The sequence below is a fragment of the Jatrophihabitans lederbergiae genome (genome assembly GCF_031845305.1).
GTDB lineage: Bacteria > Actinomycetota > Actinomycetes > Mycobacteriales > Jatrophihabitantaceae > Jatrophihabitans_A > Jatrophihabitans_A lederbergiae.
This window is the reverse complement of sequence record NZ_JAVREH010000025.1, coordinates 1-57,066: the sequence shown is the minus strand read 5'-3', so window position 1 is coordinate 57,066 and position 57,066 is coordinate 1. Positions and strand designations below refer to the sequence as shown.

The window sequence follows — 57,066 nt, the reverse complement described above, 5'->3', positions numbered from 1 at the left end:
GACCTCATCGCCGCAATCGAGACTTACATCGACGCCTGGAACGAACGCTGCCAGCCGTTCACCTGGACCAAGACCGCCGACGAAATCCTCACCAAAGCAACCAGCGGTCAAAGATCATCGTTCACGCTACACTAGTGGCCGTGTCGTCGCCAAAGACGCCCGAATAGAAAGCGCTTCGCCCTTGCCGGTGGAGTGTGGAGGCTGTGTGAACCCCGTTTCTGTCAAAGAGAGCCGCCGATCCGCATCTCCACGCCTCGACCGCTGCTTCCACCTGAAAGTGTCAGAGGGTGGTCGTAGTGTCTGATGTATGGAGGAGCTGGACGGTAACGGTGAGCGGGGTGCACTGCACTTCGGTGCTGTGACACCCGCCCTCGACGTGCTCTCAGCCGCCCTGGACGCCTACCTGGTCGAGGTCCAGGCGGGTGGTCTGGGTCGGGTTCCTGATGCCGACCTGCTCGCCGAAACCCGCGCGTTCGAGGTGCACCGCCGCCGCCTGGCCGCCGCCGATACGGTGTTGATCAGCGAACTCGAACGCCGTAACCTGCCCGCCCGGCTCACCAGCCGCTCCACCTCAACCCTGCTGCAAGGACTGCTGCGGCTCTCACCCTCCGAAGCCGCCCACCGCGTCGCAACCGCACACGCAACCGGCCCCCGCAGCACCCTCACCGGCCAACCCCTGCTACCACTGGCACCGGCCCTCGCCGCCGCACAAATCACCGGAACGGTGTCAGCCGAGCACACCCGAGTCATCCTCACCGCCCTCAACACGCTGCCCAGCACAACCAGCACCGAGAACCTGACGGCCGCCGAGCAGCACCTCACCACGGCCGCCGCCACCCTGCGGCCACGCGAGGTCGCGCTTCTCGGGACCCGCATCGCGGCCCATCTGGACCCCGACGGCACCCTCACCACCGCCACCGAACATCAACGCCGCCGCGGCTTCGCCCTGCATCCCAACCCCGACGGTTCCTACACCGCCCGCGGCTACCTCACTCCCAGCTGCGGCGCGCTGCTCCTGGCCACCCTCACCCCACGAGCCGCACCCCGACCCGCCGCCACCACCACCACCGGTGACGGTGACAATTCCGGCGGCACCGGCAGCGACAACAGCGGTGGGTGGGTCAGCGGCAGTTCGGTCGGCGGTTCCGAGCCGGACCCCCGCAGCCACTCCCAACGACTGCACGACGCCCTTCAAGACCTCGCCGGCCTAGCCGTACGCCGCAACGAACACACCACCTCCGGCGCCCCCGCCCAGGTCATCATCACCATGACCGCCACCCAACTCACCACCCGCCAAGGACTAGCCGCCACCAGCACCGGCCAACTCCTCACCATCCCCGACGCCCTCAACCTTGCCGACGAAACCACCCTGCACCTACTCACCACCACCGAAACCGGCGCGATCCTCAACCACCACCGCACCAAACGCATCGCCACCCGCGCCCAAACCATCGCCCTCACCGCCCGCGACAAAGGCTGCTCATTCCCGGGCTGCGACCAACCACCCGAACACTGCCAACGCCACCACATCACCCCCTGGGCCGACGGCGGCACCACCAACCTCGACAACCTCACCCTGCTCTGCGGCCACCACCACCGACAATTCCAACCCACCGGCTGGACCTGCCACAGCCGCAACGGCACCCCCTGGTGGATTCCGCCACCCTGGATCGACCCCACCCAGACACCGCAACAGAATCACCGAATCCAACGCCAATGACCTGGGTGGCCAGCCCGATAAGCATGCGGCGGGCAAATGCGCCTGAACCGCCAACGCCGACCCATGTTGCGCGCTGGCTGGCAAGATCAGAGTCCACTGCGGACGGAGGGCAGATGCTCCGGTTCAACCCCGCGCCGGGATGGCCGGCGCCTCCCCCGGGTTGGCTGCCGCCCGTCAACTGGCGTCCGGACCCTTCCTGGCCGCAGCCGCCGGCGGGCTGGCCTCTGGTCATCGACGACGGAGCACCTAATCCATACGGCCAACCGCCGTACGGCCAACCGCCCTACGGCCAACATTCCTACGGACCTGGTCCAAACACAATTGCCCCCAACCCAGGAATCACACCGGCTCAATCACGAACCTGGCGGCTCGATGCCGCGATGGAACCGATTCGCGCGCTGGGCAACGACGTCTGGCGCACGAGGCTGGCAGTGTTGCCCATCGCCGCGCTCGTCGCCATGTTGGTGACCGAAGTGCTGGTGATGCACGCCTGGCGCCCGCGCGGCACCGTCCACGACGTCGCCTTCGGCATCGCCTCGATCCTGCATTACGCCGCCGCGGTAACGGTGATCCTCATCCTCGGTGCACCCGTCGCTCGACGGTGCGGCGGCTGGTTCAACGCCTTCGGCTGGGGCCGTCCCCGGTGGAAAGACCCGCTGCTCGGCCTCGGCGCCGCGCTCGGCGAATACATCGCGCGCATCGTCGCCAGCATCGCGGTCGTTATCGCGATTCCAGCCGTCCGGGGTGTGACCGAAGGCAATGTCAGCCTCGCCGGACGCTCGACCGCGCAGATCGTGGTCCTGGGGATAGTCGCGATCGTGGTGGCACCACCGGTCGAAGAGCTGATGTTCCGGGGTCTGCTGCTGCGCACCGCGATGCGTCGGATGCCGTTCTGGCCGGCGGCCCTGCTGTCGTCCGTCTGCTTCGCCGCATTGCACCTGTACGAGGTACACAGCGTCCCGGCCGCGACCCTGTTGTTCGTCAGTGTGTTCGTGTTCGGCCTGGGCCAGTGCGTGCTGGTCCGCTTCACCGGACGGCTCAATCCCGGCATCGCCGCCCATGCGGTGTCCAACGCGGCCAGTCTTCTCATCGTCCTAGCGAGCGGCCGGTAAACAGAGCCAGCGGCCGATGAGACTAGCCGGCGGCCGACGAACACCAACGTGGCGTCGCTGCCGTCGGTGCGGCACTATCCGCTACATGAGCTACGCGCAGGAATATCAGCACAGCCTGGCCGATCCAGACTCCTTCTGGGGCACGGCCGCGCGTGCGATCAGCTGGATTCACAAGCCCTCCGCAGCCCTCGATTCGAGCAATGCACCGTTCAACCGCTGGTTCCCCGGCGGCACACTCAACACCTGCTTCAACGCCCTGGACCGTCACGTCGCCCTCGGACGCGGCGACCTCACCGCCCTGATCTATGACTCCCCGGTGACCGGCACCAAGCGGGAGTACACCTACGAACGACTCACCGAGCTGACCGCCAAGTTCGCCGGCGCGCTGCGGGCGATGGGCGTGGACCGAGGCGACCGGGTGCTGATCTACCTGCCGATGATCCCCGAGGCGGTGATCGCGATGCTGGCCTGCGCACGCATCGGTGCCGTCCACTCGGTCGTCTTCGGGGGATTCGCCTCCACCGAACTCGCCGCCCGCATCGACGACGCCAAGCCGAAGGTGATCGTCTCCGCTTCGTGCGGGATCGAGCCGACCCGGGTCATCGAGTACAAACCGCTGCTCGACCGCGCGCTGGAACTGTCACAGCACCAGCCCGACAACTGCGTCATCGTGCAGCGCCCGCAGGCCACCGCCACGTTCAAGGACACCGATCTGGACTGGACGAAGCTGATGAAATCCCAGCTCATCCCGCCGGCCGAGTGCGTCTCGGTCGAGGCCGCTGACCCCCTGTACATCCTCTACACCTCAGGAACCACTGGGCGTCCCAAGGGAATCGTCCGAGACAACGGGGGTCATGCCGTCGCCCTGCGCTGGTCCATGACCAACATCTTCGATGTCGGCCCCGGCGAGGTTATTTTCACTGGCAGCGACGTCGGCTGGGTGGTCGGGCACTCCTACATCGTCTACGCGCCGCTGCTCGCCGGCGCGACCACCGTGCTGTATGAGGGCAAACCGGTCGGCACCCCGGACGCCGGCGCGTTCTGGCGCCTCGTTGAGGACTACCGGGTAAAGGCGCTGTTCACCTCACCCACCGCGATCCGGGCGATCAAGCGCGACGATCCGGACGGCGAGCTGATCGGCAGCCACGACCTCAGCTCGCTGAAGACCCTCTTCCTCGCCGGGGAGCGACTGGACCCCGCAACCTATGACTGGGCGACCGAACGCCTCGGTGTCGCGGTGGCCGACAACTGGTGGCAGACCGAGACGGGCTGGCCGATCGCCGCCAACTTGCGAGGCCTGGACCCCATGCCGATCAAGGCCGGCTCCCCCACCGTCCCGGTGCCGGGCTTCGACGTCCAGGTGCTGGCCGAGGACGGCAGCCGCACAGCCGCCGGCGAAGAGGGCGCCATCTGCATCAAGCTGCCCTTGCCGCCAGGCGCGCTGCAGACGGTGTGGGGTGATGACCAGCGCTTCGTCGAGTCCTACCTCTCCCGGTTCGAGGGCTATTACCTCACCGGCGATGGCGGCTACGTCGACCCGGACGGGTACCTGTTCGTTCTCGGGCGCACCGACGACGTGCTCAACGTGGCGGGCCACCGGCTCTCATCCGGGCAGATCGAGGCAGCGCTCGCTTCCCATCCAGCGGTCGCCGAGTGCGCCGTCATCGGGGTCGAGGACCCGCTCAAGGGGCAGGTACCTCGTGCCCTGGTGGTCGCCAAGAGCACCTTCACCGGCTCCGTCGAGCAGCTCAGCGCCGAGCTGACCGCGCTCGTCCGGGCCGAGGTCGGCGCGATTGCCACGCCGTCCCGGGTCGACGTCGTGACCGGGCTGCCAAAGACCCGCTCCGGCAAGATCCTGCGCAAGACCATGCGCCAGGTCGCGGACGGTGTCGATGCCCCCGTCCCCTCGACCATCGAGGATGCCGGGGTACTGGACCGGCTTCGCGAGGTGCTGCGGCCGACTTAGCCACGGCCTGCGGCCCGGATGAGCAGGCCCGGATGAGCACGGACTACCGCTGACAACTCGGGCCGGTACGTTGAACGCCCAGGCAGGGAGGTGGTCCATGCAACAGCTCGGTCTGGTGGCTGCCGTAATCTTCGCGACCGCCATCCTGATCCCGGTGTCCACCCGAATCAATCTGCCCTGGCCCGTGCTGGTCACGGTGTTCGGCCTGCTGCTGGCGGCGATTCCGCAGATACCCCAGGTGCACGTCGAGCCCGAGCTGATCCTGCCGCTGGTGCTGCCTCCCCTGCTGTTCGCCGCCGCCCGCAAGACCTCGTGGCGACTATGGGTCGCCAACGCCCGCCCGATACTGCTCCTCGCGGTTGCGCTGGTGGTCGTCACCACGGCGGTCGTGGCGGCCGTCGCCTCAGCCGTCGTCCCCGGTATCTCGCTGGCCGGCGCCGTCGCCCTCGGCGCCCTCGTGTCGCCGCCCGACCCGGTCGCGGCTACCGCGATCGCCAGCAAGCTGCACCTGCCCAAGCGGCTCGTCTCGATGCTCGAGGGTGAGGGCCTGTTCAACGACGTCGCCGCCCTGGTGCTGTACCAGGTGGCGATCGCGGCGGTGGTCGGCGGCTCGTTCTCACCGGGCGAGGCCGCGTTGAAGCTGCTGCTCGCCGCGGTGCTCGCCCTGGTCGTCGGCTTCGCGTTCGGCTGGGGCGTGAGCAGGCTGATCGCCCTGCTCGGCACCGGCGATCCGCGGCCGCAGGTGCTGCTCTCGATCCTCGCGCCCACCGCGACCTATGTCGCCGCCGAAGAGATGCACGGCTCCGGGGTCCTCGCGGTGCTCGTGTACACGTTGTACTCGGTGTCGCGGCCGGTCGACGCCGCGGACGCCCAGGGCCGGCTGACCACGGACGTCTTCTGGTCCATGACCGAAACCCTCGTGACCGGCATCGCGTTCGGGCTGGTAGGCCTGGAGTTCCAGACGGCGCTGACGGAGGTGGGCGAGCGCTGGACGACGCTGGTCGGCGAGACCGCGGCCGTGGTCGCCGCGGTGGTCGCGGTGCGGCTGCTGTACCTGCTGCCCTCGGTGCTGCTGACCAAGAGCCTCTACCGGCGGCTGCAGGTCGGCGCGCTGGACGACGCGCTGAGCGGGCAGCGATCCTCGCGGCGACTCCGCCGGCAACGCGACACCGACGTGCCGATCGGCTGGCGAGAGACGGTGGTCGTCTGGTGGGCGGGAATGCGCGGTGTGGCAACGGTGGCCCTGGCGCTGGCCATCCCGACGACCACCGACGCCGGCGCGCCGTTCCCCGCCCGCGAGCGGATCCTGTTCATCGCCTTCGCCGTGGTTCTGGTGACCCTGGTGCTGCAGGGGGTGACCCTGCCGACGCTGGTGAAGGCACTCGGCGTTCGGGCCGGCAACAGCGACGGCGACGAGGCGGAGGCCGTGCTGATCGAGCGAGCGGCGCACGCGGCCGCCGAGGCGCTGAATCACCTGCAGGACGACGTCGACTTCGGGGTGGAGGTGTGGGACCGGCTCAACGCCTTTCCGACCGACCTGCTGTCCCGGTTGAGCCCGCAGCTGGCGAGCAACACCGACCACGCCGCCGCCGAGCAGCGCGGCCTGGACCGGGAGCAGTTCGTGCTCGGCTTGCGCCAGATGCTCAGCGCCGCTCGCGAGGAGCTGCTCAATGCCCGCTCCGAACGCGGCGTGGAGCCGGAAATGGTGGACCATCTGGTCCGCCGGCTGGACCTGTACAGCTTGCCGACGACCCCGCGCTGACCGTTCGGACGGGGCTGATCGCCCGAGCGACACGACTTTACGTATGCAATAGAGCACACAGCGTGGCCGGTTATCTGGAACACTGATCGCTGATAGGTACCGCACGCTTCGATCGCACCCGACAGGTGGTAATAGATCCATGGACTGGTCGGCTGTTGTCGAGCGCTACGGCCCGTCGTGGGAGCGCGAGCTGCGCCACCGGCTCCGCGACGGGGACGAAACGGCTCTGCTGGAGCTTTTCGATCACACGGCGCCGGCCGTCTACAGCCACGCGTTGGCGGTCACCGGCTCTGCTCGCAGGGCGGCCCGGCTGACCCGGCGGACCTACCTGGAGACCTGGCTGCATCCCGAAGTGCTTGCGGATGTACGGGTTCCGGTACGCACCCGCACGGTGATGCTCGCGCACCGGCTTGCGAGCTGTGACGTGCCGCGGTTAGGGCGCCGGACGCACCGGCGCGCGCTGGCCGCGACGTCGGCCCAGCGCTCGGGCGGTTAGCCGTACCGCTCGAATCCTTCGGTGCCGAACTGCTCTGCCCGCGGCCGGTGCGGTGCTGGCCGCCGTGCGGTGCTTGTTGAGTCGGGGTCGTGCTTGCCGCCGCCGGCTACAGTGGCACACTCGCCGGACGAGTCGGTGAAGGGCGAGGACGATGGCAGCACGGCGGGCACCCGCAGGCAGTTTGACCAGCGAGGACGTGGCAGAACTGCGAACCCAGCTCGAGGTGGGGCGGCGACCGCGCGTGCAGTTGTCCGGGCCGCAATTCGCCGAGGGGACCAGCGGCACCGTGAGCCGGATCGGGGACCCGGACGTCGAGGGCACCGACTTCGTCACCGTCCGGGTGAAGGTCAACGGCGTGACCGATGAGCTCGCGTTCGCGCCCGCCGAACTGAGCCTCCGACGAGCGCCGGGTGCCGGTGGCCCGGCGGCCAAGAAGAGCCGTACCGCGGCTGCCGGCGATGCGGGGTCCGTCGATGCGGGGTCCGATCAGGCGGGCTCAACGGGCGTGGCGTCTGACAGCGCGGTCTTGCCCAGCGTGACGTCTGCGCGGGCGGAGTCAGCCGACTCTATCGGCGCGAAGGCAGCTGGCCCGTCGAGGACGGCCGGCGCAGCCGCCGGGTCAGCGGGTGGCGAGGGTACGGCTACCGGCTCAGCGGCGAAGCGGCGCAAGCCGGCTGCGTCCAAGGTGAGCTTCACCATCACCTCCACCGGCGCGACCTGGGCGCTGACGGCCAGCCGCAGCGCCAAGGGCATCGCCAAGAGCGTGCCCATCGCGCCCGGCGTGGTCACCGGGGTCGCCGAGCTGCTGGATCAGCCCGCCCTGCTCGAAGCGGTCGCGGAGATCAACGAGACCGCGTGGGCCGAGGCGCAGGTCCGCGCCGAGCAGTTGCGGGCCGAACTGGAGGAGCTGGAAGCGGTGCTGGCCGCGCACCGCTTCCCCCGCTGAACACCCGAACCGCTGAGCACCCCAACCGCTGAACAGCCCAGCCGCTAGGCGTGCAACCAGACCGTGCTCGCGCTGACCAGCCGATCGTCCCCGCGACTGCCGCACACCACGGTGCCCCAGTCCGCCGGCGGCAAGAATGCCTCGCCGTCGAACACCGTGACACACGTCAGGGCGCCGCGCCGGAACGCGATCACGTCCTCGCGGCCGGTCTCCAGCCATTGCAGCGCGGCCCCGGCCTCGAAGCCCCGCCGGACCCGCAGCGCCCGGCGGTAGAACGCCAGCGTCGAGTCCGCGTCCCGCTCCTGGAGCTCCGTGGCGAAGCCGGCGAACCAGTCCGGCTGCGGCAGCCACGGCGCGGTGTCCGAGCTGTCCGCCGAGAACCCGAACGTCGTTCCGTCCGCGGTCCAGGGCAGCGGGATCCTCGAACCGTCCCGGCCGTGCTCGGAGTGCTCGGACCGCGCCCAGATCGGGTCGCGGCGGGCGTCGTCGGGCAACTCCTGCACCTCGGGCAACCCCAGCTCCTCACCCTGGTACAGGTACACCGAACCCGGTAGTGCCAGCAGCAACAGCGTCGCCGCGCGCGCCCGGTCCGTTCCCAGCGCCACATCGACCTTGCCGCGAGCCCGGGTGCGCAGCGCGTTGGCGTCCGCGCTGTTCAATGGCTCGGCTTCGATCAGGCCGTACCTGGTCACCGCCCGGTGCACGTCGTGGCTGTTCAGCGTCCAGGTCGGTACTCCCTCGGCCGCGGCGAGGCCGGCCACGCTCTCGTCGATGGACCGCCGGAAGGCGCGCGCCTCGAACGGCTGTTGCAGCAGGTCGAAGTAGAACACCTGGTTGAGCTCACCCGGACGGATGTAGTCAGCTGCCTGGGTCGGTGACAGCCACACCTCACCGAGCAGGGTGAGTTCGCGCCCGTAGCTGTCCGCGATCACCCGCCAGCGCTTGAAGATCTCGTGGACCCCGGGCTGGTTCCACAGATAGGGGTTGTCGCCTGCCGGGTCGTTCAGGTCCGGCAGCCCGGCGCGCTTGACCATCGCGTACGCGACATCGATCCGGAATCCGTCGATGCCCCGGTCGAACCACGTCCGGAGAACGTCGTCGAACATGTCGGCGACCTCGGGATTGTCCCAGTCGAAGTCGGGCTGGCTGGAGTCGAAGCTGTGCAGGTACCACTGCTCCGGCACGCCGTCCGGGCCGGTGAGCCGGGTCCAGGGCGGCCCGCCGAACGTGGAACGCCAGTTGTTCGGTGGCTCCGCGCCGCCGGGGCCGCGGCCGTCCCGGAAGATGAAGCGGTTGCGTGCCGGGCTGCCCGGCGCGGCGGCGAGTGCCTGCTGAAACCACAGGTGCGCATCCGAGCAGTGGTTCGGTACCAGGTCCATCAACAACTTCAACCCGCGCTCGTGCGTCGCAGACAGCAGCCGCTCGAAGGCCGGCATCCCGCCGTACCTGCCGTCGATGCGGGTGTAGTCGGCGACGTCGTAGCCACCGTCCCGGTTCGGTGACGGGTAGCACGGGTTGAGCCAGATGCCGTCGACGCCCAGGCCGGCAATGTGGTCCAGGTGCGCGGTGATGCCGTCGAGATCACCGATGCCGTCGGCGTCCGAGTCGGCGAAGGAGCGGACGTAGAGCTGGTAGATGACGCTGTCCCGCCACCAGGGTGCCGTGGTTGCCGCCTCCCCGCCGGTTGGTTCAGCAGCCGCGGCGGGCGCGGCGGACGTGGAGAGGGCTGTCATCGGGCTCCTAGCGTGAGGTTGTCGAGATTGATCGCGCCCGTCTGGCTGGCACCTCGCCAGATCACCACGGTGTGCAGGCCGGCGGTCAGGGTGACCGGCGCGCTGTAGGTGGTCCAGCTGTCCCAGGTTCCCTGCGCCGGAAGGGTCGGCGTGGCGACCTGGTTGCCGTCCACCGCGACGATCCGGGTCGCGTCGGATCCACCGTTGGCGTAACGGAAGGTCAGGTTGTAGTTGCCGGCGGTCGCGGCGTTCACCGTGAATGACACCCCGCTGTTGGTGGTGGCGAAGTTGTCGACGAAGCCGGTGCCGGTGTAGCCGGCGTGGTCGGTGCCGGTGGTGACCCCGGTCTTGACAGCGGTCTCGGCCTCGTACCGGTTGCTCGCCGGGGTGGTGAAGCCGCGGTCGATGTAGACCATGTCCCAGTTCGCCAGCCGCGGCACGGTGAAGCTGATGTAGCGGCCGGTGCCGTCGGTTCCGGTGGTGTAGGTGAGGCTCGTGCTCGTCCCGTGGTCGGAGTCGGGCGAGGCCACCCGGACCGCGGTGGGGTTCTCGTCCGGGCCGAGGTAGTACTTCACCGGCAGGTTTGTCTGCACCGGCGGCGCCGCCTTGCCGGCGTCACGCCAGGTGCCGTTGTTGCCGAGCAGGTTGATCAGGTGGATCACGTCGTCGGTGCTGGTCTTCTTGACGTTCGTCCACACGGTGTTGCCCGAGGCGTCGCCGCTGATGTTCTGGCCGCTGACCTGGACGAACTGGGTGCCGGAGTCGACCGAGTGCACGTCCGGGCCGTACAGCAGGTTCTCGTATCCGGTGATGAAGTCGTAGTAGTCCTTCATCCAGCTGCGCAGGGCGTTCGACATCTGCTTGTCGTGGTCAGGGAAGTACGGGGCGGACAGCATCGAGTCACCCTGGGACATCTCGATGTGGCTGGCACCGGACGCGGCGATCGTCGCGTTCTCCAGTTGAACCGAGGTGTCACTCAGCGTGCCGAGCACCAGGTTGTCGAGATTGAGGAACCCGCTGTCACCGCTGCCGACCGAGATCGACACCGTGTGGCTGCCGGCGCTCAGGGTCGGCGTCACGATGTCGGAGTCGAAGTGCCAGTTGTTCCAGTTGCCGTCGGTCGGCATGGTGACGCGGCCGATCGCGGTGCCGTCCACGCTGACCGTCCGGGTGGCGTCGGTTGCCGCGCCGTTGGCGTAGCGCCAGACCAGGCTGTAGCGGCGGGCTTCGCTCGCGTTGATGGTGAAGGTCACCGTGTCACCGGAGTTGCCGTAGTTGGCGACGAACCCGGTGCCGGTGTAGCCCGCGTGGTCGGAGTTGACCGTCAACCCGCTGCTCTTGATGGCCGACTCGGCCTCGTACGACGGCCCGGAGTCGTCCTTGGTGTTGGGATAGGCAGCAATTACCGAGGGAATCGAGTTCGACTCCTGTCGCTGGGTATCCAGGTAGCTCTTGATCAGGCCGTACGTCTCGTGGTTGTCCCACAGCTCGCTGTACAGATAGTTGGTGTTCTTGGCCGAGGCCACGTTGTCGCCGCCGTAGCCGTCGACGGCGTTGATGCCGAGCACCTTGCCCGCTGCCGAGGCATTCAGCGCCGTCTTGGTGGCGGCCACCAGAGACGCCAGGCCGGCCGGGACGTCGACCGGGACGCCGGAGGTGTCGGTCATCGCACCCCAGTTGCCCAGCTGGTCCAGGTGAACGCCGTCGAAGCCCATGGTGTTGACCTCGTCGACGTACTTGGCGGTGATGTAGTTCTGCCAGGACGTGTTGGCGGGGTTGAAGATGTAGAGGTTGGTGTTCGGCTGGTTGGGCTTCATCTGGAAGGCCCACGGCTGCCCGGTCGATGCGTAGTTCAGCGCCCAGGTCGGCGATACCCCTGATATGGATTGGTAGTTCTGCAGCGCCGCGTAGGACATTGTGTACGGCATGGCCGCCACCGTGTGGTTGTGCGCGGCGGCGATGTAGCTCTTGACCGCGGCGGGTGAGATCACGTCACCGTTCCAGGCGGTCCAGGTGGACGGCAGCGTCCCGTCGGCGTTGCGCTGCACCGGGTTCTCGTGCCGCCACATCCAGTCGTAGAACTGCACCACGTTGATGTGGTACTTGCGTTCCAGGACGGTGATGTCGGCGTCCGCGGCGGCAGCGGTCGTGCCGGACGGGTAACTGGTCAGCGCGCCGATCCGCGGAAAGTGCGTCCAGTCGCTGGACACGTCGATCGCGGTGGCGGTGGTCGACGTGCCCGCGGTGATCTGCACCAGGTAACCGGTGAAGTCGGTGGACGGTGGAGTCATCGTCCAGTTCACGGTGGACGTGCCGTTGGCCGCGACCGTGGCGGCGACCGTGCCGCTGCTGACGGTGGCCCCCAGGTGCGTCACGGTGTACGCGACGTTGCCGGACCAGGACCCCGCTCCGGTGGACTCGTGCAGCACCGCGGACACGGTCGCGGCGGCTCCGGGCGCATACCTCGCCTGGTTGACGTAGGCGTCGGTGAGCACGGGGGTGCCCCCTACCGCGGCAGCGTCTGGGGCGACCTGCAGCAAGGCGGCGCCGGTAGCGGCGACAACGCCGAGTACGAGCCAACCAGGTGTGACGGATCTTCGGCGCATGAGAACTCCTAGGGTGGGTCAGAGCTGAGCGGGGTCAAGCGGTAGAGCGGGTCAAGCGGTAGAGCGGGTCAAGCTGTGGAGCGTTCAGACTTGGACAGGATCAGGGGGACGCGGGGTCGATCAGGACGAGTTGCCAGAGGTGCGGCGCGGGCAGCTGCGCGGTGGCGAAGTCGCCGTCCGCGGTGACCTCGACGTCCACCAGCCGCGACTGCCGGTCGGGATCGGCGTAGCGGACCCGCGGCAGGCCGGGGCCGACCCGGCGGATGCGGAGCGTGCCCGGACCCGGATCGTCCGGCTCGTGGCGCGCCGCATCCCACCGGGTGTCGTCCTGACCGCCCAGGTTGATCAGGTGCATCACCAGCTGGTCGCTGCCAGCTCCGGCCCTTCCGACGCTGGTGATCCGGCGCCAGACCGTCCCGGCCTGCGCCTGGTTCGCTACCGGAACGGCCGGGTAGCTGACGTCGAGATCGTCGTTGTAGGACCCGGCATAGCTGCCCGTCACGTCGTCGATGCCCCCTGGACCGAGCAGCTCCCCATGCTCCACCGCGAAGTCGTACCACCGCCGCAGCAAGGAGGCCGTGCTGTCGGACACCGGGTGGTTGCGCACGTAGTACGGGTCCACCAGGATCCGGTCCGCTTCACCGCACAGCAGGTGTGATGCGCCGTGCGACCAGAGCGTGGCCATGGTGAACGCCGTGGCGCGATCGGCCGATTCGGCCTCGACGGTGTCGTACACATGCTGGTAGGCGGCGATCACGACAGGCTTGCCACCGGCTTCCGCGCGGGCTCGGGTGGCGACGTGCGCGAGGTGCTCGAGCCCGACCTGCGGTGGCCAGACCTCGATGTACACGGCGTCCTGCGGCGAACTCGCGGTGGCCCAGGTCGGAAAGTCGTTGACGTTGTTGAACACCAGCCGCGACTGCGGCAGCGCGTCGCGGACGGCGGCGATCAGAGTCCGGAAGCTGTCGGCCACATCGACCACTTCACCGTCGGGCCGGTGGGCACGCTTGGGGTAGCCGTACTGGTCCAGGTGGAAGCCGTCGAAGCCTACCTGCTCCGTCGCGGCCGTCAGGTCCGCGCTGAAGTGCTCGAGCCAGTCCTGCCGCGCGGGATCGAGGATGAACAGGAAGTCCCCGAGCGCGTAAGGCTTTCCGGTCGCGGTGAGCAGCGCGTCGTGCTGCCACTTCGGCCACTCGTCCGGGCCGACCGCGTACACCGCGGCGTAGCCGAGCGCGTCCGAGCCGACCCGATGGCAGGCCTCGATCAGCGCGCGGACGGTGTCCAGGGACACCGGTTGCCCCAGCGCGTCGGTGTACCGCGGGCCGCCACCGAGCAGGTCGGCGTGCCGGTACGCCCAGTCGTAGAACTGGACTCCGGTCAGGTGCAGCCGTCGCAGGTTGTCCTGAACCGGCGCCGGGTTCCGGTCGGGACGGAAGTCCACCACGAACCCGTAGCGCAGCACCGAGCGCGCGTCGGCGACCACCTCGACCGCGGTCCGGGCGATCGTCCCGTCCGCCGCGGCCAGTTCGACGCCGTAACCACCGGCCGCCAGGGCGCCCAGGGAGACGGTTCCGCCGGCGGGAACGGGGTGTTCGGCTACGAGCTCACCCATCCGCCAGAGCGACAGGGTAGCGGGACCGGGTAGGTCGCGGACCTCGATCTCGACCGGTTGGTCCGGCCGGTAGCTGGTGAGCGTCGGGAGCAGCTCTGAGGTCAGAGTCGCTGCCGTCGACGTGTCGCCGGTCAGCCCGGTCATCCCTTGACCGCGCCGGCGGTGAGTCCCTGCACGAAATACCTCTGGAAAAGTAGGAAGACAACGACGACGGGAACCACGGCAATGACGGCGGCGGCGAACACCAGCCCCCACAGCGTGGAGTTCTGCCCCTGGAACAGCGAGATCGCCAGCGGCAACGTGCGCTTGGACGGCGTGTTGATGATGGTGAGCGCCCACACGAACTCGTCCCAGCTGCCCAGGAAGGTGAAGATGGTGGCGGTAGCCAGGGCGGGTTTGGCCAGCGGCAGGATGAGCCGCCAGTATCGGGTCCACGCGCCCGCGCCGTCCATCTGCATGGCCTGTTCGAGTTCTGCCGGTATCGCCTGGAAGAACCCGCGCAGCAGGAAGGTGTTCAGCGACAGCGACGAGCCGACGTAGAAGACCACCAGGCCGGCCTGCGAATCGATCAGGCCCAGGTACTTGGCAAGGATGAACTGCGGGATGATCAGCATCATCGCCGGGATCATCAGGCCGAGCAGCAGCACCTTGAACAGCAGCTCCTTACCCGGAAAGCTGAACCTGGCAAAGGCGAACGCCATCATCGAGCTCAGCAGCAGCGACAGCGCCGTCGATGCGACGGCCACCATGATCGAGTTGACGAAGTACCGGGCGAACCCGTCGGACGTCCACGCTTCGCGGTAATTGCTCACGGTGGCCGGATGTGGAATGAACTGCGGCGGGATCGTGAGCACGTACGTCTGGCTCTTGAACGACGTCGACAGCATGTACAGGAACGGCAGCACCATGACGAGGGCGCCGACGGTGAGCACCAGGTAGCGAAAACCCTGTCCTCCCGTGCCGCGTCGCGGCCGGTTGGAACTGCCGCGTCGCGGCCGGTTCGAACCGTCTGCACGACGTGTTCGGGTTGAGCTGTTCAGGGCGGCGGTCACGCCAGCTCCTCGGAATCGACTCGGAACACCCGCAGCTGGATCAGCGACAGGATGAGCACTCCCACGGTGAGCAGCACGGCTATCGCCGAGCCATAGCCGAAGTTCAGGTTGGTGAAGGCCTGGGAGTACATGTAGGTCAGCAGCACCTGGGTGGAGTCGGCCGGGCCGCCGTTGGTCATCAGCAGCACCGAGGTGAAGACGTTGAAGCCGCCGATCACCAGCATGACGGTCACGAACATCGCGGCCGGCCAGATCGCCGGCAGGGTGACGGCCCGGAACCGCTGGCGGGCGTTGGCGCCGTCCACCTCTGCCGACTCGGTGAGCTCCTTGGACACTCCCTGCAGTGCCGCAAGGAAGATCATCATCGACCAGCCGACGCCCTTCCAGATGCCGAGCGCCGAAATGGCGACCATGCCGGTCCAGCGGCCGGACAGCCACGAGACGTTGTGGCTGGTGACATGCGTGACGTCGTGCAGCATCCAGTTGACCAGGCCGCTGTCGGCGAACAGGTATTGGAACAAAAGCGATACGACCACCCAGCCGGTGACCACGGGAAGGTAGAACAGCACCCGGAACACCGCCCGGCCGGGCGCCCGGTTGTTCAACAGCATCGCCACCAACAGGCCGAGAACTATCTGCGGCGGCACGGTGAATGCCATGTACACGCCACTGTTCACCAGTGCCCGCCAGAAGATCGGGTCGTGGAACGCCGTGACGTAGTTGGCGAAGCCGGTGAACTCGCTTACCGAGCCGGCGACGACGTTCCAGTCGTAGAAGCTCATCTGGAACGCCTTGACCATCGGGTAGATGATCAGCGCGAGGAAGAGCACGAATCCCGGCGCCAGAAAGAGATAGGCCGTCAGGTTGGACCGGGTGCGCCGAAGCGCGGTGCGGCGCACCCGGGGCACTCCGCCGGCCGTGGTGGTCAGCCGCGGCTCAGCGGCATCCAGCAATTGCGTCATCGTGCGAGCGCCATTCCTTCAGCGGTACGGAGATGGTCCGAGCGGTGCAGGCTAGTGCGTGGCCGTCAGCAGCGGGTCGATCTGCTTTGCCGCGTTGCTGAGCGCCTGCTGCACGGACTCGCTGCCCTGGAACGCCTTGGTCAGCTCGTTCTGCAACGCGGTGTCGATGGCCGGGGCCTGCGGCACGGACGGCCGCGGCTTGGCCGTCTGCAGCTGCTTGATGTACGGCGCGAAGGCAGGAACCGCCGCGGCCTCCTGGAAATCCAGGGACTTCACCACCGACATCTGCCCGGTCTTGGCCATCGCCATCTGGTAGTCCGCGCTCTGGGTGAACTTGATGAACTTCATCGCGGCGTCGGGGTTCTTGGAGGCTGTGGTGAGGTTGATGTCCTCGCCGCCGACCACCGAGATGGAGCCGCCGGGGCCTGCCGGAACCTGGGAGTACGTCGGGGCGAACTTGGGGTACTGGCCCTGCCAGATGGCCGACATCCACGGTCCTTCAAGGATGTTGGCGTAGTTGGCCTTGGGGAGGCCGTCCGAGGTCTGCACGGCGCCCTTGTTACCGATGATCAGGTTGGGCACCGCACCCTGCTTGTAGAGGTCGACCAGCAGCTGCACGCCCGCGACGCTGGCCGGGCTGTCCAGGTAGCCGGTGGCCTTGGTCAGGTCAGGGCTGGTGACAGCGCCACCGGCCGACCAGATCCAGGGGTAGACGTTCCAGCCCTGCAGGCCGCTGTCGGCGAACACCGAGATCTTCTTGGCCGCGAGCTTGGGTGCGTCTGCCTTGAGGTCGTCGAAGGTGGCCGGCGGTGCGCTGATACCGGCCGACTTCAACGCCGTGGTGTTCGAGACGAGCACCCGGGTATTGGTGTCCAACGGCAGGCCGTAGTAGTGGTCACCCCACTTGTTGGTCGCCAGGCTGCCGGGGTACGTGTCGGCGGACAGGGTGGAGAAGTCGGGCATCTTCTGATCCAGCGGTGCGAACACCTTCAGTGCCGCGAACTTCGGCACCCAGCCGATGTCGGAGCGGACCAGGTCGGGCAGCTCGCCGCCGGCCGCGCTGGTGGTCAGCTTCTGCAGCAGCGAGTCATACGGAATGTCGACGTACTTGATCGTGATATTGGGGTTGGCCTTTTCAAAGGCCGGAATGATGGTCTGGCTCAGCGCACCGGTCTGTGCCTTGTTCCCGCCATTGCCGTACGTGCCCCAGAACGTCAGGGTGACGGGCTTGCTGGCGTTGCCGGTGCTCTTGGAACTGGAACCAGAACTCGAGCCGGAACTCGAGCAACCGCTCAGCAGCCCGACGGTGGCGACGGCCGCGACAGCAGTGCAGCCCAGCAGCTTGGACATGCGCGACGGCCTGACGGTGCTGAGCATCGTGGTGCCGAGCGGCCTGGTGGAACGACGAGCCATGGGTTACTCCTGAAGAGAGTGCGGAGCCGGTGGGTGGTCTGATCCACCGGGTACTGCGAGAGGTACTGCGTGCGGACGGTAAGGAAATTGGGATCGGTGGGTGGTCGGAGTGGTCTAGGACTGGACTTGCTGGGTGAGCCGGCTCAGCGAGCGGAGCACCCCGTGTCGCAACATCGTGGCGGCGGCGCCGCGGGCCCAGGTCTCGTCCGGCAACGGGCGGACCAGGACCGTGCAGTCACCGGCGGTGGTCGAGAACGCGTCGCGGTCCAGCTCGGCCCGCAGCGCGTCGATGAACAGGTCGGAGGCGGTGATTCCCTCACCCGAGAGGATGACCAGCGGCGGGTTGAGCAGGTTCAGCAGCGCGGCGATGGCGCGGCCCAGCGCGAGGCCGGCCTGGGTGAAGACCTGCTGAGCGTCAAGGTCACCGGCGTGAGCCCGTGCCACCACCTGCGAAACCTTGGTGATCCGGCGGCCGGCCGCGGCCGACATCGCCCCGGCAATGGCCGCGTCACCGACCACCGCCTCCAGGCATCCCCTTTTGCCGCAGTGGCATTCCGGACCTTCCGGGTCGACGACCATGTGCCCGAACTCGCCGGCAGCGCCACTCACCCCGCGCCACAACTGGCCGTCCAGCACCAGCGCGCAGCCGACGCCGACGCCGATGGTGACCAGGGCGAAGCTGGGAAAGCTGCTGCCGGCCCCGAACCACTGCTCGGCCACGGCAAGGGTGTTGACGTCGTTCTCGATGACCACAGGCAGGTTCATCCGCTCGACCACCAGCCGCCGGAGCGGAACATCGTGCCAGCCGAGGAAGGGCGACTCGACCACAACACCGGTCGCGCCGTTGACGTGCCCGCCGAGACCGATCCCGATGCCGAGCAACCGCTCGCGCTTGACCGGGGTGCGTTGCAGCAGGATCCCGGTCATCTCGTCGATGGCCGATACGACCCCTTCGGGCGTGGTGTCGCGGTACTTCATCCGGTGCGCGGACTGCACCTCGGCGTGCAGGTCCGCCACCACACCGACGATCTCGCCGTCCATCAGCTTGATGCCGACCGCGTGGTGGCGGCTGGCGTCCACCTGCAGCGGGATCTGCGGCCGTCCGGGAACCCCGGCTTCCCGGACGTTCTCGATCAGGTAGCCATGGCTGATCATCGGCTTCACCAGCTTGGTGACGGAGGCTGCCGAGAGACCGGTCAGCCGGGCGGCGTCCCGGCGGGACAGCGGTCCGCGGGTGAGCACGGCCTCGAATACCGCGCCGAGGTGGTGCTCCCTGCTGCTGTACGCCCGGACCTCGGCCCCGGTGTCATCCGGGCTCGCGGTGGTCTGGGTCATCGCACATCCTCGGGTCGCTGTCTGACGGTGTCTGCCGGTTGATTCGACAGCGCGAGCGTAAGCCTGGTTGATTTCGTCAGTCAAGCAACCCGCCCGGATCGGTTTCCAAGTTGTTACACGCCTGGGACCTGCGCGGGAAATTCTGTGCTGAATTGCTTGACCTTTGAAACCAATGGGGTACAAACTCGCCCTCGTACCCGCTGCGCAGGCCATCGAAGGAGCCTCTCCCCCGTCTGCCGGCGCGCGTGCTCCCACCCCCGTTGTAAGGAGAACCCATGACAAGACCCCGGCACGTCGCCCGGATAGTCACCGCGCTGGCCCTGGCGGCCGGCTCGGTGACCGCGGTGGTCGTCACGAGCTCGACCGTCGCCGTCGCCGCCATTCCGACCGCCCCGACCACCGAGACCGCCCGCAGCCTGTACGCCAACAACTGGAGCGACACCACCGGGCTGTGGATGGCGCCGCAGCTGGCCCAGACCGACGGCAACACCCAGTACGGCCCCCGACTCGGCGAGCTGCACTACTCCCCCAACGGGGCGGCGGCGTCCTCGGCCGTGAACCAGATCAACGACTACACCGGCTTCTTCCGCGACGAGACGCACGCCGTGAAGTACGACCAGGTGCACAACTTCGGTGCCGCGACCGGTTACCTGGACTCCGGCGGCGTGCTGCGCTCGGACTACGGGGCGTACAGCGGCACCGCCACCAGCGTGTCCATCGGCCGCGACTACGCGTTCGTGCCGAACCAGCACTTCATGGTGGTGCAGTACCGGCTGCGCAACTTCGGCGCCTCCTCGGTGACCATGAACGTCCTCGACGCGCTGCACCTCAACAACACCGGGGCGGCCGGCCAGAACGTGCGCGCCACCTGGGACGCGACCCGCAACGCCGAGGTCATCGACATGTCGGCCAGCGGCCAGTACCAGCTCGTGCTCGGCGCCCTGGGCGGTGCGCCGACCGGCCACCAGGTCGGTGACGACACGGTGTCCTCGCTGACGTCGACATCGGTAGCCCCCTGGTACAGCTTCGACAACAACGGAACGCTGACGAACAACAGCAGCGTGAGCGCCATGAACGTCGACGTGGCCATGAACAAGCAGGTCGCGGTCGCCGCCGGCGCCACGGTCACGCAGTCGTTCTACCTTGCCATCGCCGCCACCAATGCCAACGCGCTGGCCGCCGCGGACACCGCCCGCGCCCAGACCGGTGATTACTGGCTGAACAACACCACGACGGCATATACGAACTGGCTCAACGCCGGAAAGCGGGTGACGTCCAACTTTCCCGACACCGGACTGTCCACGGCCTATGACCGCGCGCTGGTGACCATGAAGCAGTCCCAGAGCCCCGTGCTCGGGGTGTGGCCGGCGGCCACCAACCCGATCGCGTACGGCTACAAGAGCTGGGTTCGGGATTCAGCTGTGACCGCAATGGCAATGGACACCGCCGGGCACTACGCCGAGGCCGACAAGTACTTCCGCTGGCTGGCCGGTGTGCAGTACGCCAACGGCTCATTCGGAACGACCTATGACGGCTGGACCGGCCAGCACGTCAGCTTCGTCGAACCGGAACTGGACAGCGTCGGGATCTTCCTGGTCGGTGCGTACCGGCACTGGCAGCAGACCGGGGACAACGCCTTCCGCGACGCGGTATGGCCGCAGATCCAGAACGCTGCCAACTTCGTGAAGAACAATCTGGCCAGCAACGGCCTCGGCCCGCAGGACGCCTCGATCTGGGAGGAGACCCAGGAGTACAACACCTTCACCCAGGCGCTTTACATCACCGGCCTCTGGGCAGCCGAAGCCATTGCGCAGAGCAAGGGTGACAACACCGACGCCGACAACTGGAGCAACACGGTGGGCTCCATCGCCACCGCGCTGCAGACATCCTCGCTGAACTCACCGGCCGGACTGTGGAACTCCCCGGACTCGTACTTCAACCGGGCAGACAACTCCGACAACACCGCGCGCACCACGGTGGATTCGTCCTCGGACATGCTGTTCGTCTCGGGAGCGGTGGACCCAGGCAGCAGCCGGGCCGCGTCACACATCAGCAAGATCCTGGCCACGCTGACGCACGACACGTACGGCATCTCTCGCTATGTCGGGGACAACTTCTACTACAGCTCGCCGTACAGCCCCGCCGGCAACGAGGCGGGTGCGGCCGAGCCGTCCTGGCCGCAGATGACCATGTACGTCGCGATGTACTACATCTACAACGGCAATCTGGCCGCGGCGCTGCCCCGGCTCACCTGGTACGCCAGCCGGACCGCGGTCGGTTACATGCCTCCGGGTGAGGCCGTGTCCAACGTCAGCCAGAAGCCGATCGTATCCACGATGGTGGAATCGGTCACCGGAGCCTGGTACGTCCTGGCGGCGCTGGCCTACACCGGCCAGGCCGACACCCGGGTGTACGCGCCGATCAGCAACGCCGGTTCGCACGCCGCGCTGACCGTCAACTCCGGAACGACCGGGGACTGGCCCCAGTGGAACCCGATTCCCTACTTCAACTCCCAGGTCGGCAACTCGGCCAGCGGGGTCGCCACCACCGACATCAAGAATGTCGCGATCACCAATGACGACAACAACATCTACGTCCGGGTGGACAACTCCAGCGGCACGCTGCCGGGGTACAACGCCGCCTCGAAGTTCGCGGTGAACGTCTACGCCGGGGACTACTCGGGCGACACCTCGACGCCGACATCCAGCACGGCGATGTACGGCAAGGCGCTCCTGCGTCCGGCGGCGTACATGGTGGGTCGGTGGTCGGACTCGGCCAACTACTCGCGCTTCCATGCCTCCGGTAGCACCTGGACCGCTGACTCGTCGATCACCTCGGTCATCGCGCCGCAGTGGGACACCACCACGGGACGCATCGAGCTGGTGATTCCGCGGAGCTCGCTGACCAGCGCGGGGGCCGCCGATGGGGCCACCGTGCCGATCACCATCGGCCTGGTCCGGCAGGACCCGACCAGCCTGGCCTGGAGCGAGGACGACACCATCGCCCTGCGCTACAAGCTGACCCCGGCCAACACCCCCTGGACGTATGGCAACGTTCGGTAGTTCCGACGAGATTCGCTCACACGGCTGGGTGGCCACCGCCAGTGGGTGGCCACCCAGCCTTGTCATGGGCGCGGACCCACGGATCTGCACCGTCCGCGATGTCAACGGGGTGGCCGCGTCCTCCACCCTGTGGATCACGGTCACCGCCGCTCCGCCGGTAGTCGCTCCGCCGCCCGCTGCTCTGCCGCCCGCTGTGCCGGACGTCGCCGTCGGCAGACCCGGAACGCCGTCGGCTCGTCCTGCTCGCCTTCCACTGCGGCGCCCGCATCATGGAACTGGCCGCGCTGCGAGCCGACGACCTCGACCCGGACCAGCTCACCGTCGCCATCGGCGCACAGCTCGACCGCGACCGCCCCTGGCCAGCCACCCGCCTGCCGAAGAACCACAAGCCGCGGGTCGCCGACCTGTGGGCGGTCGGCGAGGACAACGCTCGCAGCCTCATCATCGACGCTCGGAGGTGGCGGGGTTAATACTCCGAATGGCTGTTCCCGCCGCTGCCAGGCATCACGAACCGGGCCGACAAGCTGTCCCACCTGGCCACCGACGCCGCCCGGGCCTGCGGCTGGAAAGACACCTGGACCTTCCCCTGGACCCGGCACGCCTACGCCACCTACAGCCTCGCCCCGACCACCCGCGGCGGTTACGGCCTGGAACTGCATGCGGTGCAGGCATCGCTCGGCCACGCCGACCCAGCCACCACCCAACGCACCTACGTACAGAAACTGCCGCGCGACGCCGAACAGCTGCGGGCGCTCACCTCCCGACCTGCTGATCGGCTGTAACTGGGTGTGTCCCTATTCGAATGGAGGCGGCTCAGGGTCCGGCAAGCTCGCACATTCATCCCGGGCATCCGCGTTGCGCAGTTGTCTCGATGCACTCTTCGATCAAGCGGGTGAGCAGCGCGTTAGGTCACAAGATCGGCGGCTGGGCTGTGTCTGGCTCACGAACCGTCCGCCGCCGTTGGCGCTTCGTCCCGCTACATCACTGATCGGCGTCTTGGCCGTCGTCACCCGGGACCGGCGCGGTCGCCGGCACCTGGTGGATGCGGGGCTCATACCCCCATGACGCGTACGGGTTGAGGATCTGCCGACTGAACAAGCCGTCCTTCTCCAGGGTCGTCATCCGGGCGAATTCGGCGACCTCATCCCAGCTGTCACGTATCGTGCTCCCCTGGCGATCGATGATGTCGCGTGCCTGTTTTCGGGTCAGTCCGTAGTCCTTGGCGGCCTCGACGCACACCGCGAACTGCGCGTTGCGGCTGCCGTCGCGGCCGATGTCCATGGCCTGCCGTTCTTCTGTCCCCGACCGCGGCTGCGGCGCCAGGTCGTAGGCAGGGGTCAGCTCGAGATTCGTCCCGTTCCAGAACGCGGCGTGGTTGCGTGCGTGGTCGTCGCTGTTGCCGATCGCGATGTTGAACACGATCCGTTCGAACATCACCCTGTTCAGGTTCGCGCCCTTGGCAACGCGCTGATGGAGCACGTCCAGCAGGTCAGGGTAGGAGGAATACCGAGCGCCGAGGAAGTCGCCGAAGCCGAGCATCGTCAGCCCGGAGATCATCATGCGCCGCCGGCCGCCGCCGGGCCGATCGAAGCGCTCGACCAGCAGCACCTCCCGGCCCAGCGAAGTGATCAACTGTGTTGGGGGTACCTCGATCCCGACCCGACGGGCCAGGTCCATCCCGGCGGCTTCGGCTTTGACCATCGGGAAGGTGTCTGCCGAGCGGCTGAACTTTGCGATCAGGTGCCGGTCACCGTCGGTCAGAGTGACCTTGGGGCGAGCGCCGCCGACCGACGTTCCGTGCACCAGCGCCGCGGCCAGCGACGGGCTCAGCTCACCCTCGTCCAGCGCCAGGGCAGCCGCGTGCAGCTGATCGAGGCTGGCGCCGTCCTCGCGAGGCACGTACACGTCCGGGCTCGACTGGAAGTCCAACGCTCCGATCCGGTTCGACCCGGACTCCAGCAGATAGGTGAGCTTGTCCAGTTCGACGTTGTTCGCGGCTGGGCCCAGGGTCCCTGTCAGACGCGCGATGATGACCCGCTGCCCCCACGAGTCGGGGCTGGCGTCCCACAGGGTGCCCGCCATCGTCTGGCCCTCGGGCGGGTCGATCCAGCCGCGCCGCAGCGGCAGATCGGGCTCGTACAGGCTGATGGCATCTGGTCGCGCGAGGTAGCTGTCGCCGTAGCCGAACCGGTACTCGTTGCCGAGCCTGGAGATGCGCCCGGCCACCACCGGCTCGGTCGCCTCCGGGAGCCATGCCCAGACGAAAGCGTCAGAAGGCGAAGTCATCCGCATCGTCCTTCGTCACCGGCTTACGCACGCGTGCAGGCAGGAGCGCCAGCGTGTCCTCGCCCTGCCGGCGGGCGCGAGCGAGGTCTGTCCCCTCAAGTCCGAACAGGTTGACGCCCACGGTGAACGCCGCGTTGAACACAGACCCGATTGAGACCGTCGGCGAGCCCGTCTCGATAGCGTGCATCGTCTTCTGTGTGATCCCGATCCGGGAGGCCAGATCGGTCTGGGTCCAGCCTTGCGCGTGGCGCGCCTGCTTGATCTGGGCGCCCAACAGCCTCAGTGCCTCGTGCGAGGCTCGGGTCACCGCGATAGCTCGACGAGTCAAGATTGAACCTCCTTAGAATGCAGCTTAGCACCTTTAAGCAGCATTCTATCTAACGTATTCGGTGATGATGAACGTCGAGGACGGTGCGGCTCTAGCGGCGCGGTTATCCACTTGACCCGCGGCGCGTGGGTGCTGGGCCTGTCCGAGCGGCATCCTGCGGCAACGGATGAACGGCGCGCGACGCGCCGCTCGGGCATACACCTCGGCTGCCGATGCCTGCCGTCGTATGCCGAGGTCGAAAGTAGGAGGTCGGGATGCCATCTAGCCTGGAACCCGAATAAAAAAACCGCAAATCCGGACCCAACGAGCTACTTCAGGAGCTGGCGGGCGATGACCATCCGGTTGATCTGGTTCGTTCCCTCATAGATCTGGGTGATCTTGGCGTCGCGCATCATCCGTTCCACCGGGAAGTCCTCGGTGTAGCCGGCACCGCCGAAGATCTGCACCGCGTCCGTGGTCACCCTCATCGCGACGTCCGAGGCGAAAGCCTTCGCTGCGGCCGAGTACCAGGTCAGGCCCGGCTCGGCACGCTCGGCCTTCGCCGCGGCAGCGTAGATCAACTGCCGGGCGGCCTCGGTCTGCATCACCATGTCGGCGAGCATGAACTGCAGTCCCTGGAAGTCCCCGATCGGCTTGCCGAACTGCTGCCGGGTCTTCATGTACGCGATCGAGGCGTCGATGGCACCCTGCGCGATGCCGAGCGCCTGCGCGCCGATGGTCAGCCGGGTGTGGTCGAGCGTGGTCAGCGCGGTCTTGAAACCGGTTCCCGGCTCGCCGACGATCCGGTTCACGGGAATCGTGCAGTTCTCCAGATAGATCTCACACGTCGGCGAACCCTTGATGCCCAGCTTGCGCTCGTGGTGGCCGACCGAGAAACCAGGATCGTCCTTGTGCACGACGAACGCCGAGATACCGCGCGACCCCTTCGACGGATCGGTCACCGCCATCACCGTGTAGTGGCTCGACACGCCCGCGTTGCTGATCCAGCACTTCGTCCCGTTCAGCACCCAGTGATCACCGTCGAAGAGAGCCCGCGTCCGCATCGCGGCGGCGTCCGAACCGGCCTCGCGCTCGGACAGGGCATAGGAGAACATCGCCTCACCGGAGGCGACCTCTGGCAGTACCTGCTTCTTGAGCTCCTCGGAGCCGGACAGGATCACCGGCATCGTGCCGAGCTTGTTCACCGCCGGAATCAGCGAGGACGAGGCGCACACCCGGGCAACCTCTTCGATGACGATCGCGGTGGCCAGCGAGTCGGCCCCGACACCGCCGTACTCCTCGGGGATGTGCGTCGCGTGGAAGCCGGCGCGGGTGAGCGCCTCGAGGACGTCGTAGGGAAACTGTGCCGTCCGGTCGATCTCTGCCGCGCGGGGCGCGATCTTGTCCTCGGCCAGCGAACGCACCGCGTCCCGGATCATGGCGTGCTCGTCAGTGAGCCGGTACGTGTCGAAGTCAGATTTCAGGGCCATGAAGATAAGCGTTACTCATGGGTATCGCGAACGCAATCTCATGCGCGAATCGTCACGTCGACGCCGGCCGGACGACGACGGCTCAGCCGGGAAATCGGCACACGATAGCCTGGAACGGCACTATCGAATCCTCCTCAGCCTGGAGAAACGCATATGACGCAGCGCCCCCGCCTGTCGGTGATCGGCACCGGCTACCTCGGCGCCACCCATGCGGTGTGCATGGTCGAACTCGGCTACGACGTCATCGGACTTGATGTCGATGAGGCCAAGATCGAATCGCTCAGGGCCGGAAAGATCCCGTTCTTCGAGCCAGGACTCCCGGAACTGCTGGGCAAACACATCGACTCGGGCAGGCTGCGGTTCACCACCGACTACGCCGAGGTCGCCGAGTTCGCCGACGTCCACTTCGTGTGCGTGGGAACGCCGCAGAAGAAGGGGCAGTACGCCGCCGACCTCACCTATGTGGACGCGGCGTTCCGATCACTGGCTGCGCACCTCACCCGCCGGGCGCTGGTCGTCGGCAAGTCGACCGTGCCGGCCGGCACCGCGGCGCGGCTGGCGAAGCTGCTCGCCGACGAGGCTCCCAACAAAGAGGTGGAGCTCGCCTGGAACCCGGAGTTCCTGCGCGAGGGCTTCGCGGTCGAGGACACCCTGCGGCCCGACCGGCTGGTCTTCGGGGTGCGGAGCGAGTGGGCCGAGCAGACCATCCGGACCGCCTTCGAGCCCGTCATCGCCACCGGCACCCCGGTCATCGTCACCGACTACGCCACCGCTGAACTGGTGAAGGTCGCCGCGAACTCCTTCCTGGCCACCAAGATCAGCTTCATCAACGCGATGGCGGAGGTCTGCGAGGCGACCGGCGCCGACGTCACCCAGCTCGCCGACGCGATCGGCCACGACGCCCGCATCGGACGGCGCTTTCTCAACGCCGGCCTCGGCTTCGGTGGCGGCTGCCTGCCCAAGGACATCCGGGCGTTCATCGCGCGGGCCGGCGAGCTGGGCGTGGACCAGGCGGTGTCGTTCCTGCGCGACGTGGACGAGATCAACCTGCGCCGCCGGGCCCGCACCGTCGAACTCGGCCTCGACCTGCTCGACGGCAGCTACCGGGGCACCAAGGTGGCCGTGCTGGGTGCTGCCTTCAAGCCCGACTCCGACGACGTCCGTGACTCCCCCGCCCTGGACGTGGCCGCGGCGGTCGGCCGGCGCGGCGCCACCGTCCAGGTCTATGACCCCGAGGCCAACGCCAGCGCCGCGCGAGTGCACCCCGAGCTGACGTATGCGGCCTCCCTCGACGACGCGCTGCGGGGCGTCGACCTGGTCATGCTGCTCACCGAGTGGCAGGTGTTCCGGGCCATGGACCCCGTGACGGTGGGCTCGCTCGTCGCCCAGCGCAACCTGGTGGACGGCCGTAATGTGCTCGTCCCCTCGCAGTGGCGTGACGCCGGCTGGCACTACCGGGCACTGGGCCGCCCGTAACCGCCGCTTCGATTTCTGCTTGCTTGGCAAGTTCTCGGTGCTCAGCGCGTGTGAGGTGGGTATGGTTCGCTGTCCGCACGACAGGCGGGCCGTACCCACGTCCAGGAGCCCGAGTTGCCCGAATCAACCACTCACCACCCGCCGAGCGTGTCCGAAATCGTCAACCGCAGGCGCCGCCCCGCCCTCCGTATCATCAACGTGGTGATCGCATTCTTCGTGATCCTGGCGCTCATCGTCGGCCTCTGCGAGCTCTTCGGCGGCTGGGCGAAGACTGACGGCGGTCACGTCGCGGTGATCCGCAACGGTGGCCCGCTGTCGAACACCAAGATCAAGACGGTGTTCGACCCGTCCAGCGGCATGCGGTTCGTCGGCTTCTACGCCAGCCAGCACGACTACCCGTCATCGCAGCGGTTCTACGCGATCGACGCGACGGGCGACTCCAAGCGCACCGGCGTCGAGGTGGTGCAGGTGCCGACCGCCGACGGCATCGAGGTCGGTACCCAGGGAACCGTGTACTTCAACCTGAACCTCGACCACGACACCCTCAAGTCGTTCGACAATGCCTACGGCACCCGCAAGTTCCAGGGCAACGACGCGACGTACCGCTACGCCTGGGAGGGCGACGAGGGTTTCAACAGCTTCCTGGACGCGATCGTGTCGCGCGTCGTGAACAACGACCTGCGGATCAGCATCGGCAACTACCGGTGTTCGGACCTGCTGCCCAGCTGTGCCCTGGTGCAGAACACCAGCACTCCGGTCGACACCAGCAAGCTGGCGGGCAAGGGCAACGTCAACCTCGCGAAGGTGGAGCAGACCATCGCCTCGAGCCTGGAGACCGACTTCACCAGCTCGCTCGGCGGGCACTACCTCACCAACGTCCGGTTCAACCTGTCCAAGATCACGCTGCCGCAGAATGTGCAGGAGGCCATCGACCAGGCCCAGGCGCAGTACGCCAACGTGTCGCAGAGTCAGGCGAAGGTGAAGCAGGCCCAGCTGGACGCCCAGGCGAACGAGGAGAAGCAGAAAGGCTACAACGCCTGCCCGGCGTGCTCGCAGATCGACATTCTCAAGGCGCTCCCGCAGGGCGTCACCGTCTTCGCGCCGGGCTCGGGAACCGGTCTGCCGCTGACCCAGCCGGCGAAGTAGATGCTGGCCGCCGACCTGGTCGTGTTGTTCCTGGTCGTGCTCGCCGTGGCCTGCGTGGCGGTGCTGCTGCCCTCGGCGCTGTCGGGCCGCAAGGCGGCGCGCCCGTTGCCACCGGCCGGCCCGGCGGTCTGGAAGGCGGCCCACCACACCGTCGGCGAGGACACGGTCGTGTCGGTGGAGCTGCGCCAACCGCTGGCTGACGGCTCGTACACGGTGCTCGAGCAGCGCCCGGTCGGCACGGTGGCCAACCTGTCGCCGGACTACGACGCGACCCTGGGCGACCTGCTGGACCGGGCCCGCGAACGGGCCTACCTCATCACCCTGCGCGAGAACGAGGACTGAGCCGGCGGTGCCGCGTCAGCTGGTCACGCCCGCGTCAGCTGGTGATGTCCTTGCGGGCGAACCTGGTCCAGGCCGCGGTGAAGAAGATCGCACTGTAGATCGCCGCGAGCGCCGTTCCGCGGATCATGTCCTGCCAGCTGATGCTGGGTGTCAGGGCGTCCAGCCAGGAATACTGGAAGTGCGTCGGCAGCACCATCCGGTACGGGTCCAGCGCGGTGATGGAGTCCAGGATGTTCGACACCACGACCAGGAACGTGGCACCTCCGACCGCGGCCAGCGGCGCGTCGGTGAGCACGCTGAGCAGGAACGCCAGGCCTGCCACCACGAGTGCCTGCAACGAGGCGTAGACCACCACGATGACCATTCGCTGGGCCGTGTCGGAGTAGGAGAAGCTGCCACCGAACGGCGACTTGGCGGGACCCCAGCCGAAGAACACTCCGCCGAGGACGTACGCCCAGGCAGGCAGCAGCAGGTTCACCCCGAAGCAGAACGCCAACGCGACGAGCAACTTCTGCCTCAGCAAACGGGCGCGTGGGATGGGCATGGCGAGCAGGTAGCGCAGGGACGACCAGCTCGCCTCGCTGGCGATGGTGTCACCGCAGAACATCGCGACGAGCACCACCAGCAGGAACCCGACGGCCGCGAACTCGGTGAACAGCGCGAAGTTGCCCGCGCCTTCGGTGGCCAACCCAACCAGCGCCGCGCCGCCCCGGTCGTTGCCGCCGGAGCCGCCGACCTTGAACGCCAGTGCCATGATCAGCGGCAGCAACAACAGCAGCAGTGCCACCAGTTGCGTCCGGCGGCGTTTCAGCTGGCGGACGAACTCGACCCGCAGCGGCATGGTGTCGCCGGAGTCGAACCGCGGCCGGGCGTCGTCCGGCCCGAGCATGGGCAGGCTGGCCAGTCGGTCGTGCATCCCGCGGCGGGTCGCGGCGATCCGCTCGGAGTCGTCCGCCCCGGTGATGGGCAACTGCTTGTCAGGAATCATTACGCTCGCCGATCAGGTCGAGGAAGACGTCTTCCAGAGCGCGCCGGGCAGGCACCGCCCTGGCTGAGATACCGGCCGCGGCCAGTACCGCGCCGGCCCGGGCGGGGTTCTCGACCGCCAGCTGGGTGGAACCGGCACCGGCGACCTCGGCGACCGAACCCGCCGCCACCAGCCGTCCCCGGTGCATCACCACGACGTGGGTGCAGGTCTGCTCCACCTCGGCCAGCAGGTGCGAGGACACGATGACCGTGCGCCCGGTGGCGGCATACCGGCCGAGCACCACCCGCATCTCGGCGATCTGCGGCGGGTCCAGTCCATTGGTCGGCTCGTCTCCATTGGTCGGCTCGTCCAGCACCAGCACCTCCGGCAGGCCGAGCATGGCCTGCGCGATCGCCAGCCGCTGCTCCATGCCGTGGCTGTACGTCTTCACCCTGCGGTTCAGGGAGTTCCCGAGGCCGGCAATCTCCAGCACCGTGTCGAACTGCGCGGCCTCGACCGGACGGCCCGATGCTGCCCAGTACAGCCGCAGGTTCTCCCGGCCCGTGAGGTGCGGCAGGAACCCGGGACCCTCGACGAACGCTCCCAGCCTGGCCAGCACCGGGGCACCGGGAACGATCTCTTCGCCGAACACCCGGATCGAGCCCGACGTCGGCATGATGAGCCCCATCAGCACCCGGAGCGTGGTCGTCTTGCCCGCCCCGTTCGGGCCGAGCAGTCCCAGGACCTGGCCACGCTCCACCCGGAAGCTGACGCCGTCGACCGCGCGGTAGCCGTCCGAATACACCTTCGCCAGATCGGTCACCACGATCGGAACGTCGGTCAGCGCGCGATCGGCCTTCGTGGCCCGGCGGCCACGCGAGCGCCAGAGCCCATAGCCGAGGCAGAGCAGCACCACGACGAGGGCCGTGATCACCCAGCCCCACGCTCCCCCGGTCCGGATCACCTTGACCGGCACCGAGGACACCGACAGGGGCTGAGCACCCCCGGCGAGCGCGACCCGGTAGGTGTCGGCGGCGGTGGGCAACTGGTAGCTGAAGTCTGTGGTGGACACCTCGACCGCCAGCCGATGACCGGACGGTACCTGCGCCACGATCCAGGGCAACTGCACGGTGACGGCGTGGATCTGGCCCGGGCGGCCGGTCACCAGCACCGGTGACACCAGGCCCTGCGGCAGCGTGTCGGCACCGTCCGGGCCGACATCGTGCAGGCCCACGAACAGCGTGACCCGGCCGGTGCTGCCTGCCGTCACCGTCAGCGACACCTTGGACGGGCCGGTGATCAGCTTCGGCGCGGTCAGCCGGTCGGTGCTGAATATCGCGGTCTGACCGGGCAACCGGGACAGTGCCGCCGTGCCGCCGACGCCGGCCGCGCTCGCCGCGCCGAGCAGATCACCCAGTGCCGGAATGCTGGTCACCGCAGCCGGAGCGCCACCGGCCGGAGCGCTGATCCGCTGCGCAGCGCCTCGCAGCGGAAAGTCCGTGGTCGCGAAGCGGGCGCTACCGGCGCCCGGGTACCCACCCCCAGCCCGCAGAGTGGTGTCCACGGTACGACCGCTGGTGGACGAGATCCCGGCACCCGGCTGCGACAGCGTGAAGTCCGCCCCGGCACCGGCCTTTCCGCGCAACCGCTGATCGAAGAATGCCCTTTGCCAGCCGGCAACATCGTCATCAGCGCTCGGGGCGTCGTGGCCACCGGAGCGCCAGCGGACCTGCACCGGCGCGCCGGCCGCCGCGAGCTGGCGGGCATTCGCGTCGGCCTCGCTCAGCGGAAACAGCGAGTCGTGCTCGCCCTGGGTAAGCAGCGTGGGCGCGCGCAGGTGATCCAGCACCGAGGCCGGGCTCGAGTCCGCGAGCAGCCGGGCGAACGCGGCATCCAGGCCCTGGCCGGAAGCCGCCTGCTGGTAGAGCGAGCACAGCTGGGCGGCGAATCTGCCGCAGGCCGGGCTGTCACTGTCGGGGCCGGGGGGATCAGCCGCGCCCTGCGCCGAGGAGGCGGCCGGACCACCGGCGGTGAAGCCTGCGGAGAAGAGGTAACCGGCCCAGAGGCGCTTGAACACCCCGCCGGGCTGGACCGCTCCTGCCGCGTCGGCGGCCCACCCGTCCTGACCGGCTCCGTTCGCAGTTGCCTCGCTGGGGACGACCGAATTGGGAAAGAGCGCGCTGGACAGGCTGTGCCAGGTGATGTCGGCGGCGACCGCGCCGATCCGGTGGTCGGTCGCGGCCAGCATCAGCGCCAGCGCCCCGCCATAGGACGAACCGGCCACGCCGAGCACCGGACGGCCACCGGACTTCGCCACCTCGGGACGGGCCTGCAGGAAGTCGAGCAGCCGGGAGCCGTCGGCCACCTCGTACCGCCGGGAGTCCAGATGGATGAGGCCGCCGGAAGCGCCGAAGCCCCTGGCGGTGTAGGCCAGCACGACGTACCCGGCCTGGGCCAGCGCGCGAGCCTGCGCGTCCAGATCGCCCTTCGATCCACCGAAGCCGTGCGCGAGCAGGACGGCGGGGGCGGGCGTGGACGCGGGCAGGTAGAGAGAGGTGTCCAGCCGCACCGGGGCGCCGCCCGGTTCCGGTGTGCCGGTAACGAAGTGTGCCGTGACGTCCACCCTGGGGCTGCGACTGCGGACGGCCAGGCTGACGCCGGCGGCGATCAGCAGCACCGCCACCACCAGCATGCTCACCCAGCGGCGCCGGCTGGCCAGCACTCGGGACCGGCCGGCTCGCACCCACACCGAATGCAGACGGCCGGCCTTGCGCGGGGTGCTCACCAGCCGAGCGTACGGATCTTCTCTGACAGTTCCCGGTCCTTGCTGAGCGCCGTCTCAGCGAGGTCTGCCTGGAATGCCTCGACGCGCCGCAGCAGCTCGACGTCGTGCGCGGCGAGCATCCGCACGGCCAGCAGCCCGGCATTGCGGGCGCCGCCGATGGACACGGTGGCCACCGGCACGCCGGCGGGCATCTGGACGATGGACAGCAGCGAGTCCATGCCGTCCAGGTACTTCAGCGGCACCGGGACGCCGATCACCGGCAGCGGCGTGAGCGCGGCGACCATGCCAGGAAGGTGCGCGGCACCGCCGGCACCGGCGATGATCACCTTCAGGCCCCGGCCGGCGGCGGCACGCGCGTACGACATCATTCCCTCGGGGGTCCGGTGCGCCGAGACGACCCGGACCTCGCAGCGCACCCCGAACTCGGCGAGCGCCTCGGCGGCGGCTCCCATCACCCCGAAGTCGGAGTCACTGCCCATAATCACGCCGACCTTGGGAGGCGTGTCATCGGGCGGAGTCACGCCGACCTCGGGAGGCGTGACACCAGGTCGGGCGTTCTCGGGCTGGTCACTCATGCGCGTCCACCTCCGCCCGGTCGCCCAGCGACAGGTAGTCGGCCGCGGCCCGGGCCCGCGCCCGCACCGCCGACACGTCCTCGCCCAACGCCGTCACGTGACCCACCTTGCGCCCGGGCCGAAATTCCTTGCCGTACAGGTGGATCTTGACATCGGGCCACTTGGCCATCAGGTGGTGCACCCGCTCGTCCAGGGCCGGCGCCGTGTCGTCCGGGCCGCCGAGCACGTTGGCCATGACCACCACCGGCGCCGTTTGAGTCGTCACACCAAGGGGATAGTCGAGGACGGCGCGCAGGTGCTGCTCGAACTGTGAGGTGCGTGAGCCCTCGATCGTCCAGTGCCCGGAGTTGTGCGGGCGCATCGCGAGCTCGTTGACCAGCAGCGCGCCGGACCGTTCCACGAACAGCTCCACGGCCAGCACCCCGACCACGCCCAACTCCCGGGCAATCCGCAGCGCGAGCTCCTGGGCGCCGTCAGCCTGCTCAGCCGTCAGCCGTGGGGCGGGAGCGATCACCTCGGTGCAGATGCCCTGTTCCTGCACGGTCTCGACCACCGGCCAGGCCGCGCCCTGCCCGAACGGCGAGCGGGCGACGACCGCCGCGATCTCGAAGTCGATGTCGGCCTTCGCTTCCGCCAGCAGCGGGGTGTCCGACGCCAGTAGCGGTTGCGCATCGGCGAGCGAGTCGACCATCCACACGCCCTTGCCGTCGTACCCCCCGGTGATGGCCTTCAGAACGAGCGGCCAGCCGGTCCGCTCGCCGAACTCAGCCAGCGCCGCGGTCGGGTCCGCTTCCACCGACAGATCTCGCCACGCGGGCCCGGGCAGCCCGAGGCTCCCGAGCCGGAAGCGCATCGCGGCCTTGTCCTGTGCGTACAGCAGCGCGTCCGCGCTCGGCAGGATGGTCACACCGTCACCGGCCAGCGCCCGGATGTGCTCGCCCGGCACGTGCTCGTGGTCGAACGTGACGACGTCGCAGCCGGCCGCAAACCGGCGCAGGTCCGCCAGTGAGCGGTAGTCGCCGAGCTGCACGTCCGAGGCCACCATCGCGGCGCCGTCGTCGGGGGAATCCGCCAGCAGCCGGAGGGACTGGCCGAGGGGAATCGCTGCCTGGTGGGTCATGCGGGCCAGTTGCCCGGCGCCCACCATGCCCACGACCGGCAGTCCAGTTCGGGTATCCACCACACAAACCTAGCGGGACGCGCCCGCATCACCCCAACCGTGTCCGCGACGGCTGGCGTGTCAGCCGGCGCATGGGGCGTCAACCCCGCGTAAGTACGGTGTCGAGCATGACCGACTACCGCCCCCACCTTTCCGTTTCCGCGGGCCGCGGCTTCCCCGAGGCCGTCGTGCTCGTGCTGCACGGCGGCCGGGAGGTGAGCATCGATCCGGTACGCGGCCGCCAGCTCGCGGTGCTGCGGATGGTCCCGTTCGCCCACCGAATCCGGCAGTTGGGTCAGGGCCGGGTCGCGGTGGCACGGCTGCGCTATGGCGCCAGGGGCTGGAACGCGCGCGGCGGTGTGCCGGCTCCGGTGCGGGACGCGGAATGGGCGTTGTCGCAGTTGACCGACCGGTTCGGGCCGCGTCCCATCGGCTTGGTCGGGCACTCGATGGGCGGTCGCACCGCCCTGCGGGTGGGCGGCCATACCGGGGTGCGCGGGGTGGTGGGCCTGGCGCCGTGGCTGCCCGCGGGCGAGCCGGTCGACCAGCTGGCCGGCCGCCGGGTGCTGCTGGCGCACGGCACCGCCGACCGGATGACGAGCCCGCGCGGCACGGCCGCCTTCGCAAGCCGGTTGGAAGCCGCTCACGTTCCGGTCAGTTTGGTCGACATAACTGGGGAAGGGCATCCGATGCTGCGTCGGCCCGCGCTCTGGCACGACCTGGCTGCCCAGTTCGTCCTCGCCACCGTGCTGCCGGACTACGTGCCATCCGGATGGACCGACGCTCCGAATTTCATCCACGAGGTCCTGCGGGCTCCCACCCGATTGACCTACCGATAGGGACTTCCCCTGCACGGAAGGCTAAAAATGAGCCGACGCCGTATCGCAGTGGTCGGCGGCGGCGTAGCCGGGCTGACCGCTGGCTACATCCTTTCCCAGCATGCGGATGTGACGCTGTACGAGGCTGATTCTCGCCTCGGCGGCCACGCCCACACCCACGAGCTTCTGGACGACGACGGGCAGTCCGTCAGCGTCGACACCGGGTTCATCGTGCACAACGAGCGGACGTACCCCAACCTGCTGCGGCTGTTCACCGAACTCGGCGTCGCGACGCAGGAATCCGAGATGAGCATGTCCGTCAGTTGCGGCGGCTGCGGGCTGGAGTACGCCGGCGCCCGGGGCTTGGGCGGTCTGTTCCCGTCCGTCCGGAACGCCGCCAATCCGCGTTACCTGTACCTGCTGACCGAGGTGCTGAGGTTCCACCGGCAGGCGCGAGCACTGCTCGCAGAAACTCCTCCCGGCCTGCAGCAGACCGGTCCGCAGGAGAGCATGGACGACTTCCTCGCGCGGGGCAGGTTCAGCAGCTACTTCCGGCTGCACTTCGTGACCCCGCTGATCTCGGCGGTATGGTCCTGCTCCCCCGAGCTTGCCGGTCGCTACCCGGCCCGGTACCTGTTCGAGTTCCTGTCCAACCACGGGATGCTGTCGGTCACCGGTACACCGCAGTGGCGCACCGTGGTCGGCGGGTCGGCGAGCTATGTCGAGCGAGCGGCCAAACAGCTCTCGGCCGTGCAGACGACCACGCCGGTGCGGGCGGTGACCAGAACCGGCTCGGGCGTCGAGGTCCGCGACGATGCCGATCAGGTCGCCAGGTTCGACTCAATCGTGATCGCGACCCATCCGCACCAGGCCTTGACGCTGCTCACCGATCCGACCGCCGCGGAGCGCGACACGCTGGCCGCGATCGAGTACTCGCTCAATCCGACCTCATTGCACAGCGACACCTCGGTGCTGCCGCGGGCCAAGCGCACCCACTCGTCCTGGAACTACTTCCTGCCCTCGTGCGAGGCGTCCGCGTCCAAGGTCCATGTCACCTACGACATGAACCGGCTGCAACGGCTCAACTCGCGCACCCGTTACCTGGTCACGCTCAACGACGAGGGTGCCGTGGCGCCGGAGAAGGTGCTGGACCGGATGCTGTACGAGCACCCCATCTTCACGCCCGAATCGGTCGCCGCCCAGGCAGGATTGCCGGCGCTCAACGACGGCACCGTCGCCTTCGCCGGCGCCTACCACGGCTGGGGCTTTCACGAGGACGGCTGCCGCTCCGGAGTCGAGGCGGCACTGAGCCTCGGGTCGCATTGGTGACGGAGTCGCCGGTCCAACCCGTGACGCCGGCTGACGAGGCGACACCGATTACCCCGGCCCGCTATGACGCTCGGATCAGCCACCGCCGAAGGGACCCGCTGGAGCACGGCTTCGAGCAGCGCAGCAGCACCTGGCTCATCGACCTCGACCAGGTGCCCGAACTGCCCCGGGGACTGCGGTGGCTGTGCCGGTTCTCCGCCGCCGACCACCTCGGCGAACCCGAGTACAGCCTGCGCGCCAACGTGAACGCGTTCCTGGCCGGGCACGGGGTCGCCCGACCGGCGAAGGTTCTGATGCTGGCCAACCCCCGGGTGCTCGGCTACGTCTTCAACCCGCTGTCGGTCTTCTATTGCTACGACCGGGACGGCCAGCTTGCGCACACCGTGGCCGAGGTTCGCAACACCTACGGCGGCCGACACAGTTACCTGCTGTCGACCGATGACCGGGGCAACGCCCGAACCGAGAAGCTGTTCTACGTCTCACCGTTCTATCCGGTCGACGGCGACTACACGATGCGGTTGCCGCAACCCGGAGCTGAGCTGACAGTCACGGTCACCCTGCACCGCACGGGTGATCGGCCGTTCTCGGCGGTGCTCACCGGCCGCCGATCAGGCGCCGCGCCCGCGAGCCTGTGGTCGGCGCTGCGCACCCCACTGGCCACCCGGGCGGTCATGATCGGCATCAAGCGGCACGGCATCACCTTGTACGCCAAGGGGTTACGGCCGCTTCCCCGACCCGGTGGCGAGCGACCATGCGCGACCGACGACGCAGCACCCGCGAGCTTCTCGGCACCCGACCTCAGGAAGACGATATGACGACGACAACGCTGGCACCCGGAAAAGACATCGACGCCCTTCGGTGGCCGGACGTGGTGGCGGTTCCGAACAGCCCGCTGCGCGCCGCGGTCGCCGAGCGCCTGCTGAAGCGGGCCGTCCGGTCGCTGCCCATTCGGGTGACCACGGCCGACGGCCAGCGCTTCGGAGCGGGCGGCCGGAGCGATCCGGACCTGCACCTGATCCGGCCGTCGGACTTCTACCAGCGCCTGGCCGCGAGCGGCCTGATCGGCTTCGGCGAGGCGTACCTGGCCGGTGACTGGGAATCCGACGATGTCGCCGGCGTGCTCACCGTGCTGGCGAGCAGCCTGGCGACGCTGGTTCCCCCGCTGCTGCAACGCCTTCGCTCCGCGGTGGTGCATCCGAGGCCCTCGACCGAGGACAACACGGTGGACGGCTCGCGGGACAACATCCACCGGCACTACGACCTGTCCAACGACCTGTTCCAGCTGTTCCTCGATCGATCCATGACGTACTCCTCGGCGCTGTTCGAGGCCGATCCCGACCACAGCGCCGAGGATCTGAGCACCGCTCAGCACCGCAAGATCGACCGGTTGCTCGACATCGCGGGCGTCACCGAGGGCAGCGCCGTCCTCGAGATCGGCACCGGCTGGGGCGAGCTGGCCATCCGGGCCGCGAGCCGGGGCGCGCGGGTCACCACCGTCACGATCTCCACCGAGCAGGCGGAGCTGGCCACCAAGCGGATCGCCGAGGCGGGCTGCACCGGCCAGGTGGAGGTTCGGTTGCAGGACTACCGCGAGGTCACCGGCAGCTTCGACGCGATCGTCAGCATCGAGATGATCGAGGCGGTCGGGGCCAACCATTGGGACGAGTACTTCCGCGCGATCGAGCGGCTGCTCAAGCCGGGTGGCCGGGCCGGCTTGCAGGCCATCACCATGCCGCACGACCGGATGATCGCGAGCATGAACACCTATACCTGGATTGTGAAGTACATCTTTCCCGGCGGTCAGCTGCCGTCGGTCACGTCCGTCCGGCAGAGCTCGAACGACGCCGGCCTGAAGGTCACCTCGGAGTTCACCTTCGGCCTGCACTACGCCGAGACCTTGCGGCGCTGGCGGGCCTGGTTCGAGGACAACGCCGAACAGGTGCAGGCGTTGTCCGAGGACTTCGATGTCGCCTTCCGCCGGATGTGGTCGCTTTACCTGGCCTACTCCGAAGCGGGATTCCGCTCCCATTACCTCGATGTCGTCCAATTCGGCCTGACGAAAGGCACTGTCCGATGAGCGTCGCCGCGAAGCTGTCCGCGCTGATGACCCCGCTGGTGGGCACCGAGCTGCCGGTCCGGATCCACGCCTGGGACGGCAGCGAGGCCGGTCCGGCCAACGCCCCGGTGCTGCGTATCACCTCGCGCCGGGCGCTGCGCAGGTTGCTGTGGCAACCCGACGAGCTGGGCATCGCGCAGGCCTACATCACCGGCGAGATCGACGTCCCCGGCGGCTCGCGGGAGCTGGCCGACGGCCTGCGCACGGTGTGGGAGAAGTCGCGCACGACCGGATCGGGGCCGATCACGCTGACTGCCAGGCAGAAGCTGTCCGCGGCGACGCTGGCGTTGCGCCTCGGCGCGCTCGGACCTCGCCCCACCGTCCCCGCCTCGCAGGCGAAGTTGACCGGAACGCTGCACACCCGGGCGCGGGACCGGGCGGCGATCGCACACCACTACGACCTGTCGAACGAGTTCTACTCGCTGATCCTCGACGAGTCGATGGCGTACTCGTCGGCGTACTACGAGACCGACGACCTGACGCTTGCCCAGGCGCAGCGGGCCAAGCTCGATCTGATCTGCCGCAAGCTGGGCCTGCTTCCAGGGATGCGGCTGCTCGACGTCGGCTGCGGCTGGGGCTCGCTGAGCCTGCACGCCGCGGAGCATTACGGCGTACGGGTCCTGGGCGTCACCATCTCCGGCCAGCAGCACGAGTTCATCGGCAAGCGAATCGCCGAGCGCGGGCTTAGCGACCGGGTCGAGGTGCGGGTTCAGGACTACCGCGAGGTGGCGGAGCAGCCGTTCGACGCGGTCAGCTCGATCGAGATGGGTGAGCACGTCGGCGAGCACAACTATCCCGTGTACGCCGGTGCCCTGTTCAGCCACGTCAAACCGACCGGGCGACTTCTGCTCCAGCAGATGTCGCGCCGCTCGGACGCCGCGCCCGGTGGCGGACCGTTCATCGAGAGCTACATCGCGCCCGACATGCACATGCGGCCGCTGAGCGAGACCCTCGGCTTTCTGGAGCGGGCCGGGTTCGAGATCCGGAACGTGCAGGCGTTGCGCGAGCACTACGTCCGGACGGTCGACGCCTGGCTGGAGACGTTCGAGAGCCACTACTCCGAAGCCGTCGCGATGGTCGGCGACGAGATGGCCAGGGTGTGGCGGCTGTACCTGGTCGGTGGCGGGCTGAGCTTCGAGGAGGGCCGGATGGGCGTCGACCAGATCCTGGCGGTGCGGCCGTCCCCGTCCGGCACGTCGCACCTGCCGCCGACCCCGGACTGGATCACCGCCGGATGAGTCCGAGATTCTCGGGCGACGCCTTCGCCGCGACCCTCGTGGTGGCAGCGCTCGCGATCCTGGTAGTGCTGGCCGCCACCTATGCGGCCAGCCGGCTGGCAAAGAAGCACAGCGTGATCGACACCGCGTGGGGGCTGTTGTTCTGCGCCGCGGCGGTAGTGGCCTTCGTCCGCTCGGCCGGCCATGGTGACACCGGCAGGCGGTGGCTGTTGCTGGCAATGACACTGCTCTGGGGCTTGCGGCTGGCCGTGCACATCGGGCGCCGGAGCATCGGCAAGGGCGAGGACCCGCGGTATGAGGCGATGCTGCGCGACCGCGGACAACTGGAGACGATCGCGCTGGTGTACGGGCTGCAGGGCATCCTCGCGTTCCTGATATCGATGCCGATTCTGGTCGGATCCTTCGAGCGGGACGGCTTGACCCCGCTGGCCGTGGTCGGGGTGCTGCTGTGGGCAGTCGGGGTGCTGTTCGAGGGCATCGGCGACTGGCAGCTGGAGCGGTACAAGAAGGACAGGGCCAGCGGCCGCAAGGTGCCCAAGGTGATGGACCGGGGCCTGTGGCACTACACCCGGCACCCCAACTACTTCGGTGACGCCTGCGTCTGGTTAGGGATCTCCTGTGTCTGCGCCGAGCGGTGGCCCGGCGTGCTGACCCTCTTCTCGCCGATGATCATGGTGTACCTGCTTGCCTTCGGCTCCGGAAAGCGGGTGCTGGAGCGCTCGATGGCCGGTCGCGAGGGTTATCGGGACTACATGGCCCGGACGTCGGGCTTCGTGCCGTTGCCGCCCAAGCGCTCCGTTCCCTCGTAACTGGGTGGCCAGATGCGCAGCGGGCACATGGCACAATCGAAGGCGATGTCTCACTCATTTGTCGACCGGGTCCGCGGCTCTTGGCGTCTGCTCGTCAAGGAGCTCGCCGCCTTCGGTTTCGTGGGAGCGATCGGTTTCATCATCGATCTGTCGCTGTTCAACTTCTTCTTCAATGACGGCCAGATCTTCGCCAAGACGATCTCGACCACCGTCGCCACCGTCGTGACGTACGTGGGCAACCGCTACCTGTCGTTCTCGCACCGCGCCCGCAGCAATCTCGGGCGCGAGGCCGGTTTCTTCTTCCTGATCAACCTCATCGCCCTGGTCGGCGCCCTGGCCGTCATCGCGGTCTTCTCATACCCGCTGCACTTCAAGCACCACATCGTGGTGATGAACGTGGTCAACCTGGCCACCATCGGGCTCGGCACGGTCTTCCGGTTCTGGGCGTACAAGCGGTTCGTCTTCCTGCACCCGGACCGGGTTGCCGCCGGACTGCCCGACGACGACCCCAACGAGCAGCAGGTTCCCCAGACCGTGTAGCCCCCGGGGCCACTTCAGAAACAGCCCGCGTTACTTCTTCGACGTCAGCGAGCGCAGGAAGAACGTCAGGTTCGCCGGACGCTCGGCAAGGCGTCGCATGAAGTAGCCGTACCACTCGTCGCCGTACGGGACGTAGACCCGCATCCGGTGACCGGCGGCGGCGATGGCCCGCTGCTCGTCCGGGCGGATTCCGAACAGCATCTGGAATTCGAAGCTGTCCGACGTACGAGAGTTCCGCACCGCCAGTGATCGGGCCGCGGCGATCATCGCCGGGTCGTGGCTGGCGACCATCGGATAGCCCTCGCCCGCGAGCAGCACGCCCAGGCAGCGCCGGTACGAGTCCTCGACCGCCTCGCCCTGGAACGCCACCGACTCGGGCTCGGCGTATGCGCCCTTGCACAGCCGGATCCGGGAGCCGGCCGTCGCGAACTCCCGGCAGTCAGCCTCCGTCCGCTTCAAGTAGGCCTGCAGCACGGCGCCGACCCAGGGAAAGTCCGCCCGCAACTCCCGCACGATGCCGAGGGTGGAGTCCGTGGTGGTGTGGTCCTCCATATCGACGGTCACCGTGGTTCCCGCCGCGGCCGCGGCCTCGCAGATCCGCCGGGCACCGTCGAGCGCGATCTTCTCGCCATTCCCGGGCAGGGACTGACCGATCGCCGACAGCTTCACCGACACCTCGGCCCGTTCCGCGCTGCCCGCCTTGGCGAGCTCGACCAGTACGGACTCGTACGCCCGCACCGTGGAACCGGCCTGTTCGAGCGAGGTGGTGGCCTCGCCGAGGAAGTCCAGCGTGACGTACAGGCCGTTGCCGATCAGCTCGTCGGTGACCCGCAGGGCGTCGGGCTCGGTGGCGCCGGCCACGAACCGGTCCACCACCGGACGGGTCAGCCGCGACTTCTCCGCGACGGTGCGCAGTTTCGGCGAGCGGGCGGCGGCGAGCAGCGGCTCACGAAGCAATGCCATTCGCGGCTACTTCCCAACCTGCTCGTCAGCGGCCTGGTGCGGATAGGGCACCGAGGACGGGCTGACGAACGTCTCCTTGATGGCCCGCGGTGATACCCAGCGTTGCAGGTTCAGCACCGATCCGGCCTTGTCGTTGGTTCCGGACGCGCGCGAGCCGCCGAACGGCTGCTGGCCCACCACCGCGCCGGTCGGCTTGTCGTTGACGTAGAAGTTGCCGGCGGCGAAGCGCAACCGCTGCTGGGCCTGGGCGATCGCGCCCCGGTCCTTGGCGATCACCGAGCCGGTCAGCGCGTACGGCGCGGCGCTGTCGACGACGTCGAGGATCCGCTCGAAGGCGGCGTCGGCATCGGTGGAGTCGTCGTAGACGTACACCGCCAGGATCGGGCCGAAGTACTCCGTCGAGAAGATCTCGTGACCGGGGTCGGCAGACACCAGGACGGTCGGACGGATGAAGAATCCCTCGCTGTCATCGGCTGTTCCGCCCGCGAGGATGTCGAGCCGCGGGTCGTTCTTGGCCTTGTCGAGCACCGCCGCGAGCCGGTCGAAGGCCCTGCGGTCGATCACGGCGCCGAGGAAGTTTCCGAAGTCGGTGACGTCGCCCATCGTCAGCGCCTCGGTCTGCTCGGCGAGGCCGTCCTTGAGCTTTTCCCATACCGAGGAAGGCACATAGGCACGCGACGCGGCGGAGCACTTCTGGCCCTGGTACTCGAACGCGCCCCGGACCAGGGCGGTGCGCAGCGCATCGACATCGGCGCTCGGATGCGCCACCACGAAGTCCTTGCCGCCGGTCTCGCCCACGAGCCGGGGGTACGTGCGGTAGCCGGCGATGTTCTCCCCGACCGTCCGCCAGAGGTGCTGGAACGTCGCCGTCGAACCGGTGAAGTGGATGCCCGCGAGATCGGGGTGCGGCAGCAGCACCTCGGAGGCGGCCAGGCCGTCGCCGGTGAGCAGGTTGATCACACCGGCCGGCAGACCGGCCTCTTCCAGCAGTTGCATGGTGAGCTGGGCCGCGACCAGCTGGGTTTCGGACGGCTTCCAGATCACCACGTTGCCCATCAGGGCGGGAGCGGTCGGCAGGTTGCCGGCGATCGCGGTGAAGTTGAACGGGGTGATGGCGTAGACGAAGCCTTCCAGCGGCCGGTGGTCCAGCCGGTTCCACACGCCCGCCGAGGACATCGGCTGCTCGCGCTGCAGCTGCGCGCCGAACGAGACGTTGAAGCGCCAGAAGTCGATCAGCTCGCAGGCGGAGTCGATCTCGGCCTGGATGGCGGTCTTCGACTGGCCGAGCATGGTGGCGGCGTTCAACTTCGCGCGCCACGGGCCGGACAGCAGGTCGGCGGCGCGCAGGAAGATCGCGGCCCGGTCGTCGTAGGACAGTGCCTGCCAGGCCGGCGCGGCGGCCAGCGCGGCCGTAACCGCGTCGCGGGCGTCCTGCTCGGTGGCGTTGCCGTACTCGCCGAGGACGTGCGAGTGCTTGTGCGGCTGCACCACGGTGCGACGCTCGCCCCCGCCCAGCCGGTGCTCTCCCCCGATGACGCAGGTCAGTTCGAGGCGCTGTTCGGCGAGCTCGGCCAGGGCGGCGGTCACGGCCGCGCGTTCGGGCGAGCCCGGGGTGTAATTCAGCACCGGTTCGTTGTGGGCAGCGGGGATCTGGGTAGCGGCGTCCATGCGATAACGGTAGGCGCGGAACACCACTTGTCGATGCTCCGGATCGATAAAGTTAGCGGCATGGAATCCTCTGATCCGAGCGCGCTGGCTCTTCTCACCGACCGGTTCGCCGATGCGCGCGCCGTGTCGCTGGTCGAGCCGACGGCGCCGCAATCCGGCCTCGAGCCCGGCGATGTGGTGCTGGGGCTCGGTGTCGAGCTGGACCAGGTGCCCGCGCTGCTCACCGCGGCCGCCGGAGCGGCCGCCGCCGGTGTGCTGCTTCGCCGTCCCGCTCGCGCCGCGACGGCCGCGGGCATAGAGCGGCAGGCCACCGAACTCGGCGTGGAACTGGGCTGGCTGCCGCCGGGAGTGGCTTGGAACGACCTGCACCGTCACCTCGTCCAGCGGCTGACTCCACCGGCCCTGGCACCCGACGACGAGCTCGGCGATCTCGCGCAGACCATCGCCACCCTGACCGGCGGACTGGTCACCATCGAGGACACCTCGGCCCGGGTGCTGGCGTACTCGCGATCGAGTGACGAGGTGGACGAGCTGCGGCGGCTGTCCATCCTGGGGCGTAGCGGGCCGCCGGAGTACCTGGCGCTGCTGCGCGAGTGGGGCATCTATGACCGGCTGGCCGCCTCCGAGGAGGTGGTCGAGATCGCCGAGCACCCCGAGTCCGGTGTCCGGCGACGGCTCGCGGTCGGCATCTTCGCCGGAACCCGCCAGCTCGGAACCATCTGGGTTCAGCAGGGCGCCGACGACTTCGGGCCGCACGCCGCCCAGGCGCTGCTCGGCGCCGCGCGGATCACCGCCGTCCAACTGGCCAGCCAGAGAGCGCGTTCGGACGGCAGGCCCGGCGACACCGGACTGGCCGCGTTGCTCGGCGGCGGCACCGCACCGAGCCGGCTCGGCCGGGTGGCGCGCAGGCCCTGTGTCGTCGCGGTCTTCGAGTTGGCCGGCACCGGTCCCGAGCACGGCCCCGCCGCCGACCGGTTACGCCGGGACGAGCTGACCGCCATCGTCACCGTCCACGCGGCGGCCTACCGGCGCAACGCGCTCGTGGAACAGCTCGACGGCCGGGTGTACGCGCTGCTGCCCGCCGTCGACAGTGTGAGTTCCGCCATTGCGATGCTGGGCCGGGCCGTCACCGCGGCCGGGTTGCACCTGGACGCAACCGCCCGCGGCGCCGTCGGCGGGCTGGCGGATTCGCTGGCTCAGGCGACCCGGTCCCGGCGAGAGGCGGACCTGGCGTTGGAGGCTGCCGACGACGCGGCCGTGGTGTCCTTCGAGGCGACCAGGCCCCGGTTGGTGGCCGCACTGCTAGAAAAAGCCTTCGCCGACAGGCCGGAACTGCGCGATCGCCGGTTCGACGACCTCGTCCGAACCGACCCGGACGGCGCCCGCACCGTACTGGCGTACCTCGACACCGGCTCGGACGTGGCGCGGGTCGCGGCGGCTTTGCACGTCCATCCGACTACCGTCCGATACCGGCTTCGCAAGGTTGCCGACACCGTCGGACTCGACCTGGACGACGCCGACACTCGGCTGTCGGCCCACGTCCACCTACGTTGCGGCTTGCGCGCGGCCGCATCCGGGGCATGATTCTTACTATCTGACGGGGGTCATGATCGGATGACTGCGAGCTGACCGAGGATCTCAGCGAACATGAACGACGAGCCGACTCAAGACCCATCCGGCCTAGTGGCATTGGTCGCCGACGATGACCGGGACATTCGCGACCTGGTCGAGGCGAAATTGTCCTCCTCAGGCTTCGCGGTGATTGCGGTGAGTGACGGCCGCGAGGCTCTTGCCGCCGTGCGCCGCGAGCTGCCCGACGTCGCCCTGCTCGACGTGACGATGCCGGGCATGACCGGGCTCGACGTCCTCAGTCAGCTGCTCGAAGATCCGCGCACGGCGACCATCCCGGTGATCCTGCTGACTGCCAAGAGCCAGGAGTTCGACGTCCAGAGCGGCATCACCATCGGGGCCGCGGACTACATCGTGAAGCCCTTCAGCCCACGCGAGCTGGTGCTACGGGTACGCGCGGTGCTCGACCAGGGCGCCGGGTGAGCAGCCACGGACTGCCTCGGGACGCACGCGACGGGGTCGGCACCCGGCTGCGCCGGCTGGTGTTCAGCATGCTCGCGTTGCTGGTGCTGCTAGGTGCCGCCGGAGCCGGTGCGGTTCACATCGCCGCCGGCCAGGTCGACAAGCTGAGCAACGGCTACACCCCTGCCAACGACCTGCACAGCACCGTGCTGACGCTGATGCTCGACTCCGAGACGGCCGTCCGCGGCTACCTCATCACCGGCGATGCGGCGTTCCTGCAGCCGTACCAGAACGCGCACGACCAGATCCTGCCCATGCTGGACGCCGCCAAGAGCTCGCTGGCCGGCATCGACGCGCACAGCCTCGACCCCGCGCTGGCGTCCGAACGCCGGCTCGCCCAGCAGTGGCTGACCACGTACGCCGACCCCGTCGCCGCACAGCGCAGCGGCACCCCCGCCAGCCGCGCACAGCAGCAGGCCGGCAAGCACCTGTTCGACCAGTTCCGCGCGGCCAACAGCACGGTGGCCAACCGGCTCGACGCGAAACGGTCCGAGCTGCGGGCGCAATCGAACCGGCTGCGCAGCATGGCCATGCCACTGCTCGTCCTGGCGACCGTGGTGGCGATGATCATCGTGGCCACGCTGGCCTATCGCACGTCGCGGTCCATCAGCCGGCCGCTGCTGCGGCTCCGCTCGATCGTCGGACGGCTGGACCGGGGCGATCTGACGGCCCAGACCGACGAGCACGACGGGCCCTCGGAGGTCCGCGCGCTCGCCAGAGCGGTCAACGCGCTCGGCCGGCACGCTCGGGCGGAGGCCGCCGAGGACCGCGACATCGAGCAGTTCCGGCAGCGCACCCGGCTCGTCTCGGCCACCATCCGGCGCACCACGAACGGCGCGCAGATGGCCGAACACCTCGTGCGCGGACTGGGAAACGCCTTCGAGGTGGACCGGGTCTGGCTGCATACCTTCGCCGACGAGCGGGTGCCCCGGCTGACCGCGCAGTGGCATCGTGACGCCCTGCGGCCGATGCCCGCGGCGTCCGAGCCACAGGTCGAGATGGTGCGGGAGCTCGCGGCCCGGTTGTGGCAGAGCGGCCAGATCATCGCCATTGACAGCCATCGGACGTACGAGCCCACGAGCGCCGGCCGGCAGCCGTTCGACCTCGCGCACGCCATCGGCGCGAGCGCCTCGATCGTCGTGCCGATAGGTGACAGCGACACCGCGTTCGGGCTGCTGTGGGTGGCGATGCACGGCCACTCGCGGCACTGGACCCTGACCGAGACGGGGATTGCCCAGCATCTGGCGGCAGATCTCGCGCACAGCCTGGTGCAGGCACACGTCATCGAGCGGCAAGCACAGGCCGTGCAGCTGCTGCGGGAACTCGACCAGGCCAAAGCCGACTTCATCTCCACGGTGTCGCACGAGCTGCGGACGCCACTCACCTCGATCTCTGGCTATCTGGAAATGCTGCAGGACGGCGACGCCGGTCGGTTGCCCGACCAGGCCACCGACATGCTCGCCGTCATCGACCGCAATGCCACCCGGCTGCGCAACCTGATCGAAGACCTGCTGACCCAGTCGCGCATCGACGCCGGCCGGCTGCGGCTGGACGTGACCGAGGTCGACATCCGCACGGTCCTGCGCATCGTGCAGACCGCGATGGCCCCGATGGCCGTGGCCGGCGACGTGAAGCTCAAGTTCGAGCTGCCGCCACCTGAAGTGGACCTGATGCTGGAGGGCGACCCACACCAGCTGGAGCAGGTGTTCACCAACCTGGTCTCCAACGCGATCAAGTTCACCCCCGGCGGTGGCGCGATCACGGTGAGCGCGATGCCGGACGAGACGGACGCGGTGATCGTGGAGGTCTCCGACACCGGCATCGGCATTCCGGCCGCCGAGTTCGAGAACCTGTTCCAACGCTTCTTCCGCGCCTCGAACGCCTCCGCGGCGGCGCTGCCCGGGACGGGGCTCGGGCTGGCGATCGTCCGGGAGATCGTGCAGCGCCATGGCGGCGCGATCGACGTCGAGTCCGAGTTGGGCGCCGGAACGACCCTGACGGTCTGGCTGCCCAAGCCGCCGGCCGGAGTCTGAGCCACGCGCTGAGCTTTGAGCCGCTGGGCAGCTTCTAAGCCGGCGGTGCCTCGAGGACCGGCGCGGGTGCCTGCCTGCGTCGCCGCACCAGCACCACCGGCAGGGCCACCACTGCGGCCAGGGCGGCGAACGGAATGGCGTAGCCCAAGCCGGTGATCACCCAGCCGAGTGCCAGCACCAGGCCGTGCCAACCCCGGCTCAAGGCGGCGCCGAAGCCTGACGGGTTCGAGATGGTAGCCACGGCGGCCGGCGAGCTGACGCTCACGGTCAACGTCGCCAGGCCGATCTGGTCCGCGAGTGCCCGCTGCTGTGCGACGGTCGACTCCAGGGTGGCCTCGCGCTGACTGAGCTCGGATTCCAGCCGGACCAGGTCGGTGATGCTCCCGGACTTGCGAAGGAACTCCCGCAGCCGGGTGACGCTCGTCCGCAGCGCCGTCACCCGCGCGTTCACGTCGGCCCGCGAGGCGGTCACGTCCTCGCCGTGCACGCTCCGGCTCGTCTCCTTGCCCAGCCGGACCACCCCGGCGAGAACCCCGTCGAGGGCTGACGGGGGAAGCCGCAGCACCAGCTGCGCCGTCCGGTCGGCTCCTTCGGCGTTGCGGTCATCGCCGTCGATCCGGCCACCGGCCGAGGTCGCCCGAGCGCCGATGAGATCGGCGGCTCGGTCCACGTCAACCGCCTGGAGCGAGATGGTCGCGGTACGGACGATGTCGCGCTGCTGAACCGGCACCTGTGTTTTCGGGCTGGTGACGGTGTCGGCTCCGGCCACGATCCCAGCCCCGGCGGCGGCCTTGGCCTGCGAGCCGGTAGTGCTGTTCGACCCGGCACCGGTTCGTGCTGCTCCGGAGCTGGTCGAGGACGAGTGGGAGCTGCAGCCGCCCATGGCGACGGCCGCGGTCAACAGTGCCGCCAGCACCCAGGCGCGCCGCTGGGTTGGACGATTACGCGGACCGGACATCATGGCGCCTCCTGGGCATCGGTATGCGAGGAGGATGCGGTGTGTGCGCAGCGCGGTTGCCGCCGTTATGCGACTGACACCCGGCGCGCGAGCACTCGTCAGCTTTCCGGCAACAGGCCCTTCACGTAAGCCGCTTGGCCGGCATGCTGCAGGTCATCGGAGATCACGCTGACCAGCCGCACCGCGAGCGTGACCGGCGGGTCCCAGGAGTCGTCGACGATCCGCGCCAGCTCCTTCGCGGTCAGTACGGAGATGTACTGGCTGCTGCGCGCGAAGACGGCATCGTGGTAGCCGATCAGCAGGTCAGCCGATGGGACCCGAACCGCGGCGACATCCTCGGAGCTGTGGCCGTACCCGGTGGCGGCGGCATCGAACGGCAGGTTGAAGCGGTCATACCAGCCGGCCGATGTCCACACCTGCTCGCCACCGGAGGCGTCGGCCACGTGGTCGTCCTGGACGCGCGTGAGGTGCCAGACCAGCCAGCCGATGGAGTTGCCGTTGCCATCGGGCTGGAAGCTGAGCTGCTCGGAGGTCAGGTCGGCGACCGTGCCCCGAACCACCTCTCGCACCCGGCTGAGGGCATCGATCAACAGGTCAGCGGAACTCGGCTCTGTACTCATTGATCCATCTTGCAACACAGCTGGACGGTCCGCGCCGCTCGGGACGAACGGCGCCGTTGCCCGCTGCCGCTCAACCCGCGATGCCGAGCACCAGCGGGTACACCGGCCCGGCCCCGGCCGAGCGCAGCATTCGGGCAACCACGGTCAGCGTCCATCCGGTGTCGGTGAAGTCGTCCACCAGCAACACCGGCTGGTCGCGGTACTGCCCGGAAAGCGCATCGGCCACCTCGGCGGGCAACTGATAGCTGTCCCAGACCGCCCTGAGCCGTTGAGCGCTGTTCGACCGGGCGAGGCCAGAACCACCATGGTGCGGCACGGTGCCGAGAACCGGCAGCCGCCCGATCCTGCCGATCTGAGCCGCGAGGTCGGCGACCAGCGCGGGCCTGCTCCGGGAGCCGATCGAGATTACCCCGGCCGGCCGGCTCTTCCAGCCCCAGGCCGCCAGCACCTTCACCGTCGCCTCGATCAGATCGGCGGGCACTCCGCCCGCGGGAGCGGAGCCGGCATCAGCCGGATCGGAACCGGCACTCGGCGGGTCGAAGCCCGCATCGGCGCTACCGGTGAGCACCGACCGGACGCGCTGGCCGTACCCCAGATCGGTGTACCGGGCGATCGCCCGTCCGGACTCGGCAAGGTCACCGGCCGAGATCTTGCCCCGCAGGTCCACCCCGAGGCTGGCCATCGCCGAGGGCCACTGACGCCGCGGGTCGAGCACCACGCCCGGCCGTTGCAGGGTGGCGCTGGCTTCGGACACCGCCCGCTCAGAGGTCGCGGCCGGGATGCTGAGACCGCCGCAGTTGTCACACCGGCCGCAGTCGGTGTCCGTCGGATCGTCGAGCTGCCCACGCAGGAACCGCATCCGGCAGGTGGTCAGCGACAAGTAGTCCCGCATCGCCTGCTGCTCGGCCTTGCGCACCTCACCAACCCGGGCGTAGCGGTCCACGTCATAGGTCCAGGGTTGGCCGGTGGCCACCCAACCGCCCTTGACCCGCTGGGCGGCACCGTCCACGTCCAGCACCTTCAGCATGGTTTCCAGGCGCGTCCGGGACAGCTCGACCCGAGGCTCCAGCGCCGCCGTGCTCAGCGGCGCCCCATTCTGGGCCAGCACCGACAGCGCCTCGCGGACCTGCGCCTCGCGCGGAAAACCGACCGAGGCGAAGTAGTCCCATACCGCCTGGTCTTCCGGGCCGGGCATCAGGATGACCTGCGCCCGGTCGACACCGCGGCCGGCACGTCCCACCTGCTGGTAATAGGCGATGGGCGAGGCCGGCGCACCGAAGTGGATCACGAACCCGAGGTCGGGCTTGTCGAAGCCCATGCCGAGAGCCGACGTCGCCACCAACGCCTTGACCCGGTTCGAGATCAGGTCGTCCTCGGCGGCGAGGCGCTCGGTCTGCTCGGTCTTGCCGGAGTACGCCGCCACGCTGAAGCCGCGCTGGCGCAGGTACTCGGCGACCTCTTGGGAGGCCGCCACCGTCAGCGTGTAGATGATGCCGGAACCGTCCAGCTCGTGGAGATGATCGGCGAGCCACCCGAGCCGGTGCGCCGTGGACGGCAGTCGCAGCACGCCGAGTTGCAGCGATTCGCGGTCCAGGCTGCCGCGCAACACCAGCACCTCACCGTTGCGGCCGGGTTCGGGAACCTGCGGTGCGCTCGCGCCGAGCCCCAGCACCTCGGTCACGTCGGCGACCACCCGGCTGTTGGCCGTGGCGGTGGTCGCGAGCACCGGGATGCCTGCCGGAAGCTCAGGCAGCAGGGTTCGCAATCGACGGAAGTCCGGCCGGAAGTCGTGCCCCCAGTCGCTGATGCAGTGTGCCTCGTCCACCACCAGCAGGCCGCAACTGGCGGCGAGCTCGGGCATCACCGAATCGCGGAAGTCGGGGTTGTTCAGCCGTTCCGGGGACAGCAGCAGCACGTCGATGTCGCCCTGGTTTATCTGGGCGTACGTGCTCGCCCAGTCCTCGACGTTGGTGGAGTTGATGGTCGCGGCACGGATGCCGGCCCGCTCAGCGGCGGCGATCTGGTTGCGCATCAGCGCCAGCAGCGGCGACACGAGAACGGTCGGCCCCGCTCCGGACGCGCGCAGCAGCGCTGTCGCGACGAAGTAGACGGCCGACTTGCCCCAGCCGGTGCGCTGGACGACGAGGGCGCGCCGGCGATCGGCCACCAGCGCCTCGATAGCGGTCCACTGGTCCTCGCGCAGCGTCGCGGCCGGTCCGGCCAGGGCACGCAGATGCTCCTCGGCGCGCTCGCGCAGGCTTCCGGAGGGGGCGGCGGGTGCCGGAGAGCCAGAGACCGAGAGTCCAGAGGAAGTCATGGGCCCCTGTCTAGCAGCCACCGGTGACAGAACCGCCGCCGACGGCACGAATTGGGCGCCCGCGCGCGGATGGCAGCATGCAGGGATGACCGAACGCGCCGCTGACCGCCTGACCGATCTGCTCGAGCTCCGCCGGACGTCCCTGTTCGACATCGACTCCGAGCACCGGCTACTGGTGGGCAACGACGACACCGGCTCGACCCAGCTCTACGAGGTTTCACCTGACGGCCAGTGGCGCCAGCTCACCCACCTGGGCGAGCCGTGCAGTGGCCGCTACCTTCCCGGCGAGCGGGTGGTGGTGCTGTCGGCAGACACCGGCGGCACCGAGCGCGCCCAGCTCTCGCTGCTTCGGCTGGACACCACCGGCAGCGAGCAGCGGTTGCCCACACCGGAGCCGCTGGTGCACGACCCCGCCTTCATCCACGACCTCCTCGAGGTGCAGCCGGGCCGCGTCATCTACTCGACGAACCGCCGCAACGGGGTCGACTTCGACGTCATCGCCCGCGACGTCGCGACCGGCGAGGAGCGCGTGTTGTGGGACGGTGGCGGCTGGTTCAACGGCGCCCGGGTGTCACCGGACGGCCGCTGGGTGGTGCTGTCGCGGATGACCACGCTGCCGGCCTCGTCCCAGCTGCTGCTGGTGGACAGCCAGGACGGGACGAGCGCCGCCATCACCGACGACGAGGTGCCCGGTGAGTGGGCCAATCCCCGCTGGCTGCCCGACTCCAGCGCGCTGCTGGCGTCTTCCGACGCCGAAGGCGTCCAAGCTCACCGAGACGCCGAAGGCGTCCAAGCTGACCGAGACGCCGAAGGCGTCCAAGCTGCCGAAGGCGCTGGGGTTGCCGACAACGGCACCGGATTCGTCTCGCTGCGCCGCTTCGACGTCGCGCACCGAACCTGGTCCATGGTGGCCGGCACGGAGGGCAGTGACGTGTATGGCTGGCCGTCACCGGACGGCAACCGGATCGCGGTGGTGAGCTCGTCCGATGGCGCGGACAGCCTGGAGGTCCGGTCGCCCGACGCAACCGTCGGCCACCCCATCGCACTGCCCCACGCCGGCGTGCTGACCTTCCGCACCAACCTGATCTGGTCACCGGACTCCTCCGAGCTGGGGATGACGTTCAGCTCCCCGGTCCAGCCACCGGAGGCCTACAGCTGGCGTGGTGGCGAGTCCGTCAACCGCCGCACCACCGGCAACCCCGCAGAGGCGACCGCCGACCTGATCGAGCCCCGGTCCTTCCGGGCGCCGGCGCCGGACGGCGAGCAGATCCCCACGTTCGCGATCATCCCGCCGAACGCTGCTGGTTCGGCGGTGATGATCATCCATGGCGGCCCTGAGTCGGCGACCGTGCGCAGCTGGAATCCGATGGCCGCCGCGCTGGCACTGGCCGGGTACACCGTGGTGCTGCCCAACGTCCGCGGCTCCGCCGGCTATGGCCGCCGCTGGCTGTCGCTGGATGACGTCGAGAAGCGGCTCGACTCGGTGGCAGACCTGGTGGCGCTGCGCGAATGGCTGCCCGCCATCGGCGTGGACCAGTCCCGGATCGCCCTCTACGGCGGCTCGTACGGCGGGTACATGGTGCTGGCCGGCCTGACGTTCTACCCGGACCTGTGGGCCGCCGGGGTCGACATCGTCGGCATGTCGTCGCTGGTGACCTTTCTGCAGAACACCTCGGCGTACCGGCGGGTGTACCGCGAGCGTGAGTACGGCCGGTTGAAGGAGGACTACGACGTCCTGCAGGCCGCGTCACCGCTGCCGATCATCGACCGGATCACCGCGCCGCTGTTCGTCATCCACGGCGCGAACGACCCGCGGGTGCCCCTGTCGGAGGCCGAGCAGGTCGCGGCGGCGGTCCGCTCCTCGGGCGCTGAATGCGAGTTGCTGGTCTACGCCGACGAGGGCCATGGCCTGGCCAAGCGGGTCAACCAGCTTGATGCGTACCCGCAGGCGTTGGAGTTCCTCGCCCGGCACCTGAGCTGAGCCGGACGGTGCCGGTGTGGCTGGACTTCGAGCAACTGATGGCGGTGATCGCCGCATTGCCTGCACGTCCGGCCGGTCGAAGCGGCTTTCTCGCGATCGATGGCCAGGGCGGCGCTGGCAAATCAACGCTTGCCAAGCGCGTCGCGGCCGCGGTGCCCGACTCGGCAGTTGTGGCCCTGGATGACTTCTCCGGGCCGCGGGTCCTCGGCTGGGACCGGGCGCGCTTCGCCGAGCAGGTCACCGAGCCGCTGCTCGCCGGTCGCCCGGCGCGTTACCAGCGCTGGGATTGGAACTCCGATTCCGGCGCGGAGTGGTATGACATCTCACCCGGTGGACTGGTCGTGGTCGAGGGCGTCTCGGCAATGCGTACGGAGGTAAACCTGCCGTGGGACCTCACAGTCTGGGTACGTACCCCGCGGGACGTCCGGCTGGCACGGGGCGTCGAGCGGGACGGCGAATCGATGCGCGCGCACTGGACGGACGTCTGGATGCCGCACGAGGACGCCTATGTGGCAGAGCAGAATCCCGAGTTCCGCGCCGACGTCGTGATCGACGGGCTCTGAGCGCTGCGTACGCGTGAATCGGGTGGTACTCCAGCGGGTCAGCTCTGACTTGGTACCCGAAGCCGAAGCAGGGGGCCGCAGTTGCTCGCTGCGACCCCCGGCTGTCGGATCAGGTCAGTCTTGGCGTGCAGGTTGGCCGGTGACCGGGTCGAGGTAGAGCTTGCTGTTCTCGCCCCGGCGGTCGTCGAAGTCGAACAGGTGGTTCAGGCTGCCGGCGATCGAGTCGAAGGAGCCGGCGATCCTGGGCAGTCGCCAGTTGTCCTCGATGCCTCTGAGGATGGAGGACTGGTCGGTGAGGGTGTGATCCACGTAATTGTGCCTGGCCCACGGGGAGATGACGATCAGCGGCAGGCGGGGGCCGTAACCGCAGCGGCCGTTCTGCCCGGCCAGCGGTGTGTGCCTGCTGGTGTTGCCGCACAGTCCGGTGCCGGTGAGAAAGTCCTGCGGTCCGGGTGGGGTGGCCACCGTGGCGGTGTTGGACGGGTTGTGGATGCCGCTGTAGGCGTGGTCATACCAGCCGTCGGAGTCGTCGTAGGCGATAACGACGGCGGTGCTGGCCCAGTCCGGGGTGTGCTGCAGCGCGTTGATCTCGGTGGTGACGAACTGCTGCTCGTCGATCGGGTCGGAGTAGCCGGGGTGGCCGTCCTGGTAGCCGGGGGCCTTGAGGAAGCTCACCGCCGGCAACAGGTCCGGTGAGGCGTAGCCGTGTGAGATGGCGGCGACCAGCGCGTCGAAATCGCTCATGTCGTACTGGTGATTGGCGGTGTTGAACTGCGGCACCCCGCCGGTGACTGTCTGGGTGTCCGTGCCGATAGCCGACAGCGACGCGGGCGGCAGGTGGTGCGGGTTGGCGGTGGAGCGGTAGTACTGGAACGGCTCGTGGTGGGCGATGTAGTCGTCCTTGTTGCCGTAGTTGCTGCCACCTGGCGTCGTGCCGCCGGTGCCGCCGACCGCGGCGCCGATCGGGTGCACGGCATTGCACAGGCCCTGGTCGGACGCGGGTGCGCTGGCGAATTTGCCCTTGAACTGGTCGGGGGTGAAGGTGCTGGTCGGCTGGGTGCCGCCGGTTGCGGTAGCGAAGCTGGTGGTGGGCCGGAATCCGCCCTCGAACCAGCCCCAACTCACTCCGGCCGCGTTCAGGTTGTCACCCACGTTCTTGCCCGACAGCGACACCGCGTCACGGGTGGAGCAGTCGTCGTAGTAGGGCTGAGCGTCCTCGATGAGGGAATGCCCGCCGGTGCCGTCGGGAACGGTGTCACCGTTGGTGGCGGCGCCGTTGATCATCTTGTCCACGCCGCCGGTGTCGCCGGACACGAGATTGATCGCGCCGGGTGATGACGGCCCGAACGTGGTGCCGAAGGAGTTGTCACTCATCGCGTAATGCTGGGCGTAGTTCCACAGGCCCGTGACGGTGTTGCCGTCGTAGTAGTTCATCACGTCGCTGGCCTTGCACGGCTGACCCGGTCCGTTGGTGCCCGCGCCGCGGCCGACGGTGGTGATGAACTTGTCCATCTTGCCGCCGTCGAACGCCTTCTGCTCGGCGTCGTAGTTGTGGCCCTCGTCGCAGGTGAGGACGTCGTTGAGATTGGCCGGATCGAGCCGGCGCGGATTGACCTGGTTGCCAGCGGCGTCGCGGTTGGGGTTGTTCGTCAACAGGTTGCCCCTGCCGCCGGCACCGCGGGCGTGGACGAGATTGTTGACCGCCCGCGTGTGCCGCGCCGCGTGGAACGGCTGCCCGGAGGTGTTGCTCGCCTTGGGGTAGGTGCCGAAGTAGTGATCGAAGGAGACGTTCTCCTGATAGATCACCACCAGATGCTTGATCGGCGTCGTGGTGGTCGATGGAGCCGAATGGCGGGGCTCGGCGGCGCTGGACGCCGCGGTCGCGGTCAGCGCGACCACCGAACCGAGCGCTACGGCGCCAACGGTCGTGGACAGTCTGGACATCAGCAATGGCCTTTCTCGGGTTCCGCCCTGCATCAGGTTGTGGGCGGTGGGCGGCACTGTGAAAACTATCCGTCGCAGGTGAACGCCGGCTGGCGCAGCGGCAAACACCCAATGGTTCGAGACGACGGACGGGCCTTCGCCCCGAAAAGTGGACACGCGATTTGATTGTTATGCGGCCGGTCGTAGCGTAGCCGCGGTGGTGGTGTTCTCGTAGGTGATCGGGCTGCGGTAGCCGCAGGCGGAGTGCCGGCGGCGGGTGTTGTAGCGGGTAATCCACTTGAACACGGCCAGGCGGGCGCCGTGGGCGCTGGCCCATCGTGCTGCGCCTTGCAGGGTCTCGCGTTTGAGGGTGGCGTTGAACGACTCGGCCAACGCGTTGTCGGCACTGGAACCGACGGAGCCCATGGAGCGGGTGACGTCGAGATCTGCGCAGAGCTCGGCGTAGTCCTTGGACGTGTACTGGGCGCCGTGATCGGCGTGAAAGATTGCGCCGGCCAGCGAGCCGCGTTCGCGTCGGGCGGCGTGCAGCGCGTCTTCGATCAGCTCGGTGCGCATGTGCTCGGCGATCGACCAGCCGACCAGGCGGCGGGAGTAGCAGTCGATCACCGTCGCCAGGTAGAGATGCCCGCCGTCGTAGGGCAGGTAGACATCCCACGCGAGTGAGTGTCAAGCAGCGACCTGAGCGGGGCCCGTCGAGAGTTCGTTCCAGGCGGCGTGCTCGTCCCAGAGTTGACCGTTCTGTAGACACCACCACATGCGGCCGATGAG

At 68.7% G+C, this 57,066-nt stretch carries 43 protein-coding genes and 2 pseudogenes; 24 read left to right on the top strand and 21 right to left on the bottom strand.

Features of this window, described 5'->3' with window-relative positions; translation table 11 throughout:
• From RM423_RS25700 to RM423_RS16375, 7 genes and pseudogenes are all read left to right on the top strand, one after another.
• Positions 1–135: pseudogene (locus tag RM423_RS25700) on the top strand (IS630 family transposase); the annotation flags it as partial.
• 172 nt (positions 136–307) lie between these two features.
• Positions 308–1,720 carry an HNH endonuclease signature motif containing protein gene (locus tag RM423_RS16400; protein WP_311424125.1) on the top strand — a complete coding sequence of 471 codons (1,413 nt, stop codon included), beginning with the start codon at positions 308–310 and terminating at the stop codon, positions 1,718–1,720.
• 380 nt (positions 1,721–2,100) lie between these two features.
• Positions 2,101–2,832 (top strand): CPBP family intramembrane glutamic endopeptidase, encoded by a 732-nt coding sequence (locus tag RM423_RS16395; RefSeq protein WP_311424124.1) that lies wholly within the window; start codon positions 2,101–2,103, stop codon positions 2,830–2,832.
• A gap of 85 nt (positions 2,833–2,917) precedes the next feature.
• Complete coding sequence (locus RM423_RS16390; protein WP_311424123.1) at positions 2,918–4,798, top strand: propionyl-CoA synthetase; 1,881 nt, start codon at positions 2,918–2,920, stop codon at positions 4,796–4,798.
• A 97-nt stretch (positions 4,799–4,895) separates the two neighbouring features.
• Positions 4,896–6,560 (top strand): Na+/H+ antiporter, encoded by a 1,665-nt coding sequence (locus RM423_RS16385; RefSeq protein WP_311424122.1) that lies wholly within the window; start codon positions 4,896–4,898, stop codon positions 6,558–6,560.
• 139 nt (positions 6,561–6,699) lie between these two features.
• Positions 6,700–7,056: a sigma-70 family RNA polymerase sigma factor gene (locus RM423_RS16380; RefSeq protein ID WP_311424121.1), complete on the top strand. Its 357-nt coding sequence runs from the start codon at positions 6,700–6,702 to the stop codon at positions 7,054–7,056.
• 151 nt (positions 7,057–7,207) lie between these two features.
• Positions 7,208–8,002, top strand: coding sequence for a hypothetical protein (locus RM423_RS16375; RefSeq protein ID WP_311424120.1), 795 nt, complete (start codon positions 7,208–7,210; stop codon positions 8,000–8,002).
• Positions 8,003–8,046: 44 nt separating this feature from the next.
• Here RM423_RS16375 and RM423_RS16370 read toward each other — a convergent pair whose 3' ends face one another.
• From RM423_RS16370 to RM423_RS16340, 7 genes are all read right to left on the bottom strand, one after another.
• Complete coding sequence (locus tag RM423_RS16370; protein ID WP_311424119.1) at positions 8,047–9,735, bottom strand: glycoside hydrolase family 13 protein; 1,689 nt, start codon at positions 9,733–9,735, stop codon at positions 8,047–8,049.
• Positions 9,732–12,341, bottom strand: a complete 2,610-nt coding sequence (locus RM423_RS16365) for a glycoside hydrolase family 66 protein (RefSeq protein WP_311424118.1) — start codon at positions 12,339–12,341, stop codon at positions 9,732–9,734. Before RM423_RS16365 ends, RM423_RS16370 begins: the two co-directional genes overlap by 4 nt.
• Positions 12,342–12,441: 100 nt before the next feature.
• Entirely contained in the window at positions 12,442–14,097 is a 1,656-nt protein-coding gene (locus RM423_RS16360) for a glycoside hydrolase family 66 protein (RefSeq protein WP_311424117.1), read from the bottom strand.
• Positions 14,094–15,005: a carbohydrate ABC transporter permease gene (locus RM423_RS16355; protein WP_311424116.1), complete on the bottom strand. Its 912-nt coding sequence runs from the start codon at positions 15,003–15,005 to the stop codon at positions 14,094–14,096. Before RM423_RS16355 ends, RM423_RS16360 begins: the two co-directional genes overlap by 4 nt.
• Positions 15,002–15,967, bottom strand: coding sequence for a carbohydrate ABC transporter permease (locus RM423_RS16350; RefSeq protein WP_311424115.1), 966 nt, complete (start codon positions 15,965–15,967; stop codon positions 15,002–15,004). The genes RM423_RS16355 and RM423_RS16350 overlap by 4 nt, the downstream gene beginning before the upstream one ends.
• Before the next feature lie 51 nt (positions 15,968–16,018).
• Positions 16,019–17,380, bottom strand: coding sequence for an extracellular solute-binding protein (locus RM423_RS16345; RefSeq protein ID WP_311424114.1), 1,362 nt, complete (start codon positions 17,378–17,380; stop codon positions 16,019–16,021).
• 114 nt (positions 17,381–17,494) lie between these two features.
• Positions 17,495–18,715, bottom strand: a complete 1,221-nt coding sequence (locus tag RM423_RS16340) for an ROK family protein (RefSeq protein ID WP_311424113.1) — start codon at positions 18,713–18,715, stop codon at positions 17,495–17,497.
• Positions 18,716–18,990: 275 nt separating this feature from the next.
• On the opposite strand from RM423_RS16340, the gene RM423_RS16335 reads away from it, so the two are divergent.
• Both RM423_RS16335 and RM423_RS16330 read left to right on the top strand, forming a co-directional pair.
• On the top strand, positions 18,991–21,777 hold the full coding sequence (locus tag RM423_RS16335) for a glycoside hydrolase family 15 protein (RefSeq protein WP_311424112.1): 2,787 nt from the start codon (positions 18,991–18,993) through the stop codon (positions 21,775–21,777).
• 269 nt (positions 21,778–22,046) lie between these two features.
• Complete coding sequence (locus RM423_RS16330) at positions 22,047–22,247, top strand: hypothetical protein (RefSeq protein ID WP_311424111.1); 201 nt, start codon at positions 22,047–22,049, stop codon at positions 22,245–22,247.
• Between the two features lie 511 nt (positions 22,248–22,758).
• On the opposite strand, the gene RM423_RS16325 is transcribed toward RM423_RS16330, so the two are convergent.
• The 3 genes from RM423_RS16325 to RM423_RS16315 all read right to left on the bottom strand — a co-directional run bounded on the left by RM423_RS16325 (position 22,759) and on the right by RM423_RS16315 (position 25,860).
• Positions 22,759–24,063, bottom strand: coding sequence for a type II toxin-antitoxin system HipA family toxin (locus tag RM423_RS16325; protein ID WP_311424110.1), 1,305 nt, complete (start codon positions 24,061–24,063; stop codon positions 22,759–22,761).
• Positions 24,047–24,337, bottom strand: coding sequence for a helix-turn-helix transcriptional regulator (locus tag RM423_RS16320; RefSeq protein ID WP_311424109.1), 291 nt, complete (start codon positions 24,335–24,337; stop codon positions 24,047–24,049). Before RM423_RS16320 ends, RM423_RS16325 begins: the two co-directional genes overlap by 17 nt.
• A gap of 362 nt (positions 24,338–24,699) precedes the next feature.
• Complete coding sequence (locus tag RM423_RS16315; RefSeq protein WP_311424108.1) at positions 24,700–25,860, bottom strand: acyl-CoA dehydrogenase family protein; 1,161 nt, start codon at positions 25,858–25,860, stop codon at positions 24,700–24,702.
• A gap of 153 nt (positions 25,861–26,013) precedes the next feature.
• Here RM423_RS16315 and RM423_RS16310 point away from each other — a divergent pair, with 153 nt between their 5' ends.
• The 3 genes from RM423_RS16310 (at position 26,014) to RM423_RS16300 (ending at position 28,824) form a co-directional block, all read left to right on the top strand.
• The gene (locus RM423_RS16310; RefSeq protein ID WP_311424107.1) at positions 26,014–27,336 is read left to right on the top strand and encodes a UDP-glucose dehydrogenase family protein; all 1,323 of its coding nucleotides are present in this window, start codon (positions 26,014–26,016) and stop codon (positions 27,334–27,336) included.
• A gap of 201 nt (positions 27,337–27,537) precedes the next feature.
• The gene (locus tag RM423_RS16305) at positions 27,538–28,482 is read left to right on the top strand and encodes an SPFH domain-containing protein (RefSeq protein WP_311424106.1); all 945 of its coding nucleotides are present in this window, start codon (positions 27,538–27,540) and stop codon (positions 28,480–28,482) included.
• On the top strand, positions 28,483–28,824 hold the full coding sequence (locus RM423_RS16300) for a hypothetical protein (RefSeq protein ID WP_311424105.1): 342 nt from the start codon (positions 28,483–28,485) through the stop codon (positions 28,822–28,824).
• Between the two features lie 34 nt (positions 28,825–28,858).
• On the opposite strand, the gene RM423_RS16295 is transcribed toward RM423_RS16300, so the two are convergent.
• The 4 genes from RM423_RS16295 to RM423_RS16280 form a co-directional block, all read right to left on the bottom strand.
• Positions 28,859–29,812, bottom strand: coding sequence for an ABC transporter permease (locus RM423_RS16295; RefSeq protein WP_311424104.1), 954 nt, complete (start codon positions 29,810–29,812; stop codon positions 28,859–28,861).
• Positions 29,802–32,483 carry an alpha/beta fold hydrolase gene (locus tag RM423_RS16290; protein ID WP_396327751.1) on the bottom strand — a complete coding sequence of 894 codons (2,682 nt, stop codon included), beginning with the start codon at positions 32,481–32,483 and terminating at the stop codon, positions 29,802–29,804. Before RM423_RS16290 ends, RM423_RS16295 begins: the two co-directional genes overlap by 11 nt.
• Positions 32,484–32,572: 89 nt before the next feature.
• Complete coding sequence (purE, locus tag RM423_RS16285) at positions 32,573–33,151, bottom strand: 5-(carboxyamino)imidazole ribonucleotide mutase (RefSeq protein ID WP_311424102.1); 579 nt, start codon at positions 33,149–33,151, stop codon at positions 32,573–32,575.
• Positions 33,144–34,331 carry a 5-(carboxyamino)imidazole ribonucleotide synthase gene (locus RM423_RS16280; protein ID WP_311424101.1) on the bottom strand — a complete coding sequence of 396 codons (1,188 nt, stop codon included), beginning with the start codon at positions 34,329–34,331 and terminating at the stop codon, positions 33,144–33,146. Before RM423_RS16280 ends, purE begins: the two co-directional genes overlap by 8 nt.
• A gap of 107 nt (positions 34,332–34,438) precedes the next feature.
• Here RM423_RS16280 and RM423_RS16275 point away from each other — a divergent pair, with 107 nt between their 5' ends.
• Genes RM423_RS16275 through RM423_RS16245 form a run of 7 tightly spaced genes read left to right on the top strand, consistent with a single transcriptional unit; the run spans position 34,439 to position 41,160 of the window.
• Complete coding sequence (locus tag RM423_RS16275) at positions 34,439–35,149, top strand: dienelactone hydrolase family protein (protein WP_311424100.1); 711 nt, start codon at positions 34,439–34,441, stop codon at positions 35,147–35,149.
• A 27-nt stretch (positions 35,150–35,176) separates the two neighbouring features.
• A complete protein-coding gene (locus tag RM423_RS16270) occupies positions 35,177–36,457 on the top strand; it encodes an NAD(P)/FAD-dependent oxidoreductase (RefSeq protein WP_311424099.1) in 1,281 nt (426 codons plus the stop codon).
• Positions 36,454–37,272 (top strand): DUF1365 domain-containing protein, encoded by an 819-nt coding sequence (locus RM423_RS16265; RefSeq protein ID WP_311424098.1) that lies wholly within the window; start codon positions 36,454–36,456, stop codon positions 37,270–37,272. Before RM423_RS16270 ends, RM423_RS16265 begins: the two co-directional genes overlap by 4 nt.
• Complete coding sequence (locus RM423_RS16260) at positions 37,269–38,534, top strand: cyclopropane-fatty-acyl-phospholipid synthase family protein (RefSeq protein WP_311424097.1); 1,266 nt, start codon at positions 37,269–37,271, stop codon at positions 38,532–38,534. The genes RM423_RS16265 and RM423_RS16260 overlap by 4 nt, the downstream gene beginning before the upstream one ends.
• Positions 38,531–39,811 (top strand): cyclopropane-fatty-acyl-phospholipid synthase family protein, encoded by a 1,281-nt coding sequence (locus RM423_RS16255; protein WP_311424096.1) that lies wholly within the window; start codon positions 38,531–38,533, stop codon positions 39,809–39,811. The genes RM423_RS16260 and RM423_RS16255 overlap by 4 nt, the downstream gene beginning before the upstream one ends.
• Positions 39,808–40,620, top strand: a complete 813-nt coding sequence (locus RM423_RS16250) for a DUF1295 domain-containing protein (protein ID WP_311424095.1) — start codon at positions 39,808–39,810, stop codon at positions 40,618–40,620. Before RM423_RS16255 ends, RM423_RS16250 begins: the two co-directional genes overlap by 4 nt.
• 45 nt (positions 40,621–40,665) lie before the next feature.
• Positions 40,666–41,160 carry a GtrA family protein gene (locus RM423_RS16245; protein WP_311424094.1) on the top strand — a complete coding sequence of 165 codons (495 nt, stop codon included), beginning with the start codon at positions 40,666–40,668 and terminating at the stop codon, positions 41,158–41,160.
• 30 nt (positions 41,161–41,190) lie between these two features.
• On the opposite strand, the gene RM423_RS16240 is transcribed toward RM423_RS16245, so the two are convergent.
• Together RM423_RS16240 and pruA are read right to left on the bottom strand one after the other, a co-directional pair.
• Positions 41,191–42,117 carry a proline dehydrogenase family protein gene (locus tag RM423_RS16240; RefSeq protein ID WP_396327750.1) on the bottom strand — a complete coding sequence of 309 codons (927 nt, stop codon included), beginning with the start codon at positions 42,115–42,117 and terminating at the stop codon, positions 41,191–41,193.
• 12 nt (positions 42,118–42,129) lie between these two features.
• Positions 42,130–43,791, bottom strand: coding sequence for an L-glutamate gamma-semialdehyde dehydrogenase (pruA, locus tag RM423_RS16235; protein WP_311424092.1), 1,662 nt, complete (start codon positions 43,789–43,791; stop codon positions 42,130–42,132).
• A 60-nt stretch (positions 43,792–43,851) separates the two neighbouring features.
• Here pruA and RM423_RS16230 point away from each other — a divergent pair, with 60 nt between their 5' ends.
• The 3 genes from RM423_RS16230 (at position 43,852) to RM423_RS16220 (ending at position 47,915) form a co-directional block, all read left to right on the top strand.
• Positions 43,852–45,375 carry a PucR family transcriptional regulator gene (locus RM423_RS16230; RefSeq protein ID WP_311424091.1) on the top strand — a complete coding sequence of 508 codons (1,524 nt, stop codon included), beginning with the start codon at positions 43,852–43,854 and terminating at the stop codon, positions 45,373–45,375.
• A gap of 63 nt (positions 45,376–45,438) precedes the next feature.
• Positions 45,439–45,843 (top strand): response regulator transcription factor, encoded by a 405-nt coding sequence (locus RM423_RS16225; RefSeq protein ID WP_311424090.1) that lies wholly within the window; start codon positions 45,439–45,441, stop codon positions 45,841–45,843.
• Positions 45,840–47,915 (top strand): ATP-binding protein, encoded by a 2,076-nt coding sequence (locus RM423_RS16220; RefSeq protein ID WP_311424089.1) that lies wholly within the window; start codon positions 45,840–45,842, stop codon positions 47,913–47,915. Before RM423_RS16225 ends, RM423_RS16220 begins: the two co-directional genes overlap by 4 nt.
• Positions 47,916–47,949: 34 nt before the next feature.
• Here the strand turns inward: RM423_RS16220 and RM423_RS16215 are convergent, their stop codons facing one another.
• The 3 genes from RM423_RS16215 to RM423_RS16205 form a co-directional block, all read right to left on the bottom strand.
• Positions 47,950–48,876, bottom strand: a complete 927-nt coding sequence (locus RM423_RS16215) for a DUF4349 domain-containing protein (protein ID WP_311424088.1) — start codon at positions 48,874–48,876, stop codon at positions 47,950–47,952.
• A 95-nt stretch (positions 48,877–48,971) separates the two neighbouring features.
• A complete protein-coding gene (locus tag RM423_RS16210) occupies positions 48,972–49,493 on the bottom strand; it encodes a mycothiol transferase (protein WP_311424087.1) in 522 nt (173 codons plus the stop codon).
• 70 nt (positions 49,494–49,563) lie between these two features.
• Positions 49,564–51,810, bottom strand: coding sequence for a RecQ family ATP-dependent DNA helicase (locus tag RM423_RS16205; RefSeq protein WP_311424086.1), 2,247 nt, complete (start codon positions 51,808–51,810; stop codon positions 49,564–49,566).
• A gap of 85 nt (positions 51,811–51,895) precedes the next feature.
• Between RM423_RS16205 and RM423_RS16200 the strand changes: the two genes are divergently transcribed.
• Positions 51,896–53,791, top strand: coding sequence for a S9 family peptidase (locus tag RM423_RS16200; RefSeq protein WP_311424085.1), 1,896 nt, complete (start codon positions 51,896–51,898; stop codon positions 53,789–53,791).
• 8 nt (positions 53,792–53,799) lie between these two features.
• Positions 53,800–54,354: a uridine kinase family protein gene (locus RM423_RS16195; RefSeq protein WP_311424084.1), complete on the top strand. Its 555-nt coding sequence runs from the start codon at positions 53,800–53,802 to the stop codon at positions 54,352–54,354.
• A 114-nt stretch (positions 54,355–54,468) separates the two neighbouring features.
• Here RM423_RS16195 and RM423_RS16190 read toward each other — a convergent pair whose 3' ends face one another.
• Positions 54,469–56,298, bottom strand: a complete 1,830-nt coding sequence (locus RM423_RS16190) for a phospholipase C (protein ID WP_311424083.1) — start codon at positions 56,296–56,298, stop codon at positions 54,469–54,471.
• Positions 56,299–56,466: 168 nt separating this feature from the next.
• Positions 56,467–56,943, bottom strand: a pseudogene (locus tag RM423_RS16185) (IS3 family transposase); the annotation flags it as partial.
• Positions 56,944–57,066: the final 123 nt, after the last annotated feature.

Excerpts from the sequence above, each read along its gene's own strand:
- RM423_RS16375 (WP_311424120.1), top strand. The coding sequence starts at position 7,208 with ATGGCAGCACGGCGGGCACCCGCAGGCAGTTTGACCAGCGAGGACGTG.
- RM423_RS16330 (WP_311424111.1), top strand. The coding sequence starts at position 22,047 with ATGGAACTGGCCGCGCTGCGAGCCGACGACCTCGACCCGGACCAGCTC.
- RM423_RS16370 (WP_311424119.1), bottom strand. The coding sequence starts at position 9,735 with ATGACAGCCCTCTCCACGTCCGCCGCGCCCGCCGCGGCTGCTGAACCA.
- RM423_RS16310 (WP_311424107.1), top strand. The coding sequence starts at position 26,014 with ATGACGCAGCGCCCCCGCCTGTCGGTGATCGGCACCGGCTACCTCGGC.
- RM423_RS16290 (WP_396327751.1), bottom strand. The coding sequence starts at position 32,483 with ATGCTGGTGGTGGCGGTGCTGCTGATCGCCGCCGGCGTCAGCCTGGCC.
- RM423_RS16300 (WP_311424105.1), top strand. The coding sequence starts at position 28,483 with ATGCTGGCCGCCGACCTGGTCGTGTTGTTCCTGGTCGTGCTCGCCGTG.
- RM423_RS16295 (WP_311424104.1), bottom strand. The coding sequence starts at position 29,812 with ATGATTCCTGACAAGCAGTTGCCCATCACCGGGGCGGACGACTCCGAG.
- RM423_RS16380 (WP_311424121.1), top strand. The coding sequence starts at position 6,700 with ATGGACTGGTCGGCTGTTGTCGAGCGCTACGGCCCGTCGTGGGAGCGC.
- RM423_RS16350 (WP_311424115.1), bottom strand. The coding sequence starts at position 15,967 with ATGACGCAATTGCTGGATGCCGCTGAGCCGCGGCTGACCACCACGGCC.
- RM423_RS16250 (WP_311424095.1), top strand. The coding sequence starts at position 39,808 with ATGAGTCCGAGATTCTCGGGCGACGCCTTCGCCGCGACCCTCGTGGTG.
- RM423_RS16210 (WP_311424087.1), bottom strand. The coding sequence starts at position 49,493 with ATGAGTACAGAGCCGAGTTCCGCTGACCTGTTGATCGATGCCCTCAGC.
- RM423_RS16215 (WP_311424088.1), bottom strand. The coding sequence starts at position 48,876 with ATGATGTCCGGTCCGCGTAATCGTCCAACCCAGCGGCGCGCCTGGGTG.
- RM423_RS16255 (WP_311424096.1), top strand. The coding sequence starts at position 38,531 with ATGAGCGTCGCCGCGAAGCTGTCCGCGCTGATGACCCCGCTGGTGGGC.
- RM423_RS16225 (WP_311424090.1), top strand. The coding sequence starts at position 45,439 with ATGAACGACGAGCCGACTCAAGACCCATCCGGCCTAGTGGCATTGGTC.
- RM423_RS16230 (WP_311424091.1), top strand. The coding sequence starts at position 43,852 with ATGGAATCCTCTGATCCGAGCGCGCTGGCTCTTCTCACCGACCGGTTC.
- RM423_RS16325 (WP_311424110.1), bottom strand. The coding sequence starts at position 24,063 with ATGACTTCGCCTTCTGACGCTTTCGTCTGGGCATGGCTCCCGGAGGCG.
- RM423_RS16360 (WP_311424117.1), bottom strand. The coding sequence starts at position 14,097 with ATGACCGGGCTGACCGGCGACACGTCGACGGCAGCGACTCTGACCTCA.
- RM423_RS16385 (WP_311424122.1), top strand. The coding sequence starts at position 4,896 with ATGCAACAGCTCGGTCTGGTGGCTGCCGTAATCTTCGCGACCGCCATC.
- RM423_RS16270 (WP_311424099.1), top strand. The coding sequence starts at position 35,177 with ATGAGCCGACGCCGTATCGCAGTGGTCGGCGGCGGCGTAGCCGGGCTG.
- pruA (WP_311424092.1), bottom strand. The coding sequence starts at position 43,791 with ATGGACGCCGCTACCCAGATCCCCGCTGCCCACAACGAACCGGTGCTG.
- RM423_RS16345 (WP_311424114.1), bottom strand. The coding sequence starts at position 17,380 with ATGGCTCGTCGTTCCACCAGGCCGCTCGGCACCACGATGCTCAGCACC.
- RM423_RS16365 (WP_311424118.1), bottom strand. The coding sequence starts at position 12,341 with ATGCGCCGAAGATCCGTCACACCTGGTTGGCTCGTACTCGGCGTTGTC.
- RM423_RS16400 (WP_311424125.1), top strand. The coding sequence starts at position 308 with ATGGAGGAGCTGGACGGTAACGGTGAGCGGGGTGCACTGCACTTCGGT.
- RM423_RS16260 (WP_311424097.1), top strand. The coding sequence starts at position 37,269 with ATGACGACGACAACGCTGGCACCCGGAAAAGACATCGACGCCCTTCGG.
- RM423_RS16390 (WP_311424123.1), top strand. The coding sequence starts at position 2,918 with ATGAGCTACGCGCAGGAATATCAGCACAGCCTGGCCGATCCAGACTCC.
- RM423_RS16205 (WP_311424086.1), bottom strand. The coding sequence starts at position 51,810 with ATGACTTCCTCTGGACTCTCGGTCTCTGGCTCTCCGGCACCCGCCGCC.
- purE (WP_311424102.1), bottom strand. The coding sequence starts at position 33,151 with ATGAGTGACCAGCCCGAGAACGCCCGACCTGGTGTCACGCCTCCCGAG.
- RM423_RS16340 (WP_311424113.1), bottom strand. The coding sequence starts at position 18,715 with ATGACCCAGACCACCGCGAGCCCGGATGACACCGGGGCCGAGGTCCGG.
- RM423_RS16200 (WP_311424085.1), top strand. The coding sequence starts at position 51,896 with ATGACCGAACGCGCCGCTGACCGCCTGACCGATCTGCTCGAGCTCCGC.
- RM423_RS16315 (WP_311424108.1), bottom strand. The coding sequence starts at position 25,860 with ATGGCCCTGAAATCTGACTTCGACACGTACCGGCTCACTGACGAGCAC.
- RM423_RS16395 (WP_311424124.1), top strand. The coding sequence starts at position 2,101 with ATGGAACCGATTCGCGCGCTGGGCAACGACGTCTGGCGCACGAGGCTG.
- RM423_RS16275 (WP_311424100.1), top strand. The coding sequence starts at position 34,439 with ATGACCGACTACCGCCCCCACCTTTCCGTTTCCGCGGGCCGCGGCTTC.
- RM423_RS16190 (WP_311424083.1), bottom strand. The coding sequence starts at position 56,298 with ATGTCCAGACTGTCCACGACCGTTGGCGCCGTAGCGCTCGGTTCGGTG.
- RM423_RS16335 (WP_311424112.1), top strand. The coding sequence starts at position 18,991 with ATGACAAGACCCCGGCACGTCGCCCGGATAGTCACCGCGCTGGCCCTG.
- RM423_RS16245 (WP_311424094.1), top strand. The coding sequence starts at position 40,666 with ATGTCTCACTCATTTGTCGACCGGGTCCGCGGCTCTTGGCGTCTGCTC.